At 44.5% G+C, this 55,959-nt stretch carries 65 protein-coding genes (1 of these 65 running past the window's edge); 54 read left to right on the plus strand and 11 right to left on the minus strand.

The window, feature by feature from the left end; translation table 11 throughout:
* Nucleotides 1-319 precede the first annotated feature (319 nt).
* From ACUXV2_RS03000 to rbsB, 9 genes are all read left to right on the plus strand, one after another.
* On the plus strand, nt 320-763 hold the full coding sequence (locus tag ACUXV2_RS03000; RefSeq protein WP_446245586.1) for a GNAT family N-acetyltransferase: 444 nt from the start codon (nt 320-322) through the stop codon (nt 761-763).
* A 123-nt stretch (nt 764-886) separates the two neighbouring features.
* Entirely contained in the window at nt 887-1,237 is a 351-nt protein-coding gene (locus tag ACUXV2_RS03005) for a DUF4181 domain-containing protein (RefSeq protein ID WP_446245587.1), read from the plus strand.
* A gap of 132 nt (nt 1,238-1,369) precedes the next feature.
* Nucleotides 1,370-1,771: a hypothetical protein gene (locus ACUXV2_RS03010; protein WP_446245588.1), complete on the plus strand. Its 402-nt coding sequence runs from the start codon at nt 1,370-1,372 to the stop codon at nt 1,769-1,771.
* A 167-nt stretch (nt 1,772-1,938) separates the two neighbouring features.
* Entirely contained in the window at nt 1,939-2,916 is a 978-nt protein-coding gene (locus ACUXV2_RS03015; protein ID WP_446245589.1) for a LacI family DNA-binding transcriptional regulator, read from the plus strand.
* A 5-nt stretch (nt 2,917-2,921) separates the two neighbouring features.
* Nucleotides 2,922-3,812: a ribokinase gene (rbsK, locus tag ACUXV2_RS03020; RefSeq protein ID WP_446245590.1), complete on the plus strand. Its 891-nt coding sequence runs from the start codon at nt 2,922-2,924 to the stop codon at nt 3,810-3,812.
* Nucleotides 3,809-4,195 carry a D-ribose pyranase gene (gene rbsD, locus ACUXV2_RS03025; RefSeq protein ID WP_446245591.1) on the plus strand — a complete coding sequence of 129 codons (387 nt, stop codon included), beginning with the start codon at nt 3,809-3,811 and terminating at the stop codon, nt 4,193-4,195. The genes rbsK and rbsD overlap by 4 nt, the downstream gene beginning before the upstream one ends.
* A 72-nt stretch (nt 4,196-4,267) precedes the next feature.
* Nucleotides 4,268-5,758, plus strand: a complete 1,491-nt coding sequence (locus tag ACUXV2_RS03030; protein WP_446245592.1) for a sugar ABC transporter ATP-binding protein — start codon at nt 4,268-4,270, stop codon at nt 5,756-5,758.
* Nucleotides 5,751-6,707 carry a ribose ABC transporter permease RbsC gene (gene rbsC, locus ACUXV2_RS03035; protein ID WP_446245593.1) on the plus strand — a complete coding sequence of 319 codons (957 nt, stop codon included), beginning with the start codon at nt 5,751-5,753 and terminating at the stop codon, nt 6,705-6,707. The genes ACUXV2_RS03030 and rbsC overlap by 8 nt, the downstream gene beginning before the upstream one ends.
* A 10-nt stretch (nt 6,708-6,717) precedes the next feature.
* On the plus strand, nt 6,718-7,659 hold the full coding sequence (gene rbsB, locus ACUXV2_RS03040) for a ribose ABC transporter substrate-binding protein RbsB (protein WP_446245594.1): 942 nt from the start codon (nt 6,718-6,720) through the stop codon (nt 7,657-7,659).
* Nucleotides 7,660-8,177: 518 nt separating this feature from the next.
* Here the strand turns inward: rbsB and ACUXV2_RS03045 are convergent.
* Entirely contained in the window at nt 8,178-8,984 is an 807-nt protein-coding gene (locus tag ACUXV2_RS03045) for a LysM peptidoglycan-binding domain-containing protein (protein WP_446245595.1), read from the minus strand.
* Between the two features lie 433 nt (nt 8,985-9,417).
* Between ACUXV2_RS03045 and ACUXV2_RS03050 the strand changes: the two genes are divergently transcribed.
* The 4 genes from ACUXV2_RS03050 to ACUXV2_RS03065 all read left to right on the plus strand — a co-directional run bounded on the left by ACUXV2_RS03050 (nt 9,418) and on the right by ACUXV2_RS03065 (nt 13,869).
* Nucleotides 9,418-10,911 (plus strand): spore germination protein, encoded by a 1,494-nt coding sequence (locus ACUXV2_RS03050; protein ID WP_446245596.1) that lies wholly within the window; start codon nt 9,418-9,420, stop codon nt 10,909-10,911.
* A gap of 27 nt (nt 10,912-10,938) precedes the next feature.
* Entirely contained in the window at nt 10,939-12,045 is a 1,107-nt protein-coding gene (locus tag ACUXV2_RS03055; protein WP_446245597.1) for a GerAB/ArcD/ProY family transporter, read from the plus strand.
* Nucleotides 12,042-13,169: a Ger(x)C family spore germination protein gene (locus tag ACUXV2_RS03060; RefSeq protein ID WP_446245598.1), complete on the plus strand. Its 1,128-nt coding sequence runs from the start codon at nt 12,042-12,044 to the stop codon at nt 13,167-13,169. The genes ACUXV2_RS03055 and ACUXV2_RS03060 overlap by 4 nt, the downstream gene beginning before the upstream one ends.
* A gap of 283 nt (nt 13,170-13,452) precedes the next feature.
* Nucleotides 13,453-13,869: a YbaN family protein gene (locus tag ACUXV2_RS03065; protein ID WP_446245599.1), complete on the plus strand. Its 417-nt coding sequence runs from the start codon at nt 13,453-13,455 to the stop codon at nt 13,867-13,869.
* A gap of 70 nt (nt 13,870-13,939) precedes the next feature.
* Here the strand turns inward: ACUXV2_RS03065 and ACUXV2_RS03070 are convergent, their stop codons facing one another.
* Nucleotides 13,940-14,434, minus strand: coding sequence for a L,D-transpeptidase family protein (locus tag ACUXV2_RS03070; RefSeq protein ID WP_446245600.1), 495 nt, complete (start codon nt 14,432-14,434; stop codon nt 13,940-13,942).
* Between the two features lie 79 nt (nt 14,435-14,513).
* Entirely contained in the window at nt 14,514-14,960 is a 447-nt protein-coding gene (locus ACUXV2_RS03075; RefSeq protein ID WP_446245601.1) for a CBO0543 family protein, read from the minus strand.
* A gap of 120 nt (nt 14,961-15,080) precedes the next feature.
* Here ACUXV2_RS03075 and ACUXV2_RS03080 point away from each other — a divergent pair, with 120 nt between their 5' ends.
* Complete coding sequence (locus ACUXV2_RS03080; RefSeq protein ID WP_446245602.1) at nt 15,081-15,620, plus strand: GNAT family N-acetyltransferase; 540 nt, start codon at nt 15,081-15,083, stop codon at nt 15,618-15,620.
* A 76-nt stretch (nt 15,621-15,696) separates the two neighbouring features.
* A complete protein-coding gene (locus ACUXV2_RS03085) occupies nt 15,697-16,296 on the plus strand; it encodes a GNAT family N-acetyltransferase (protein ID WP_446245603.1) in 600 nt (199 codons plus the stop codon).
* A gap of 97 nt (nt 16,297-16,393) precedes the next feature.
* Here the strand turns inward: ACUXV2_RS03085 and ACUXV2_RS03090 are convergent, their stop codons facing one another.
* Complete coding sequence (locus tag ACUXV2_RS03090; protein ID WP_446245604.1) at nt 16,394-16,588, minus strand: IDEAL domain-containing protein; 195 nt, start codon at nt 16,586-16,588, stop codon at nt 16,394-16,396.
* Nucleotides 16,589-16,776: 188 nt separating this feature from the next.
* Nucleotides 16,777-17,148 carry a hypothetical protein gene (locus tag ACUXV2_RS03095; protein WP_446245605.1) on the minus strand — a complete coding sequence of 124 codons (372 nt, stop codon included), beginning with the start codon at nt 17,146-17,148 and terminating at the stop codon, nt 16,777-16,779.
* Between the two features lie 248 nt (nt 17,149-17,396).
* On the opposite strand from ACUXV2_RS03095, the gene ACUXV2_RS03100 reads away from it, so the two are divergent.
* The 5 genes from ACUXV2_RS03100 (at nt 17,397) to ACUXV2_RS03120 (ending at nt 19,708) form a co-directional block, all read left to right on the plus strand.
* The gene (locus tag ACUXV2_RS03100) at nt 17,397-17,906 is read left to right on the plus strand and encodes a GrpB family protein (RefSeq protein WP_446245606.1); all 510 of its coding nucleotides are present in this window, start codon (nt 17,397-17,399) and stop codon (nt 17,904-17,906) included.
* A 33-nt stretch (nt 17,907-17,939) separates the two neighbouring features.
* Entirely contained in the window at nt 17,940-18,377 is a 438-nt protein-coding gene (locus tag ACUXV2_RS03105; protein ID WP_446245607.1) for an NUDIX hydrolase, read from the plus strand.
* A 288-nt stretch (nt 18,378-18,665) separates the two neighbouring features.
* Nucleotides 18,666-18,878: a hypothetical protein gene (locus ACUXV2_RS03110; RefSeq protein ID WP_446245608.1), complete on the plus strand. Its 213-nt coding sequence runs from the start codon at nt 18,666-18,668 to the stop codon at nt 18,876-18,878.
* A gap of 43 nt (nt 18,879-18,921) precedes the next feature.
* Nucleotides 18,922-19,227 carry a hypothetical protein gene (locus tag ACUXV2_RS03115; protein WP_446245609.1) on the plus strand — a complete coding sequence of 102 codons (306 nt, stop codon included), beginning with the start codon at nt 18,922-18,924 and terminating at the stop codon, nt 19,225-19,227.
* A 7-nt stretch (nt 19,228-19,234) separates the two neighbouring features.
* A complete protein-coding gene (locus tag ACUXV2_RS03120; RefSeq protein WP_446245610.1) occupies nt 19,235-19,708 on the plus strand; it encodes a GNAT family N-acetyltransferase in 474 nt (157 codons plus the stop codon).
* Between the two features lie 447 nt (nt 19,709-20,155).
* On the opposite strand, the gene ACUXV2_RS03125 is transcribed toward ACUXV2_RS03120, so the two are convergent.
* Complete coding sequence (locus ACUXV2_RS03125) at nt 20,156-21,706, minus strand: hypothetical protein (RefSeq protein WP_446245611.1); 1,551 nt, start codon at nt 21,704-21,706, stop codon at nt 20,156-20,158.
* Nucleotides 21,707-21,932: 226 nt separating this feature from the next.
* On the opposite strand from ACUXV2_RS03125, the gene ACUXV2_RS03130 reads away from it, so the two are divergent.
* From ACUXV2_RS03130 to ACUXV2_RS03185, 12 genes are all read left to right on the plus strand, one after another.
* Nucleotides 21,933-23,513 (plus strand): bifunctional metallophosphatase/5'-nucleotidase, encoded by a 1,581-nt coding sequence (locus tag ACUXV2_RS03130; RefSeq protein WP_446245612.1) that lies wholly within the window; start codon nt 21,933-21,935, stop codon nt 23,511-23,513.
* 281 nt (nt 23,514-23,794) lie between these two features.
* Nucleotides 23,795-24,733 carry a phosphotransferase family protein gene (locus ACUXV2_RS03135; RefSeq protein ID WP_446245613.1) on the plus strand — a complete coding sequence of 313 codons (939 nt, stop codon included), beginning with the start codon at nt 23,795-23,797 and terminating at the stop codon, nt 24,731-24,733.
* 101 nt (nt 24,734-24,834) lie between these two features.
* Nucleotides 24,835-25,719: an alpha/beta fold hydrolase gene (locus ACUXV2_RS03140; protein WP_446245614.1), complete on the plus strand. Its 885-nt coding sequence runs from the start codon at nt 24,835-24,837 to the stop codon at nt 25,717-25,719.
* Nucleotides 25,720-25,821: 102 nt separating this feature from the next.
* Complete coding sequence (locus ACUXV2_RS03145; RefSeq protein ID WP_446245615.1) at nt 25,822-26,523, plus strand: DUF2711 family protein; 702 nt, start codon at nt 25,822-25,824, stop codon at nt 26,521-26,523.
* A gap of 51 nt (nt 26,524-26,574) precedes the next feature.
* On the plus strand, nt 26,575-26,976 hold the full coding sequence (locus tag ACUXV2_RS03150) for a VOC family protein (RefSeq protein ID WP_446245616.1): 402 nt from the start codon (nt 26,575-26,577) through the stop codon (nt 26,974-26,976).
* Nucleotides 26,977-27,166: 190 nt separating this feature from the next.
* The gene (locus ACUXV2_RS03155; RefSeq protein WP_446245617.1) at nt 27,167-28,822 is read left to right on the plus strand and encodes an FAD-binding dehydrogenase; all 1,656 of its coding nucleotides are present in this window, start codon (nt 27,167-27,169) and stop codon (nt 28,820-28,822) included.
* Between the two features lie 653 nt (nt 28,823-29,475).
* Complete coding sequence (locus tag ACUXV2_RS03160) at nt 29,476-29,649, plus strand: hypothetical protein (protein WP_446245618.1); 174 nt, start codon at nt 29,476-29,478, stop codon at nt 29,647-29,649.
* Nucleotides 29,650-29,731: 82 nt separating this feature from the next.
* Nucleotides 29,732-29,971: a hypothetical protein gene (locus ACUXV2_RS03165; RefSeq protein ID WP_446245619.1), complete on the plus strand. Its 240-nt coding sequence runs from the start codon at nt 29,732-29,734 to the stop codon at nt 29,969-29,971.
* An 81-nt stretch (nt 29,972-30,052) separates the two neighbouring features.
* Nucleotides 30,053-30,379 carry a hypothetical protein gene (locus tag ACUXV2_RS03170; RefSeq protein ID WP_446245620.1) on the plus strand — a complete coding sequence of 109 codons (327 nt, stop codon included), beginning with the start codon at nt 30,053-30,055 and terminating at the stop codon, nt 30,377-30,379.
* An 84-nt stretch (nt 30,380-30,463) separates the two neighbouring features.
* Nucleotides 30,464-31,120, plus strand: a complete 657-nt coding sequence (locus ACUXV2_RS03175) for a class I SAM-dependent methyltransferase (RefSeq protein ID WP_446246993.1) — start codon at nt 30,464-30,466, stop codon at nt 31,118-31,120.
* A 64-nt stretch (nt 31,121-31,184) separates the two neighbouring features.
* On the plus strand, nt 31,185-31,967 hold the full coding sequence (locus ACUXV2_RS03180) for a phosphotransferase (RefSeq protein ID WP_446245621.1): 783 nt from the start codon (nt 31,185-31,187) through the stop codon (nt 31,965-31,967).
* 143 nt (nt 31,968-32,110) lie between these two features.
* On the plus strand, nt 32,111-33,562 hold the full coding sequence (locus ACUXV2_RS03185) for a spore germination protein (protein ID WP_446245622.1): 1,452 nt from the start codon (nt 32,111-32,113) through the stop codon (nt 33,560-33,562).
* Between the two features lie 174 nt (nt 33,563-33,736).
* Here ACUXV2_RS03185 and ACUXV2_RS03190 read toward each other — a convergent pair whose 3' ends face one another.
* Nucleotides 33,737-34,177 (minus strand): hypothetical protein, encoded by a 441-nt coding sequence (locus ACUXV2_RS03190; RefSeq protein ID WP_446245623.1) that lies wholly within the window; start codon nt 34,175-34,177, stop codon nt 33,737-33,739.
* Nucleotides 34,178-34,388: 211 nt separating this feature from the next.
* On the opposite strand from ACUXV2_RS03190, the gene ACUXV2_RS03195 reads away from it, so the two are divergent.
* The 8 genes from ACUXV2_RS03195 (at nt 34,389) to ACUXV2_RS03230 (ending at nt 41,232) form a co-directional block, all read left to right on the plus strand.
* On the plus strand, nt 34,389-35,909 hold the full coding sequence (locus ACUXV2_RS03195; RefSeq protein WP_446245624.1) for an MDR family MFS transporter: 1,521 nt from the start codon (nt 34,389-34,391) through the stop codon (nt 35,907-35,909).
* A 158-nt stretch (nt 35,910-36,067) separates the two neighbouring features.
* Nucleotides 36,068-36,592, plus strand: a complete 525-nt coding sequence (locus tag ACUXV2_RS03200; protein WP_446245625.1) for a phosphatase PAP2 family protein — start codon at nt 36,068-36,070, stop codon at nt 36,590-36,592.
* Nucleotides 36,593-36,649: 57 nt separating this feature from the next.
* A complete protein-coding gene (locus ACUXV2_RS03205; protein WP_446245626.1) occupies nt 36,650-37,813 on the plus strand; it encodes a glycosyltransferase family 4 protein in 1,164 nt (387 codons plus the stop codon).
* Nucleotides 37,814-38,043: 230 nt separating this feature from the next.
* The gene (locus ACUXV2_RS03210; RefSeq protein ID WP_446245627.1) at nt 38,044-38,913 is read left to right on the plus strand and encodes a hypothetical protein; all 870 of its coding nucleotides are present in this window, start codon (nt 38,044-38,046) and stop codon (nt 38,911-38,913) included.
* A 103-nt stretch (nt 38,914-39,016) separates the two neighbouring features.
* Nucleotides 39,017-39,589: a DUF4256 domain-containing protein gene (locus ACUXV2_RS03215; protein WP_446245628.1), complete on the plus strand. Its 573-nt coding sequence runs from the start codon at nt 39,017-39,019 to the stop codon at nt 39,587-39,589.
* Between the two features lie 345 nt (nt 39,590-39,934).
* Entirely contained in the window at nt 39,935-40,399 is a 465-nt protein-coding gene (locus tag ACUXV2_RS03220) for an N-acetyltransferase family protein (RefSeq protein WP_446246994.1), read from the plus strand.
* Nucleotides 40,400-40,558: 159 nt separating this feature from the next.
* Nucleotides 40,559-40,870: a hypothetical protein gene (locus ACUXV2_RS03225; protein ID WP_446245629.1), complete on the plus strand. Its 312-nt coding sequence runs from the start codon at nt 40,559-40,561 to the stop codon at nt 40,868-40,870.
* Nucleotides 40,871-41,013: 143 nt separating this feature from the next.
* Nucleotides 41,014-41,232 carry a cyclase gene (locus tag ACUXV2_RS03230; protein ID WP_446245630.1) on the plus strand — a complete coding sequence of 73 codons (219 nt, stop codon included), beginning with the start codon at nt 41,014-41,016 and terminating at the stop codon, nt 41,230-41,232.
* Nucleotides 41,233-41,383: 151 nt separating this feature from the next.
* Here the strand turns inward: ACUXV2_RS03230 and ACUXV2_RS03235 are convergent, their stop codons facing one another.
* Together ACUXV2_RS03235 and ACUXV2_RS03240 are read right to left on the minus strand one after the other, a co-directional pair.
* Nucleotides 41,384-41,893, minus strand: coding sequence for a 2'-5' RNA ligase family protein (locus ACUXV2_RS03235; RefSeq protein ID WP_446245631.1), 510 nt, complete (start codon nt 41,891-41,893; stop codon nt 41,384-41,386).
* Between the two features lie 83 nt (nt 41,894-41,976).
* The gene (locus ACUXV2_RS03240) at nt 41,977-42,861 is read right to left on the minus strand and encodes an NAD(P)-dependent oxidoreductase (RefSeq protein WP_446245632.1); all 885 of its coding nucleotides are present in this window, start codon (nt 42,859-42,861) and stop codon (nt 41,977-41,979) included.
* Between the two features lie 263 nt (nt 42,862-43,124).
* Here ACUXV2_RS03240 and ACUXV2_RS03245 point away from each other — a divergent pair, with 263 nt between their 5' ends.
* Nucleotides 43,125-44,804 (plus strand): glycoside hydrolase family 13 protein, encoded by a 1,680-nt coding sequence (locus ACUXV2_RS03245; protein WP_446245633.1) that lies wholly within the window; start codon nt 43,125-43,127, stop codon nt 44,802-44,804.
* 94 nt (nt 44,805-44,898) lie between these two features.
* On the opposite strand, the gene ACUXV2_RS03250 is transcribed toward ACUXV2_RS03245, so the two are convergent.
* A complete protein-coding gene (locus tag ACUXV2_RS03250) occupies nt 44,899-45,021 on the minus strand; it encodes a hypothetical protein (protein ID WP_446245634.1) in 123 nt (40 codons plus the stop codon).
* A gap of 238 nt (nt 45,022-45,259) precedes the next feature.
* On the opposite strand from ACUXV2_RS03250, the gene ACUXV2_RS03255 reads away from it, so the two are divergent.
* The 9 genes from ACUXV2_RS03255 (at nt 45,260) to ACUXV2_RS03295 (ending at nt 50,133) form a co-directional block, all read left to right on the plus strand.
* Nucleotides 45,260-45,637 (plus strand): hypothetical protein, encoded by a 378-nt coding sequence (locus tag ACUXV2_RS03255; protein ID WP_446245635.1) that lies wholly within the window; start codon nt 45,260-45,262, stop codon nt 45,635-45,637.
* Nucleotides 45,634-46,125, plus strand: coding sequence for a hypothetical protein (locus ACUXV2_RS03260; RefSeq protein WP_446245636.1), 492 nt, complete (start codon nt 45,634-45,636; stop codon nt 46,123-46,125). The genes ACUXV2_RS03255 and ACUXV2_RS03260 overlap by 4 nt, the downstream gene beginning before the upstream one ends.
* A 99-nt stretch (nt 46,126-46,224) precedes the next feature.
* Complete coding sequence (locus ACUXV2_RS03265; RefSeq protein WP_446245637.1) at nt 46,225-46,431, plus strand: hypothetical protein; 207 nt, start codon at nt 46,225-46,227, stop codon at nt 46,429-46,431.
* Between the two features lie 137 nt (nt 46,432-46,568).
* Entirely contained in the window at nt 46,569-46,973 is a 405-nt protein-coding gene (locus tag ACUXV2_RS03270; RefSeq protein WP_446245638.1) for a DUF5412 domain-containing protein, read from the plus strand.
* A gap of 46 nt (nt 46,974-47,019) precedes the next feature.
* Complete coding sequence (locus ACUXV2_RS03275) at nt 47,020-47,205, plus strand: hypothetical protein (RefSeq protein WP_446245639.1); 186 nt, start codon at nt 47,020-47,022, stop codon at nt 47,203-47,205.
* Between the two features lie 202 nt (nt 47,206-47,407).
* Complete coding sequence (locus ACUXV2_RS03280) at nt 47,408-47,794, plus strand: GntR family transcriptional regulator (RefSeq protein WP_446245640.1); 387 nt, start codon at nt 47,408-47,410, stop codon at nt 47,792-47,794.
* Nucleotides 47,791-48,693, plus strand: coding sequence for an ABC transporter ATP-binding protein (locus ACUXV2_RS03285; RefSeq protein ID WP_446245641.1), 903 nt, complete (start codon nt 47,791-47,793; stop codon nt 48,691-48,693). The genes ACUXV2_RS03280 and ACUXV2_RS03285 overlap by 4 nt, the downstream gene beginning before the upstream one ends.
* Entirely contained in the window at nt 48,671-49,417 is a 747-nt protein-coding gene (locus ACUXV2_RS03290) for a hypothetical protein (RefSeq protein WP_446245642.1), read from the plus strand. The genes ACUXV2_RS03285 and ACUXV2_RS03290 overlap by 23 nt, the downstream gene beginning before the upstream one ends.
* Nucleotides 49,414-50,133 carry a hypothetical protein gene (locus ACUXV2_RS03295; RefSeq protein ID WP_446245643.1) on the plus strand — a complete coding sequence of 240 codons (720 nt, stop codon included), beginning with the start codon at nt 49,414-49,416 and terminating at the stop codon, nt 50,131-50,133. The genes ACUXV2_RS03290 and ACUXV2_RS03295 overlap by 4 nt, the downstream gene beginning before the upstream one ends.
* A gap of 160 nt (nt 50,134-50,293) precedes the next feature.
* Here the strand turns inward: ACUXV2_RS03295 and ACUXV2_RS03300 are convergent, their stop codons facing one another.
* Entirely contained in the window at nt 50,294-50,800 is a 507-nt protein-coding gene (locus ACUXV2_RS03300) for a GNAT family N-acetyltransferase (protein WP_446245644.1), read from the minus strand.
* 284 nt (nt 50,801-51,084) lie between these two features.
* On the opposite strand from ACUXV2_RS03300, the gene ACUXV2_RS03305 reads away from it, so the two are divergent.
* From ACUXV2_RS03305 to ACUXV2_RS03320, 4 genes are all read left to right on the plus strand, one after another.
* The gene (locus ACUXV2_RS03305) at nt 51,085-52,560 is read left to right on the plus strand and encodes a protein adenylyltransferase SelO (RefSeq protein WP_446245645.1); all 1,476 of its coding nucleotides are present in this window, start codon (nt 51,085-51,087) and stop codon (nt 52,558-52,560) included.
* Between the two features lie 169 nt (nt 52,561-52,729).
* Nucleotides 52,730-53,179: a DUF2269 family protein gene (locus ACUXV2_RS03310; protein WP_446245646.1), complete on the plus strand. Its 450-nt coding sequence runs from the start codon at nt 52,730-52,732 to the stop codon at nt 53,177-53,179.
* A gap of 1,131 nt (nt 53,180-54,310) precedes the next feature.
* The gene (locus ACUXV2_RS03315; protein WP_446245647.1) at nt 54,311-55,588 is read left to right on the plus strand and encodes an MFS transporter; all 1,278 of its coding nucleotides are present in this window, start codon (nt 54,311-54,313) and stop codon (nt 55,586-55,588) included.
* On the plus strand, nt 55,545-55,959 hold the 5' portion of the coding sequence (locus ACUXV2_RS03320; protein WP_446245648.1) for a TetR/AcrR family transcriptional regulator. It continues 206 nt past the right edge of the window; 415 of the gene's 621 nt are visible here — the first part of the coding sequence; its start codon is at nt 55,545-55,547; its stop codon lies beyond the right edge, outside the window. Before ACUXV2_RS03315 ends, ACUXV2_RS03320 begins: the two co-directional genes overlap by 44 nt.

Below are 55,959 nucleotides of genomic sequence, written 5' to 3' on the forward strand. Positions count from 1 at the left end.
TTTCATATTTCCCATATTCGTGTGACGGCTGAACACTCTGCCCAATGTTTCCTAGATTGATTTTGTATGTAAACAGAGAAACGGAAGATTAATAGGCAGAACTCGAAGATTATTGAAGGAAACTCGAAGAATAATGAGTAAATCTCGAAGATTAGGGGCCATTTTTCTAAGTTGACACGGAGGCAATTCAGGTCACAAAAAAGTGACAGCGTATGGAGGTCTGCCCCCACCCGCGGTATTATTTTTATATACGCGGGCGTTTACGGACAAAACTTACATCCAGACTACAAAAAAACATACATAAGAGGTGCACGATATCATGAGCTGGAAACTAAAAAGTTTTAATGAGTTATCAACAACCGAACTGTACAGAATCTTAAAAGAAAGAACGCAGGTTTTCGTGGTCGAACAACATTGTCCTTACCTCGAGGTCGATGGGAAGGACCTTCATTCCTACCACCTGTATAAAGAGGAAAATGGTGAAGTGGCTGCCTATTCAAGGATTTTGCCGGCAGGTATTTCGTATGAGGAAGCGTCGATTGGCAGGGTCTTCGTAAAACGTGAGTATAGGGGCAGGGGCCTGGCAGGCGAGCTGATGAAGAAAGGATTGGACTTCATCCAACACGAATGGGAAGAGAAGACCGTCAAAATTCAAGCGCAGGAATATTTAAGGGAATTCTATGGATCTTTTGGATTCGAAGCGGTAACAGATACCTACTTGGATGATGGCATCCCTCACATTGATATGATCTTGCGGAAGTAAAGCGGGCAGATCCCGGACCCTGCATGACACCGAAGAACGAGAAAATGTTAGAAATTAGCGCCGTTTTTTGCAATAATTGGTAGTATATCATCTGCTCAAGGCAGATCTTCGGAGGGACTTCATATGTTATCCTTTATCATCTACCTGGCTGCCTTCATCGCTGTCTACTTCATCGTTGAAAGGGCTGTCAGGAAAAAATGGAATATCCCGAACAACCGGAAAACCGGCATCCAAGGCGTCAACTCCATTCATAAATGGGGACTCCGCATCGGCTGGGCGGTGTTTTTTGTCAGTATTGTAACGGATTCCAGCGGACTCTTCACCGCCTCGATCATCATCATGATCTGGGCATTCGATGCTTTTATGGAATGGAAGTACAATAAAGCTGAAAGGGAATATCTGATTACCCTCTTAGGGCTTGGATTCTTCATCACCTTCATCGCGGCCATTTATACATTTGAATGGCTGACATGAAAAATAGAGGGATGGGGTTCTTTCTAACGGATTCTATTTTACAAAACAAAATATCTAACAACAAACCTTTTAGTAGTCTAATTTGCAGGTGAATTGGACTGCTTATTTTTATAAGCTGAAAGGAGATTCCATTTGAAGAAAATATCTGTTTGCGCTCTTCTTTTACTTCTATTAGTCGGATGCAGCCAAAATGACGTCCAACATAACACAGCCTTAGAGGAATCCATTTATTCGGTTGTTGGGGATAAAAATCAGAGTCAAATAAATATTAAGTCATTGACGGATTTTGACTGGTATGAAGCATTCCTGTTCACACCATATAGTACACAAGAAAGTATAGAAGAACAATTAGGTACTGATTTTAATGACCCATCAAATATTGATATGAGAGATGATATATATCTTTTGGTTTTCCTTCATAAAGATAAAGTCGTCCAATATGCTGAGATAAAACGTCAAGGAGCTGACTTTTCAGCAGGAGAAAAGGGGTACATAACTCCATCCGATCATGTGATAAGAATTGAAAGACATTAAAAAGAAATATTCCTTGTGGTAGTAGCTGAAATAAGACAATGGAAAGAAACGCTCAGTTCCCCGACATAACACAGACTATTTCACTTTAAAAAAACAATCCTTGCAAACGATTACAAACCTATGCTATTTTATGTGTAACCGGTTACACAACGTGGGAGTTGAAAAGAATGGTAACAATAAAAGATGTTGCACGGGAAGCGGGCGTTTCTGTAGCGACGGTTTCGCGTGTGCTGAACGATACCGGCTATGTCGGTGCCGATACAAGAAAAAAAGTAATGGATGCGATTGCTGAATTGAATTACAGTCCTAATGAGGTGGCGCGATCTCTTTATAAACGGGAATCGAGGCTGATCGGACTGCTTCTCCCTGATATTACGAATCCGTTTTTCCCGCAGCTTGCGAGGGGTGTGGAGGATGAACTGAGCCGATCTGGCTTCCGCCTGCTGCTGGGGAACAGTGATGAGAATGTCCAGAAGGAACTGGATTACATCCAGACGTTCGTACAGAACAATGTGGTGGGAATCATATCGGCTACCAATCACCTGGACTACCAGATTTATAATGAAATGAAACTCCCTCTAGTACTGTTGGACCGAACATCGGAAGATTACCCGGCCGTTTATGCGGATGGAAGGGAAGGGGGACGCCTGGCAGCGAAGACGCTCATCGATAAGGGAGCGAAGAGGATCACACTTGTGAAAGGGCCAGCTCATATCAAACCAGCGCAGGACCGGTATAAAGGCGCGATCGAGGAATTGAGTCAGGCGGACGTTGATTTTTCAGTCTTGTCCACGACGTCCTATTCTTTCGAGGAAGCGCAGGGATGGGCAGAGGAATTGTTCGGGAATTTCCCTGATACCGACGGCGTGATTGCGAGTAATGATATCGTCGGAATCGCGATCATCCACGAAGCGTTAAAGCTTGGAAAAAGGATCCCGGAGGACCTGCAAATCATAGGATATGATGATATCCCGCAAAGCAAGCTGTCCTATCCGACCCTTTCAACCATTAGGCAGCCCGCCTACGAGATGGGGCGCGAGGCAGCTCGGCTGCTCATCAACATCATCAAAAAAGAAAAAGGCATCGACCAAACGATAGAGATGCCTGTTGAACTGATAGAAAGAAACACAACCCGAAAGGAATGAAGTTCATGAAGAAACCAAAGATTGCCGTTATCGGCAGTTCATCGATGGACCTGGTTGTCACATCTAAAAGACGCCCGCAGGCAGGGGAGACCGTTCTTGGGGAGTCCTTTGAAACGGTTCCCGGCGGAAAGGGTGCGAATCAAGCGGTGGCAGCTGCCCGCCTAGGAGCGGAAGTCCATATGATCGGATGCGTCGGAGATGATGCCTACGGGAAGGAAATCCTCGACAATCTAGACGCCAATGGTGTCCATACCGGTCGTGTGAAACCGGTTACACATCAAAAGAGCGGGACGGCTCACATTATTTTAGCGGAAGGGGATAACAGCATTGTTGTCGTCAAAGGGGCAAATGATTTGGTCACCCCGGACTACGTGAAGGAGTCCCTGTCTCTTTTAAAGGAATGCGATCTGGTCATGATCCAGCAGGAAGTGCCGGAGGAGACGGTGATTGAGACAGCCCGTTTATGCGATGAAATCGGTGTTCCTCTTTTACTGAACCCCGCCCCGGCCAGGGAGATTCCCCATGAAGTTATTGAAAAAGCGGCGTACCTGACACCGAATGAACATGAAGCAGGTCTACTGTTCCCCGGACTGGAGCTCTCGAAAGCGCTCGCCAAGTACCCGAACAAATTGTTCATCACTGAAGGAGAGGCAGGTGTCCGCTATCATGATGGCAGCGGTGAACACCTAGTCCCATCTTTCCCTGTAAAAGTCGTCGATACGACTGGTGCAGGTGATACATTCAACGCGGCATTCGGAACGGCGGTCGCAGAAGGACGGGACTTGAAAGACAGCCTTCGCTTCGCAAATCGTGCTGCTTCCTTATCGGTCACGGGATTCGGAGCGCAGGGCGGAATGCCGACACGGGAAGAAGTGGAAAGGGGGCTCGCCGAATGAAGCGGAACGGAATGCTGAATAGTCATATCTCGAAAGTGCTCGCAGACCTCGGCCACACAGATACGATCGTGGTCGCGGACGCGGGACTCCCGGTTCCTGCAGGTGTGAAAAAGATCGACCTGTCCCTGAAGGAAGGGGTGCCGTCATTTCTTGATGTGGTGAAAGTGCTGAAGGAAGAGATGGTCGTTGAAAGTGTGACGGTTGCAGAGGAAATCGGTCAGAACCAAATCGTGAACAGCGAAATGAACGATATGTTTAACAATATTGATTATATTTCGCATGAATCATTGAAAGATCGACTGAAGGATGCGAAAGCAGTGATCCGCACAGGTGAAATCACACCTTATGCGAACTGCATCCTTCACGCTGGCGTTACTTTTTAAAAAGGGGCGCCACTTGGAATCAGTCAGTGGTGATGGAACAGAGCATTTTTCAATTAAAAGGGGTGACAGTACATGCAGATTAACATGGAAAATATCCATAAGGCTTTCGGCAAGAATAAGGTGCTTGAAGGTGTCGACATTAGGATCAAGGACGGGGAAGTCCATGCTTTGATGGGTGAAAATGGAGCGGGTAAATCGACGCTCATGAACATCCTGACGGGACTTCATAAAAAAGATGAAGGCACCATTCAAATCGATGGCAGGGAAAAGACCTTCGCCAACCCGAAAGAGGCAGAAGAGTTCGGCATCGCGTTCATCCACCAGGAGCTCAATATCTGGCCGGAACTGACGGTGCTCGAGAATTTATTCATCAATAAGGAACCGGTTACACATTTCGGTCTCATTAAAACGAAAAAAATGAAAGCGATTGCGAATGAGCAGTTCGAGAAGCTGTCCATCTCCATACCGTTGAACAAGGAGGCGGGGCAATGTTCGGTCGGTGAACAGCAGATGATCGAGATTGCAAAAGCGCTGATGACAGACGCAAAAGTCATCATCATGGATGAGCCGACCGCTGCTTTGACGGACAGGGAAATCGAAAAGCTGTTCGACGTGATCCGTTCATTAAAGAAATCGGGCGTCTCCATCGTTTACATCTCTCACCGGATGGAAGAGATTTTCACGATATGCGATACAATCACCGTGATGCGGGATGGCAGGACGGTCGACACGACCCCGATTCCTGAGACGAACTTTGATGAAGTCGTCCGCAAGATGGTGGGACGAGCACTCACCGACCGCTTTCCTGCACGGGACGCAAAACCGGGAGACTCGATGCTCGAGGTGAAAAACCTTGGAAGAAAAGGAGTTTTCGAGAATGTGAGTTTCAACGTCCGGTCAGGGGAGATTGTCGGCGTATCCGGACTGATGGGCGCAGGCCGGACGGAAATCATGCGCACCATTTTCGGGCTGGATGGAAAGTATGACGGGGAAATCTTTATCAATGGAAAGAATGTGACGATCAAAAATCCGAGCCAGGCTGTCGAGCTGGGACTCGGTTTCATCACAGAAGACCGGAAAGAAGAAGGGCTTGTGATCGATTTCCCGATTAAAGAGAATATCGTTCTTCCGAGTCTGTTCAGTTTCACAAAAAATGCCCTGATCCAGGAAAAGAAGGAGCGGGAATTTGTCGACCTTCTCATCAAGCGCTTGACAATCAAGACAGAATCCGGAGAGACCAAAGCGAAAAATTTATCCGGGGGGAATCAGCAAAAAGTCGTCATCGCGAAATGGATCGGGATCGGCCCGAAAGTCCTGATCCTCGATGAACCGACCCGGGGTGTGGATGTCGGGGCGAAGCGTGAAATCTACCAATTGATGAATGAACTGACGGACCGCGGGGTGGCGATCATCATGGTTTCTTCCGAGCTGCCTGAAGTCTTGGGGATGAGCGACCGGATACTCGTCGTCCATGAAGGAGCGATAGCAGGGGAGCTATCAAGGGAAGAAGCCGATCAGGAAAAAATTATGACACTGGCAACAGGAGGTCGAATCAATGAATAACGCACTCAAGAGTACAAATCATGTAGGAAGTATGATGCAGAAACTGGGTCCATTCATGGGGCTGCTCGTACTGTTTGTGACGGTATCCGTCATGAACCCAAGTTTTCTTGAACCTTTGAACTTATTGAATCTATTAAGACAGGTAGCCATTAACGCACTGATCGCGTATGGTATGACTTTTGTTATTTTGACCGGGGGAATCGATTTGTCAGTCGGATCCATCCTTGCCTTATCGAGCGCATTGATGGCAGGCATGATGGTGTCAGGAATCGATCCTATCCTGGCTATTCTGATCGGATGTCTCTTAGGGGCCGTGATGGGTGCGGTCAACGGTCTGCTCATCACGAAAGGGAAAATGGCACCATTCATCGCCACGCTGGCGACGATGACGATGTTCCGCGGACTGACCCTCGTGTACACGGATGGAAATCCGATCACCGGCCTCGGCGACAGCTATGCATTCCAACTTTTCGGAAGAGGATATTTCCTTGGGATCCCGGTTCCGGCGGTCACGATGTTTCTTACATTCGCCGCCTTGTGGGTGATTCTGCACAAAACGCCGTTCGGCCGTAAAACGTATGCAATCGGCGGAAATGAAAAAGCAGCATTGATTTCCGGTATCAAAGTATCGCGTGTGAAAGTGATGGTGTATTCTCTTGCAGGTCTGCTTTCAGCCCTTGCCGGAGCGATCCTTACATCACGCTTGAACTCTGCTCAGCCGACAGCCGGTACATCATATGAACTCGATGCAATCGCAGCTGTTGTCCTCGGGGGGACAAGTCTATCCGGAGGACGCGGACTGATCCTGGGGACACTGATCGGAGCATTGATCATCGGAACATTGAACAATGGCTTGAATTTACTGGGCGTATCATCCTTCTTCCAAATGGTCGTTAAGGGTGTCGTCATCATCATCGCGGTTCTGATCGATCGAAAGAAAGCAGCATAGGAGGATGATCATGAGAAAATTACTCGTACTACTGATGAGCTTGTCTCTTGTATTCCTGGGCGCCTGCTCGCTGCAGCCGCCGGAATGGGCGAAACCGGACGGGAAGAAGAAGAATCCGGAAGATATCAAAATTGGTTTATCCGTTTCGACATTGAATAACCCGTTCTTCGTTTCCATTAAAAATGGAGTGGAAGAAGAAGCGGCTGCACAGGGGATGGACGTCATCGTCGTCGATGCCCAGAATGATGCAGCCAAACAAATCAATGATGTGGAAGACTTGATCCAGCAGGGAGTCGATGTTCTCCTGATCAACCCAACCGATTCTTCTGCGGTTTCAACCGCTGTCCAATCGGCCAATAGCATCGGCATCCCGGTCGTCACCCTCGACCGTTCCGCAGAAAAAGGGGATGTCGAGACACTGGTCACGTCCGATAATGAAAAAGGCGGAGAGATGGCAGCGGAGTATATTTTAGAACAGCTTGGTGAAGGTGCGAAAGTGGCTGAGCTTGAAGGGGTGCCAGGGGCATCGGCTACGCGCGAACGCGGTGCCGGATTCCACAACATCGCCGATGAAAAACTCGATGTTGCCGCAAAACAGACGGCAAACTTTGACCGTACAGAAGGGCTGAACACGATGGAGAATATCATCCAGGGAAATCCGGATATCAAAGCCGTATTCGCCCATAACGACGAAATGGCACTCGGCGCATACCAGGCGATTCAAAGCTCCGGCCGCGATGTCCTCGTCGTCGGTTTTGACGGGAATGACGACGCACTGAACAGCATCAAAAAAGGAAACCTTTCTGCTACCATCGCTCAGCAGCCTGGCGAGATCGGCAAGCTTGCCGTCCAGGCAGGAGCGGATGTTCTGCAGGGGAAAAAGGTTGAAGAATTGATTCCGGTTCCGTTGAAGCTGGTGACGGAGGAGACGGGTGTGGAAGGTGAAGAGTGATCTCGTGAAGCATGGGGCAGCTCTGGATCCGTTGGAGCTTGTGACATAGGAGACGGTATGGAAGGATGATCCCACGAAGAATGAGCCTCCTGCCCATGGCACATGGGGTTAGATGTAATGAAAATTCGACAAGTTGCACGTATTTCGTGAAAAGTGGTTTGAAAAATAGAAATCTGGTTTGAATATCGAAAAAGTGGAATGTAAATCTCAGATTTGGTTCGAAAATCTATTAAACTCGCATGAATGAACAGATACACTCTCTCATATTGACCAAAGCAAAGGGGGTTGGACCCCTTTGCTTTGGTCTTTTTGTTCAAATGAACCATAAACAACCTAATTCCCGTCTAAAAAACAAAATCATCCTCAGTTTTACCTCTGAAAAAGGAAATCCCTCACCGATGACTGACCCTCTGCTCAAACCGAGTAAAAACCCCTTTTCAAAACACCCAGACACCAAAAAAACCCCAGAGCCATTGCTCTGAGATTTTCATTAGGCTTGTCCCCATCTGTTCTTCCTATTAAAAATACACCCTGATCTTAACAAGGTCCTGGATGCTTCCATCTTTAGCACTTCGACTGTACATCCACAGATCTCCTGAAACAGAGGTTGGCTGGCGGTCGAATGGAAGGGCTGCACGGAAGGAACCATACGCCGGTGCGCCTTCATCTGTCATAGCGAAGCGTTCATTGGTTACAATGACACCGTTATGATCCCTTAGCTGATAGTTGACTACAGCTTCAAAAACCCTGGCATCGCCTTCCAAGCGCTGTCCGCTGGTGATGAAAGCACCTGGCAACGGATTGGACACAAAGATATTTCTTGAAGTCGGAATCGGAATGATCAAGTGATAATCCGGCCAGATGACATCCCTTTGGAATCCCGGGCGGTCCGCATTCGCTGTTTCGATGGCAGACACGGTAACCCCGAAGCGTCTGGAAATTGAATAAAGTGTGTCTCCGCTGACAATTTTATAAGAAAAAGCAGGGACGAGCAGGCGCTGGTCTACTAGAATCAAATCAGGGTTTTCAATGTCATTGATCCCTGCCAGCAAATCAGCGTGTGCAGCGAACCTTTGAGCGATGGCAGTCAGGGTATCACCAGGTGTGACAATGTGACTCATAAGGGGAGGCGCAGATGACGTCGGGATCACCAGCACATCACCCGGAAAGATCAATCCCCTATCTGTCACAGGGGGAAACAAATGGTTGGCCCTTTCAATGGCAGCCACCGTACTCCCGTATGTTGCAGCAATCGAATAGAGTGTGTTCCCCGGCCTCACCGTGTAGATGAGTCCTTTGGTTTGAATCGTCGGCAAGTTAAACACCTCCTTTCTTTTCCGTATATTTTATGGAAAATGGAAATGATAGAGAACGGCAGATTCATTACATAGAGGATATTTACTAGATTCACTCTCCACACATGGTGCTTCATTCCGGAACAGTCGCTTCATCATTCCAGGTCAGCCCCCGTATCTTACATCAAGTCAAAATGATCCACACCGCAGCCGGCGAAAATGGTCATGATTATGGAGGATATCTTGACTCCTGCACACTCGCATTGATTAACTCCTCCTTCACTGGAATGGACACCAAGTCCTGTCCCTACACTGAATGATCAACTCCTCCAGCTCTGCCAAAACACCCCGTCATTCCCGACCACAACCAGTACAAAAAAACACCTCCGACACCAATGAAAAAGTATATTTCTTCCCTCCCTGGACAAAGCTGATACCATTGACGACAAGAAGGGGGACCATTATGTTCTTTAAGAAAAACGACAAGAGTCCCGAAGTAGAGAAACGGAAGTTCGAAGAGCCCGATATACAGTTGGGAACATCCTCAGAGGAGTTCATAAAAGCGGTACAAACCCGCTTGCACAATAGCTCAGATGTGGTGGTCATCAAGGTACGCCCGGAACTCACCATCATTTATATAGAAGCATTAATTGAAACGACGATGCTCAATCGTGATATTATCAGTCAGCTCGATGAAAGGTCAGTTGACCCCTCAGTAGTGGAAAGCCAAATGAATTCAGGAGATGTGAAGCAAGTAACATCATTGAAGGAAGCCGTCTTTGCACTGTTGAGCGGGGCTGTCCTGATTCATGCCGAGGGATTCAAATCTGTCGTATCAGTCATGATTCCGACCACGGACAGACGTTCGTTGACAAAGCCCGAGAATGAATCGATTGTAATCGGTCCCCAGCTTGGGTTTAATGAAAGTCTTGCGACAAATGTTTCACTGATCCGGAGATATTTAGTGAATCCCGATCTCACGAATGTGTCCATAACCCTGGGGGAGCAGACCAGGACAGCAATCTCTGTCATGTACATAAATGGAATTGCATCAGATGAAATGGTTGAAACGGTCAAACAGCGAATCGCCAATATTTCCGTAGACGGTATTATGGACAGTTCGGTCCTTATGCAGCTGATCGAAGATAACTCGATGAGCATCTTGCCGCTGATGGTGTTGACGGAGCGTCCGGATCGTGCCTGTTCATGGCTCCTTAATGGGAAAATCATCATCCTTGTCGATGGGAGTTCCCTTGTCATAGGGTGTCCTCAAAGTTTCATCGAATATTTCCAAAGCATGGAGGACCAGAACGTAAAGTGGCAGGTTGCCTCTTTTTTCAGGATCTTGCGCATGATTGCGATGATGCTGTCTGTTTTTTTTACAGCGATTTATGTGGCTTCTTTGACCTTTCATTATGAAATCATCCCGCAGCCGCTGCTCATTCCATTGAGTGAGTCGCGATCGAGGGTCCCATTCCCTCCTATCATTGAGGCGCTGCTGTTGGAATTCATCATTGAACTGTTGAGGGAAGCTGGGGCCAGGCTACCGACCAAAGTAGGGCAGACGATGGGTATCGTAGGGGGTATTGTCATCGGGACGGCTGCGGTGCAGGCGGGGTTCACGAGCAATATCCTCATCATCATCGTCGCTCTTGGAGCGCTGGCTTCTTTCACGACGCCAAACTTCATGATGGGGAATGTCATCCGGATCCTGCGGTTTCCGATCATTATATTAGCGGGATTCTGGGGATTCTACGGCACGATGTTCGCCTTCTGCTTCCTGCTCATTCACCTCTTGAGGCAATCGAGCCTGGGGAGTCCGTTCATGGCTCCTTTTTATCCAGTCCGCTTAAGGGATTGGGCGAATAGTGTCGTACGGCTGCCGCTTAACGTAACGTGGAAACGTCCGTATCAGGCGAGACCACATGATTCTAAAAAGTACGATCCAAAGAAATAATGCCAGGCATTGGAGAGGAGGGATCAAATGAACGTAAGTGTACACCCTAAACAGCAAAATCTTGTCAATGCCTTCCTTGTTATGTTCATCGTTCATTCTGCGCAGTTGGGAGTGGGCGTCCAGGGATTTCAGAGAATCATTTATATGGAAGCGAAACATGATGCTTGGATGTCGGTCATCCTCTCCGGTATCATCACCAATATCATCGGGTTGATCATGGTGAAGACCCTACAGGCCTATGAAAGTGCTGATTTGTATGGGATACAGCGGGACGTTTATGGCAAATGGATAGGGACACTCTTCAATCTCGTGTATGTTTCTTATTGCCTTGGAGCATTTCTTGTCATCATCCGGAACTATATTGAAGTGGTGCAGGCGTGGGTCTTTCCTGAGGTCCCGACCTGGTTTCTTGCTATTACCCTGATCATCTTGGTTTTATACGGGACATTGGGGGGATTCCGGATCATTGCCGGGGTCAGCTTCTTCAGTGTATTTTTGGCACTTTGGCTGCTGGGTCTTCTGGGCTACCCTCTGCAATTCATCAATTGGCAGAATATCATTCCCATGTTCGAATCGAATGCAATGGATATTCTAAAAGGCACATATGCCATGACCTTTACCGTCATCGGGTTTGAACTAATTTATTCCTACTACCCTTATATAAAAGAAAAACAGAAGACAAACAGGTATGTGCAAATCGGCTTGGTGTACACAACCTTCCTTTATGCAGCCGTCATGGTGGTTTCGCTTGGCTATTTCAGTGGAGGGCAGCTGGAGCGTACAATCTGGGCTACGCTGTCATTATTTAAAATCGTCCGCCTGCCTTTCATCGAACGGTTTGAATATGTAGCCATCACGTTTTGGATGCTGATCATCCTTCCCAATCTCATGCTGTACCTATGGTCTGCCTCAAGGGGAATGGCACGCATCTTCCGGCGGAAAGAAAAAACGTTCATTTGGATTTTTGCTTTGATGCTGTTTGTTGTTCTCCAGTTTTTCGTGACAAGAGAACAGATCAACTCCCTCAGTGATTATTTTGGAAAAGTCTCTTTTTATATTGTCTATTGTTATCCCATTGTCCTATATTTGTTTGTCATGATTAAAAAAAGATTCAGGAAAGGGGAAGAAGTATGAATAAACTGAATCGATTGCTGCTGGGGCTGATTTCAATTTCTTTACTCACTTCCTGCGCAGACCCGAGTACGCTTGAGAAAATCGGCATGATCACAACGGTGGGCTATGACACTACGGATGGTGATGAGATCCATACAACCTCCTTGATACTTGAAACCGACCCGCAATCCATAGACAGTACGATTGTCATTTCTGGTAACGCAATGACAAGCAAGGGTGCAAGAATAAAGGGGAGTCTCAAATCACAGAAAAAACTGGAGTCGGGTCAATTGAGGGTAGCCCTCTACGGGAGGGAAGTGGCTGAAGAAGGGTTCATCAACCTGGCGGATACACTAAGCAGGGATCATGCGATCAGTGATTTGACTTATCTTGCTGTAGTCGATGGAAGAGCGAGTGAGATCCTTGAGCAAAAATATGAACAATTCTCCGATGCAGGGCAGTACGTGTATAAAGAGATCGAACAGAACATAAAAGGGGAAACGATTCCCTCACCAACGCTTCATGAAACCCTTCATGATTATTACGCAGTTGGAACCGACCCTCTGCTGCCGCTCATCAAACTTGAGGACGATATGATTACGATCACGGGGATGGCGTTGTTAAAAGATGACAAAATGGTGGGGAGTATTACTCCGATTGAGGCGTTCTATGTCAAACTGATCAACGATCATTATGATGCAGGGAATTACGAATTGACGCTCAAGAACGGAGATGACACGAAATTAATGAAAGGCCAGGACTCTTCCAAAAAGATTGCAGTCGCACTGGACACCATTAAAAGCAATAGCAAAATTGAGCTTGCAGATGAAGATGCCCTGGAGTTTGACTTGGACATTTCGATGAATGCACGATTACAGGAGATCAACCAGAAAGTCGACTTGAAGAATCCTGAAAACCTTACTATACTCGACAAAAAAATAAGTCATGAAATGGAAAAAGAAATCAAGGAATTAATCAAGTATTGCCAGACTGTTGAGTCAGATGTCCTGGGGTTTGGTGAAGTCTATCGCAGTGCTGTCCCCCATTCAAATCTTACGAAGAAGAAATGGCGTTCGATGCACAAGGATATAAAAGTTAACGTAAAGATCGACTTTCAAATTGTCAGGACGGGTGTAGTGGAGTAAAGACTTCTTCATGAGCGGATTTACGCTCCGTGAGTCAGCCCTTTTTGCATATACTGACGGTGGACAACGAGAAAACATGCCATACATGAGCTGTTCAGATGAATTCGGTGTTCCATGAATCAGCAGATACCTATTTATTGCCTTGTTCACCTTCCAGCCACAATTAACAGAAATCCCCTAAACAAGTGCAGGCATATCCCTGTTATAGTAATAATACAATGAATGTTGGGCAGGTATGTCAGAAGAACAATCATCATATTGAGATCTTAGGGGAATGATTCACATGACACTAAAAAAAATAAAAAGTATCCTGTTCATGCTGCTTGGACTGGTATCATTGGCGTTCGGGCTTGCAGGCACAGTGCTGCCTGTCATCCCCGGCGGTCCGTTTTACTTATTTGCCGCTTACTGCTTTGCCAAAAGTTCCAAGCGCATCGAAGACTGGTTTAAAAGTACAACTATATATAAGAAGTATGTCTTAGCCTTCCTTCAAAAGAAGGGTATGACCCGGAAAGAGAAAATCAGGATCAATGTAACGGCTGATTTTTTCATCCTGATTTCTGTGGTGTACGTGGACATCCTGTTCGTCAAGATCCTTTTAATTGGGATGGCTTTGTACAAACATTATTATTTTATAAAAAAGATCAAAACCCTCCATCCTGAATCAGAGGAAGAAGGGTTGAAGGAAAAAGTGAATTAAGTATGGGGGCCTGATCCCGGGTACAACAATGTTTGTGCCCGGGGTCAGGCTGTTTTTTTATGAAGGATGATCACTGATGAATGTAAACAGGCGTCCCGATTGGAATGGTCCGTGAGAGTTCCTCCACATCCCTGTTATACATCCGGATGCACCCTTTTGAAACGGCTTTCCCGATCGAGCCTGGGTCATTGGTCCCGTGAATGCCATAGCCCTGTTTCGATAAGCTCATCCACATCGTGCCGTATGGTCCGCCGGGGTTTGGAGCTTTATTGATGATGATGAAGTTGCCCACGGGCGTTTCCGATACCATTCTGCCGACAGCGATTGGATACTGCTTTTGCAGTGTTCCGTTCCTCAAGAGCTTTAACGTCCGGTTGTTGACCGATATGTCAATCTGATAGGGGAGGGTATCGGGCGAAGGGAAACCGGGTATCACGATGGGCTGGCCTGGGTAAATGACATTTGGATTGATGGATGGGTTGGCACGGATGATGGTTTGGAGCGGTACGCGGTAATCCCGTGAAATTTGCGTCAGCGTCTCGCCTGTCTTTACGATATGATTCAACTGAAACACCACCTCCTGATTGATAGTGTATGTGGGAGGTGGGCGATCCGGTGCAAATCGACCTTTTGTAAATATGTATTTATTTTACAAAATATTTATAATACACTAATAAAATGATTAAAAGAATTGGATCTAAAACAGCTGAATACCCCAAGCTCCACCAGCCATTATGAAAATACCCCCAAGGTGAAGGAAGTAAGGCAATGACCTCGTAGAGCAATAACGCAGCCGACCAGCAAATGATAAAGAGGATTCTCCTCCATCTCGATTGATCGAATGGATACCAATTTAGGAACATCATATTGACCGGTGGAAGCAAAATGGTATGCGCGGGTAATGCAGCCCAATCCACTGCTTTCGTGAAATACCAATACCCATGATATTTCAAATCCACATAGAGATCGAAAGACAGCTGGAAGGCAATCGTAAAAGCAAAAATATGTGCAATTTGCTTGGCAGTCAATATTTTATTTGTTTTGAAGGCGATGAAATTAAAAAGAATGACGGCTATCATCAGTCCAAGCATAATAAAAGTCCTCTTCGTTTATTATTTCTTAAACGTACTTTATTAGTATGCCCATTTGTTCCGATAACATTTACCTATGAATTTCGCCAGATTGGAAACAAACAAAAGGGGGAACATGCATTGAACATTAAACAAGTATATGAATATGACATTGATCGAGAATTGAGAGCCGAGCTGCAGCGGTTATTGACAGAATCTTTCGAAGATGACTATCCGCGGGACAGGATTTACTACAAGCAATTACCTCATTTCCGTTTCATTGCTTATGATGATCATGGGCAGCTTGCAGGCCAAGCGGGCTTGGATTATCGAATCATGAACGTAAATGGAGAGAGGGTAAAGGTGCTGGGTATCATTGATTTGTGTGTGGCAAAAGATCATCGATCGCAGGGAATAGGGTCAATCCTGCTATCCGAAATCGAGGCTTTTTGTAAAAATAGGGCTGTCGATTTTCTCCTGTTGTTTGCAGATAAAAAAGATTTGTACATTAAGGCAGAATTCAAATCCCCGCAAAGTAAATGTAAATGGCTGCAAATAAACGATGTTAATCAAACAACGTATGGAATAGGTCATGATAAGATTAGTGAACTGATGATAAAAGAAGTTGGCGATAGAAAGTGGGAAGATGGTGAGGTCGATTTATTAGGGTATCTTTATTAATTTCTATTGAGAATAAACGTTACTCGAGGACCGCCCTGACTACTTCACGGTCAAATCAAAAAGGGAAGGTGACAAAATGATCCGCTTTTCAGGTACACCGGAAATTGAAACGGAACGGCTGCTTCTAAGAAAACTGAGACTCCCAGATGCTCAGAGTTCTTTTGATCATTGGCTTTCAGATGAGCGAGTATCAGACCATAAGATCAGCCCTGCACACAAAACGCTTACCCAGACAGTTGAAAGGATTGAAGGGATTGTCAATCAATATGGCGATAAAGAGTTTGTTTATTGGGGAATTGAATTGAAATCAAGTGGTGAACTGATTGGCGAAATCGATTTATATGACTTTGAACGTTCAACCGGCAACTGTAAGGTTGGTTATGCGCTGGGATACGACTGGTGGAACCGTGGGTATGGGACGGAGGCGTTAAAGGCGGTCGTGGAATTTGGATTGAGGCATATGAATATTCACAAGATCTCCGCTGCCCACAACACGGACAATCCAGCATCCGGAAAAATCATGCTTAAAGCGGGTATGGTACAGGAAGGTGTGATCAGGCACATGATCCGGAATGCAAAGGATCAATATAAGGACTGTGCGGTTTACGGGCTTTTGCAGGAGGATTATGCTGGGAAGGATGTCTGCAGAGGGACTGGTATCCTTTCAATAAAGTAAAAACAACAAAGGGACGATCTCCCAGGGGAGTCGTCCCATTTTTTATGATTCCATATCAAAAATCAATCGGCTTCATTTACCTGTGATCAAATAATTCTTACCCCAAATTCTTCAATTCCTGGGTCAGCCGCAGGAATTCTTCTTTATTCCCGTCACGTAATGATTGGTCAATTTTCTGTTCAATTTGCTCTATACGGAATGTAAGCAAAGCCTTATCCAAAATCATTTCTGCGATTAGAGAGTCCATGCTGATCAGTTCAGGCTGTGGTGCATTTAGCAAATACTTTTTCATGAATCATCAACTCCTTGACCTTTTTTCTATTATACTAACCATTTTCTAAATATTCAAACACTTTTAGAAAATATTTTTTTGATAGAGGAGGTAAGTGACGATTTCCTTCCATTCGAAGCATGCAGCCATTCCTGAAGAAAGTAAAAAACGCTCGTCTCTGTTGGAAATGCCAAGCGTTACATGGATGTTTATTTATCAAAGAAAAGAAGCGATCGCAAAGGATTCTTGAACGTTTTCTTGGTTGGTTCGTAATCCCGGACCGCGCTTGTACACGTTTTGACCTCGCCAAACCCGATGAAGTTCATTTTCATATCGCGGTCGAGGTTTCTTGCGTATTCCCATTCTCCCCATTTCTCGAATAATTTCACCTGTAAATCGTGGGCGTTCAATCTTGTCTTCAAGGTTAATATGTCATGGTCGTCCGTTTTCTTAGAGAACTCTTCAATCTCCCCGAATTTGTTCAAAATGAAATCGATCTCTTCTTGCAGCTTGTCCGGTTGATCCGTGTACTCTGCTGAAAGGTTGATTTCTGATGTGACAGTGATTTTCATGTTTCCCATATGAATTCCTCCGTTCTTGTCTATGTTGCATAGGGCGTTTACTTACTATACGGATTGGGTGCGTGGATTGTTTCATTTTTCTGATTGAAAGGTGAAGGCCCGTCCCTCGGGTGCGGAAGTACGTTAATGCATCGAGGGACGGGTATTGTATGTGAAGGAGGAATTTACCCCCTTTTTATGGAAGTAGTAAGGGTTAGGGATGCTGAATGAGGCATAGGCTTCAAGGATAGAAACCAGAGGTGAAGGCAATGAAAGTGAGATTATCGGAATACAGGGAAGAATGGAAAACGATGTTTGAAGATGAGGCAGCGTTTTTGAGGACGGTGTTCAGAGGTGAAATCGTTTCGTTTGAGCATTTCGGCAGTACTGCTGTGCCGGGGATGAAAGCGAAGCCTGTGATCGACATGATGTGCATCGTGAAGGATATTTCTGCTGTTGATTCATACAATGAACAGCTGGAGGCACTCGGTTACGATGCCGCTGGTGAATGGGGGATCAAGGGCCGGCGCCTGCTCAGGAAAGGCGGGGAGGACAGGACGCATCATATCCATATCTATCAAGCCGGAAATCCGCAGGTCGAACGGCATCTGGTCTTCCGGGACTATCTCTGTGCCCACAGAGAAGAGGCTGTCCGTTACAGTCGGTTCAAAGAAGAATTGGCTGAGAAATATGAGTCCACACGGGATTACAGCCCGGCAAAGAAGGCCTTTGTTTCGGAGATGGAGGGAAAGGCGCTGGCGTGGAGCCGGGACAGTTAAAGGATTGTGTTAGTACATAAGGAGGAGTTTACTATGTTTATTGTCAATGTTGAAGCGGCCATTCACCGCGATGGGAAGTGGCTTTTGATCAGGAGAAGTGAGAAAGAAGATCATGCGCCAGGCATGCTATCACTTGTCGGGGGAAAATGTGATTTGGAAGGGGTTTCCAGAGATATCCTGGAACGGACGCTGATCAGGGAAGTGGATGAAGAAGTGGGGGTTAAGATCGGCGGTCTCACCTACGTGAATAGCTCCTCTTTTGTCGCTGATCCAGGATTCAACGTGATAGATATCGTGTTTCTCTGCGGAGTGGAATCTGGTGATCCTTACGCGAAAAGTCCGGATGAGGTGGATGAAGTGCTGTGGATGTCTACAGCAGAGATTTTGGCGAATGAAGAGATTCCGGAGTATTTGAAAACGAATGTAGGGCTTGCCGAGGAAAGGCTGAAGGAACGGGTATTTGTGAAGTAGGCGAGTCCTTTTACCGGAAAAAGTGTTCATGATGCCATGAACACTTCTGCCTTTGACCATGATTGTCACGCCGCCCCTTCGCGTTACGCCGATCATGGCAGTTGGGATGTGAGGTTCACATCCTTGTTCCAGCATAATGTATGAAACGCGTTTCATAGCAAGTTTTTTTGTCGGGCAGCATTCCGTGAACCAGGAGCGGGCAAGCTTCGTGGTAATTAGGCGGGCGAGCGTTCAGACAGGTAGAATCAATCTGCTTGATAACATGACTACCTTAAAGGAGGATCTTTCATGATGTATTTCTTAATGTTTATCGGAATCATCGTCCTTTATTTCGGAATAAGGGTGTGGATCGGATCGAGAAAGATAGAGTTTTATGGTGACAGCATCAAGGAGAATTCGAGCAATGCAAGAGATGATGCTTATCAAAAATCGACCCAGCATGCTGCGCACTTGAGGAATAACAGCCATCAGAATGGAAGCGGCGGAGGGTCGATGGGATGAGGCCGTGTTGGCCGTTTCTAAATATTAGTCAGGGGATAGTGAGATGAAAAAATGGATCGGGATCGTCAGTGCCTTGCTGCTGTTGTTCATGGTGCTGCACAGAACTCCGCATATGGCAGTACGGACGAAAGTGTTCTTTATGGGATATCCTGCTGATGCCTTTACCACAGGTATCGTGGATGATGAATATCATAATGAAGTCGATAAAGAAAAATTTTCTTCTTTGAATGCTAAAGCCTATACTCTGACAGAACCGCCTGTTGAAAAAGCGACTCAGGGTGAGTTGAGGAACTACCTTGTGAAGAAGGTCGGTTTTCTCTATTTTGCTGAGTATTACGGGGAGGGGTGAGGTGCTGATGACACCTCATGAAAAAGCATTTGCTGGATTTTCTGCTGGGAGGGGACAAAGCGTGGAGCTGATTCTAAAAGAAGATATCTGTGATGAGGACCTCCAAGGAATGAAGGAAGTCTATCAATCTGCAGGATGGCAGAAACATTCCACTGATGTCATCAGGCAGGTCTTTGAGGCAAGCAATGTGAAAGTGATTGTTCAATCGGGGAATCGTATCATCGGGTTCGGCAGAGCCATGTCCGATGGGTGCTTCAACGCAGCTATTTACGACATTGTCGTTCATGAGGAATGGCAGAATAGAGGTATCGCCAGGAAGATTCTTAGCAATCTATTGGACAGGCTGAAAGACGTGTCCTGTGTTCACTTGATCTCGACCACCGGGAATGAGGAGTTTTACAGGAAGTGCGGATTCAGGAAAGTGAAGACGGGTATGGCGAGGTATGTTCGTCCTGAACTGAGCGATGAATATCTTGAGTGAAGGAGTTGGAAGCTTATCGAAAGGGATAGGCTTCTTTTTTATGAGCTGGAACCTGGCTGTTTCAATGATGGAGGCTGATGTTTGATGATATACATTTCCCATCGAATGAACCAGAATGGACTCGGTCTTGGCAAATGGCTTTTTATCTGGATTTGATAAAAAGTTCTTGGTTTTTGATAAAATAATTGGATTTTTGATAATATATTTCTATTTTTGATAAAATACCGCCGATTATTGATAATAAACCTGCCTTACAGACCCGTGACAAGGTGAAATGCTCAGGGTTTGTTTAAAAAATGATCCCCTTTTCCCCTTTTCAACCAGAAAAATCGCAGTTTGAGAGACTTTTTAAATAAAAAACGTAGATTCCCCAACCAAACAGGAATGACCGACATCGGCAATCTCAACAAAAAAACCTGCAACCGGACACCGGATGCAGGCATATGATCAATACAAGTTAAAGATATAAGGGCCGATAAATGTGATATAGAACAACATATACATGCCCATGTAATAAAACGCCCCGCTCATGGAACCCCAGTCCGGGTCCCTTCCATATTTCCATATGACAAGTGTGATCACGCTGAGGAAGATGGTTACAGCATAGGCGCTGCCAGGGAAGACGAGGTAACCGGGAGCCATCACGTGAAAGTACGCATTCATCGCATTCTGAGTGTAGGAGATCGGCATGAACATAAAGATGATGATGGCGAGGTACTCCACCCAGCTGATTCCGTCTTTCTCGAATGCATTTGGCTTGAAGATGTACATGAGTATCAGTAAGAAGAGTGATGGCAGTACCCAGTAGAATGAGGTCATGATGGTGACCAGGCTGCTGAACATCATAAGCACGCCATTGTTGAACGCTTCCTTTACAGAACTCTTTGACCAGTTGGTGCTCTCCGCGATGACCTCCGGATTCATTGAGTTTCCTGTCAGTTTATAGGTATCCCCATCATAATTCATCCAGACCATCGCTTCATCTGAAATCTTCACTGGCGGGTACGACACATGTTTCGTCGTGCTGACCGGTGCTGCGCTGAAGCTTGACCCTTTCTTAAAAGGCGCCGCATATAAGCTGATTGAGTTGTTGTCCCCGACACGGGTGCCTTCCGACGTCAGCACAATCATTTCTTTACCGTCAATGGTCATCAACTGGGCGCCGCCCGGGCTCATAAGCTTCTGTCCCGTTTGGGAATGAACGAACTCCACCTTCTCTCCAGTCAGCATGGAGCTCCCGATGTCCTGCACGGGTGCAATGATTTTAAACACATTGTAGGCAAGGGTACCCTGTGTCCTTGATTTTTCATTATAAAAAACAATCAGATTCCCATCCTTCACCTTGAACGTCAATCCATCGATTTTCTTATTAGGTGAACTGTCGACAGTCAGGAAAGGTTCGCTGACTTGCTTCTTTTCATCCAGGTAGTATAAAAGGTCATGAGTATTGTCTTTCTCCACCTGAATGATGGCACTTCCATCGTTGGCCACATGCATCTCGGAAATCACGGATGAGAATGTATGTAGATCAATAGACACCTTCTTCTCGGTATCATACAGACTTAATGTACCGTCATTCCAAAAATAGACGTCATGTTTTCCTGTCCCCAATCCAGTGATTCCTTCTTCCAATACTTGATCCTGTCGATCGATCGTCGAAACGAGATTTCCTTCTTTATAATAGATGAATTGATCCCCATCGCTCCAAAAAGGAAATCCGCGTGTGATCTTTGTTTTCATGATTTCTTCATCTGAGGTGGTTAACCCATCGTTCAACTTCATCGTCTGAACCTGACCGTTCGCTGCGATATGGACCCGATCTTCAGAGTCCACAAACACCTGCGGCTTCTCTTCAAATGAAGCTTGAAGCGGAATGGATCTGCTCCAGCCAGGGTGCGGCAGCTCTTTTACAAGCAGCAGCTGATGAATAAATAATGTTGCGATAAAGATCAATGTGATCCCGATCGGAATTCCGAATGCTTTCCATTTCTCTCTCATAAACATCCCCCAATGTTATCTCTGTATAATGTTGAATTTTACCACAATCCTCACTGTCAAACACCATTTTTTTACAAAAGGAAGACGTGAACCAAAGGGTATTGTGTCGGAATTAGGAAAAAAGTAAGGTTTCCTGCACAATCTTTACAAAACCATAATCTACAATTAAACATCCATCAAAAATGGTGTGCTACCTTGAAGGTGACAAAACTCAGGGAGGTTTTCCATGTCTGTAAAGAAATTGATGTTGGCAGCGATCGTGACAGCGGTTTACTTCATTGGATCTTCATTTGCATCTTCTTCCACTGACCCTGGTGAGTATATTTCAGTGCAGCTCTTAGGGGTCAATGATTTTCATGGCCAGCTGGAAACGGTTCGAACAAGGGATGGAAAGCAGGTCGGCGGTGCCGAGTATATGGCCGCCTATTTAAAGAAGCACCGTCAGGAAAATGAAAACACCCTCTTAGTCCATGCCGGCGATATGGTCGGTGCGAGTTCACCCGTGTCATCGCTGATGCAGGATGAACCTTCCGTGGAATGGATGAACATGGTCGGATTCGACATCGGGACGTTAGGGAATCATGAGTTCGACGAGGGGACGGACGAAATGTTCCGGCTCCTTGACGGAGGCAAACATGAGAAGACCGGCGATTTTGAAGGGGCGGCTTTTCCATACACAGCTGCCAACGTGATCGATAAAAGGACAGGGAAATCCATCTTACCTCCCTATTTGATCAAAGAAGTCGATGGTGTGCCCATCGGATTTATCGGAGTGGTTACGACTGAAACGAGGGATATCGTGCTTCCGAGCGGGATTGAACGTGTAGAATTCATTGATGAAGTCACCGCCATCAATCAAAGTGTAAAACAATTGAAGGCAAAAGGGGTTCAGTCCATCGTCGTTCTCGGGCATGTTTCTGCCTCTTCGAACGAGGATGGAACAAATCCGGCTCAGGACTTTGCAGAATTTGCCCCCGGCATCGACGATGAAGTCGATATCATCTTTGGCGGCCACAATCACGGCTATGCCAACACGGTAGTGGACGGGAAGATGATCATTCAAGCCTATTCGTACGGAACGGCCTTTTCAGACGTCGATCTCTTCATCGACCGCGAAACAAAGGAGATTGTGAACAAAAAAGCTGACATCATATCGACTTATCATGATGGAATTGAGCCCGATCAAGAAGTCAAAAAAATGGTCGATGCCTACTCGGCAGACAAACAGATGATGCTTGGCCAGAAGATGGGGAAGGCAGATGCGCCCATCACGAAGGAAAAGACCGATAGCGGCGAACGCCCGATCGGAAATCTCATTGCTGATTCACATCGGCAGAACATGGGGACCGACATCGCATTTATGAATCCCGGGTCGATCCGTGCGAACCTGGATGAAGGCGAACTTACCTGGGGCGAACTGTACACCATGCTCCCATTCGGCACCAACTTGGTCAAAGTTTCCTTGACCGGAGCAGAGCTGAAAGAAGCACTGGAACAGCAGTGGACAGGGAATTTCCAAACCATCATGCAGACATCCGGGCTGCACTACACCTGGGATAAGGAAGCCCCACCAGGCCAAAAGGTCGTAGAAATGACCGATGCAGACGGAAACGCCATTCAGCCTGAGCAAACCTATACCGTCACCATGACCAATTACCTCGCAACCGGCGGCGACGGCTTTACAGCTTTCAAAAAAGGAACGGACACAGTAGAGGGACCGCCGACATTGGACTCATTCATTACCTATATCATTGAATCGGGCGGGAGCATCGCGCCGCCTGAGTTGGGGCGGATCAAGGTGCAGTAATAGGTTTTAGTATAGAAAGCAAAATGAAAAGGAAGAAAGGTGCCGAATCTGATTTGGCATCTTTTTTGTGTTGATTAGTTTGTACTATTAAAAGCTCCTTTAGAGCTGAGGTGTTCATTACACTATTTAATTATTTGAGGAAAACTGCTGAATATTGGATTTATATGGTAAAATTGTTGTTGGTAGATTAGATTTTCAACATCCGAGAGCCCTATAAGATGATTAAAAAGTAAACATTTTCTAAAGAAGTCAAAGGCTCTTAACGAAAGGGGAGGTGTTTAGTGACTAATCTAGAGGATAGATTGCTTCAAATAAATTTGAAGTTACTTAAAAAAGAAGTGATCAATGGTGTTCACGCAGGAAAGATTTATAGAATTGAAGTTCTTGACGGTGATCATCAAAAGCACAGTTTGATTTATAAAGAATTTGAAGCAAATAGAAACAATGAAATCGCCATCTATAGGAACTTAACTAACTATATTAAGCAGTTTAGTAAAGTGGTATCAGTGTGGGAATCTTCTCCTGAAGCTATACTGATGTGTGACTTGAAATCACCTCTAAAAAAGGAATTTGATCTGCTTTCCTATGAGAACAAGACTAATTATATTGAAAGAATCTTGGAGAAGTTAGCTGATCTGCATAGTACAAGGAATAGTGAAATTATTAACCAAATTCCAACTCACCAATTCACCTCTGAGTGGCTCGAGTGGTGCTTAGACCAATTAGAGCAGTTAAGTTCACTGAACCACTGGGCTGATACTGAATGGATTAAGACAATAGAAGAAGCTTATAAGAAATTAGATATAAGAGATTATAAGGTACGATGCGCACAAGTCATCACTCACGGTGATCCTCATTTGGAAAACATATTCTATATGGATGAACAAATTTGGTTTATTGATTGGGAGTGGGCAGCTCTCGGTTCACCATTAAGGGACATAACGATACTATGCCAAGATATATATGACCCCCGATTGATTCAATTAATATGTAATACTTATCAAAAATACTTAAACAAAGAGAACCTCACAATTACCTCCAGAGATTACCAACAAGATTTTCATTATCTGTATATAGACCATACAACCATGATGTTAGCGTGGGAGATAGAAAAGTATTTTCAAGGTTATACTTCTAAAGAGAGAATTCAAGAAATCATAGATTTTAAGATAGGTGAAATAAAAAGGGTTACTGAGGAAGAATCAAGTTTGTTTCATTAAGGAAATTACACTTGGTTCATTCTCTTAATTTGAAGAAAAACTAACTTAAATCCCCTTTCCACCTGCTTATTACACTGATACAAATAAAAGGAGATGTCATGATGGGTCTTACAAATGGTGAATTTACCGTTACGTTAAATGGAATCAATCATTGGGTGAAAATCGAAGGCAGTGAGAACGAAACAACTCCAATCGTCATCATTCACGGGGGACCGGGTGGAAACCATTATCTATTTGAAAGAACAGCTGGTCATTCACTATCTAAGACAAGGACGATTGTTTACTATGAACAGCGCGGGTGCGGCAGGAGTGAAATGCCGGAATCGGATGATGAATATACTATTGATTTGCTCATTCAAGATTTCATGGAATTAAAGAAATGGCTGGGAGTAGAAAAAGTTGATCTTCTTGGCTATTCATTTGGCGGGGAGCTGTCACTCGAAATAGCGTATAGGTTCCCTGATGAAATCAATCAGATGATCCTGTCGGCTCCGAGTTTAATAGATACAGACCTTCAGAAAATGATTCAAATAACAGGCTTTATGACGATAGCGGACAAGAATCTTTATCGTCAAATCTCAAACCTTCAACAACAGGGGTTATCAATTGATGACCTGTATAACAGGATATGGAGTCTGGTCGACCCCGGTACTGTAGATTTACTATTGTTTGAGGACAAGGAGACTGCAAGAAAAAACAGGGCGATGTGGCAAGAAAGTGAATTGACGAACACAGGTTTAATGATGAACTGCCTTCAAAACAATCCGGCAGAAATTCCATTAATCTTCCGCCTGGAAGAAATATATCACCAAACGTTAATCATCACAGGAGTATTTGATCGGAATACGGGGCTGCCCATTTCAAAGATCATCCATAAAAACTTAAGAAATAGCAGTCTGGTATTATTTGAAAAAAGTGCTCACTTTCCCGATTTGGAGGAAACAGAAGGTTTTGTAAAGAACATAAATGGATTTTTGAGCGAATGATGTAGACCAAAATCAGGTTTAGTGGAAGAACATAAATGATTAAAGGCTGATTTATATTGTCATTCCTTACTTACACAAAACCATAAGGAGGGTGAGGGAAAGATGCTTAACGCAAGAGTGTTACCCGATCCGCACAGATATGCAGTGTGTTCACATGCGGATATGTCAATAAAAGAGTTTTACAAAGGAATCTTTGAAGAAGTCTTCATTTTTTTTCATCCATTTATCAAGCCTAAGACAATCGACTATGAATTATTTATGCCGGACACTTATCCTGCCAGAAGTGAGATTAAGGAACATTGTGAAATGGTTAGATGGAAGGAATTCCTGAAGATATCCGGTGTCTCCGACTACAGACAATTGGATATTGGACTTCGATCGATCATCCTCGGTCTGAATAAAAAATATGCTGATGACGACACTGCAAAGGTGATCATGGATGTCTGTGAACAACATGAAATTGTTCGGCCTACAGAGGGACTTTTCCCCGAGTTTATCATGGATGAATTACTGCAGCAGATAAAAAAGCTTGGACATGACTGGATCTGGTGTGGGGATGAATTCTGCACGGAAAGAAAGTTAGAGTACATGGATGATATAATTAATGATAGTAATATGCTTAACTATGAACGAAAAAATCTTTTTACCCACGATCAAACGATCCTATTAACGACGCACTGGGACAGCCATTTTTCGATGGTGTGTTCAAATAAGGAGACTCTCAAGAAACTTGTGGATGCTAGTCAATTGGAAGGGTTTTATTGTAATGACCGTACAGAAATATATTGGAGTCTAAGAGAATAATTCTTCCAATACAATACTTTCTTCATTAAAAAACAGGAAGGAGGGGCAGCTTTGTCAGAAGGACTGCTTCATCACGTAGAAATCTATGTATCCGATTTGAAAAAGTCAATGGAGTTCTGGGGCTGGTTCCTGCAGGAGTTGGGTTATCACTCCTATCAAAAATGGGATAAAGGGGAAAGCTGGGAGCTTGGGGAGACGTACCTCGTGTTCGTCCAGACGGAAGAAAGGTATATGGATGAACCTTATCACAGATGCAGGACCGGTTTGAACCACTTGGCTTTTCACGCTGCTTCCCGTGAACGAGTGGATGAGATGACTGAAAAATTAAAACAGAAGGGGATAACCATCCTTTACGAACATCTGCATCCATTTGCAGGCGGCGAAGATTATTATGCTGTGTTCTTCGAAGATCCGGACCGGATTAAAGTGGAGTTTGTGGCTCCATCTCTATAAAAAGAGAGTACCCGAAGACCCGTCCCTGACTGCTTTTAAGCTTTAAAACAGTCAGGGACGGGTCTTTAATAGTTATTGTTTTAATTTTCTAATAATTAATTGACCCTCTTCAAAAGCCGGGTTTATACTGAAACTAATGAACACAGCGCAACTTTTTAAAAAAAGGAAACACGAGAAAAGTGGGGATGAAATGGACTATGATGTAATCGCTGTTGGTGCCGGGATTGCAGGACTTACTGCAGTTGCAGAAATAGCTGATGCAGGCAAAAAAGTACTGCTTCTCGATCAAGAACCTGAAGCTTCACTTGGCGGACAGGCCTGGTGGTCATTCGGCGGTTTATTTCTGGTGGATTCACCGGAGCAGAGAAGACTTGGGATAAAGGATTCTAAGGAATTGGCCTGGCAGGATTGGCTCGGGACAGCTGGCTTTGACAGGGGTTCAGATGAAGATTACTGGGCCCGGAAATGGGCTGAAGCCTATGTCGATTTTGCAGCAGGTCAAAAGCGTGCCTGGCTGCATGAGATGGGTATCCGGTTCTTTCCGGTTGTAGGATGGGCGGAAAGGGGCGGTCACCTGGCGGATGGACACGGCAACTCAGTGCCAAGGTTCCATATTGTATGGGGAACGGGACCGGGGATAGTCGAACCGTTTGAGAATAGAGTCCGTGAACATATGAAGAACGGACTGGTGACTTATCTTCCAAGGCATCGTGTGGACCAGTTGATCAGCCAGAGCGGCACTGTTACTGGAGTGACGGGATCGGTTCTTGCGGAGAGTATCGCACAAAGGGGAGAAGACAGCAGCAGGGAAGTGATCGGAAGCTTCGAGTATTCTGCCCAGGCGGTCTTGGTGTCGAGCGGCGGCATCGGGGCTAACCACGATCTGATCAGGAAAAATTGGCCGAGCAGGCTGGGGCTGCCGCCAAAGAAAATGATTTCAGGTGTCCCGGCACATGTAGACGGACGAATGCTTGCCATTACGGAAGAAGCAGGCGGCAGGATTGTGAACAGGGACCGGATGTGGCATTACACGGAAGGCATACATAATTGGAATCCTGTGTGGAGCAATCATGGCATCAGGATCCTTCCAGGCCCGTCTTCCATCTGGCTTGACGCGAAAGGTGAGAGATTCCAAGCTCCGAATTTTCCTGGGTTTGATACATTGGGAACACTGGAAGCCATTAAGAAAACCGGCTACGACTATTCCTGGTTCATCCTGACACAGAAAATCATTGAAAAGGAATTCGCCCTCTCAGGGTCCGAGCAAAATCCAGACCTCACCGGAAAGAGCATCCGAAAAGTCCTGGGACGTGCACTCCCGGGAGCATCCGGACCGGTGCAGGCATTTATGGATAAAGGAGAAGACTTCATCATATCAGATGGTCTGGAAGATCTCGTGGATCGAATGAACAAACTAGCTGGAGAAAACCTGTTGGACTTTTCAGAGGTAAAGAGACAAATAGAAGCCAGGGACCGTGAAATAGACAATAAGTTTACGAAAGATCTTCAAATCACAGCCATGCGTGGTGCACGTCATTACATTGGCGACAAATTGATCCGTGTCGCTCCGCCTCATAAAATACTCGATCCGAAAAACGGACCGCTCATTGCCGTCCGCTTGAACATTGTCAGCCGCAAAACACTGGGCGGACTGCAGACGGATCTGAGCGGAAGGGTCCTAGATGCAAATGGTGAAGTAATACCAGGTCTCTATGCCGCTGGTGAGGCATCCGGATTTGGGGGAGGCGGTCTGCATGGCTACAGGGCACTGGAAGGAACCTTTGTGGGTGGATGCCTGTTCAGCGGCAGGGTGGCTGGCAGGGCGATTAGTAAGGATGTTGAGTGATTATTTACAGTTCCTTTTTTTTGAAAATAAAGACGATGCTTTGAATTCGGCCTGTTTTCAAGTGCAAAACTAAAAATATAATCTAAGGGCGCCGAGTAACATGTTCTCGGCCCTTTTTAATAGGAGTCTTGTACTCTGTTTTTTATAAAAAACAGAGTACAAGACTCTTTGGGTTAAATATGATGATTCATAACTTGTTTTGTTAAAATACCCAATTATTGGTACTTATGTAGTAATATGAATAATGTGCATCTAAGAGGACTGAATATGGAGGTGAATTTTTTTGAGTGAAATAAAAAAGCTTTTAATTAAGATGACCGAAAGTATTACATTCTTACTCATTGGCTTTCTCTTCACGTTTTACGTACTGAAACCTGTTTACCAAATGTCCGGAATTCAATTTATGGGAAATGTATGGGTGAATTGGTTTGGGATGACGTATATATTTTTTGTTTTATACACTTTAGTTGGTGGTTTGTTTTTATTTAAGGAAAGCATTCTCTATAAGCAGCGAATTTCTTCGGTCTTTTTCTGGCTTTTATTCATAGGTTCGAATTATGTAGTGTTTGTTCCTTTTCTAAAGGGTGAAAATCCGTTTTAGAATTATTTTATAGGGTGCTGCAGAGTCATTGTTTTTCTAGAGGGGAAAGGGGATGGTTCGTATGTGGTGGTTTGTGATTCTGATTTCAGGGATTCTACTTTTTGCATGGTTGATTGATTGGAGAAGAAAAAAGAATAACAACAATAAACATACCCAAGGGAAGAACCCTTCAGCGAAATCGGGGGAAAGCAGCAATTATCAATCAGGGGAAGGCAGGGATTGGTGATTTATTTACTTCTGTTATAAGAAAGTGCAGATTCTGACCCCCGGCTTTAATGGGTTTTATGGTAAGGGTGGGTGATGATGAATTGAAGGAAAATCGAGGCGAAAAAATTCTGTTAGGCATCGGCTGGTTATCTGTGGCAGGCGCTTTTATCTCTTCATCCGTTTTTTTAGGGATCATAGCGGTTTGCATTGGTGCAGTGTTGAGAATGGACTATGAGGAGAACAGGCACGGACTTTATCTCATAGTAATGGGCATCATAAGCGGACTATCAGGGCCGATTTTGGGAACACTGTTGATTTGGTATATGGATAACCATTTTTAGAGGTGCATATGGTTTTGCGATAATAAATAGTAGTATTTAAGCTCCAGGTCATTCTTTAACCGAAATAGGAAGGGGGATACGGTGACAAATAGAGTAAAGAAAGAATTACTTTTACTATCCGTTTTTTTAGTTATTGTGTTGGCTCTCCTATCAGTTTGGTATGGAATAAAACCGGATCATCTCGGTATTGTAAGAGAGTTAGAGGAGAATAAATTCACCTTATATCCTGAGAAAATAAATCCGGAAGAAGAACCGTTTATCCCTGATATTTACTTTTCTAAGGATACGAAGATTTCAGGAGAAACTACAAGCATGCTGGATTTAAAAGAAGATCAAGTCGTAAAAGTATGGATTGATGAAATTGAGGGAGAGTACATGGCAAAAAAGATCATCATTACTAAAGAATAGGTTACTTTGGTATGGTTGTTTCTACAGATTGCGTCGGAACCATCCCACTCAATCCCCGGAAAGTAGGAGATCAAATTGAATCAAATGAAAACATTTTGGGACAGAAAGTATTCAGAAGTAGATCAGTTATGGGGAGTACACCCCAAAAGTACTCTCGTCAAATATAAGAGTCTAATTCCCAGTAATGGGAAAGTTCTTGATTTAGGTATAGGAGAAGGAAGGAATGCCCTCTATTTTTCAAGCCTTGGATATGAGGTAGAAGGAGTGGATATTTCAGAGAGTGCCATACAGCGCTGCAATGAGTGGGCTGAAAAAGCGGAACTTAGAGTGAAAACGACTGTATGTGATCTGAGAGAATATCAAATTGAAGAAAATTCTTATTCTTTGATCATCCTATCGAATGTCCTACCCTTTTTTCATGATGAGGAGATTGAAGAAATCATTCAAAAAGCGAAAGCCGGATTGATTGAGGGAGGATTGATTTACATCAATGCTTTCGATGTAAATGATCCAAGTTTTGAAAAGAGTAAACAAACATGTAAAGAAGTCTCCAAGAATACATTTTATCGTCCAAAAACAGATTCCCATATGCATTATTTCACTAGCAGCGAGTTAAAGGATTATTTCCATGGCTACACTCCCATTACCTTAGCCGAAACATACTTATTGGATTTAGCGCATGGAGAACCGCATTATCATGGAACGATAGAGGTGTTGATGAAAAAGAATGAAGTAGATTAATAGTATTTCTACTAAATGAAAATTCACTATAGATTACGATATTCAGAAAGGAGGAGTCGTGCACATGACAAACGAAGAAACGCTGACAGGCGGGAATGTTTCACACGTCGTTCGTAAAGGGGATACTGTCCGACGGGAATTAAAGCCGGAGAGTGCCAAGATACATACGTTATTAAATCATCTTGAAAGCAAAGGATATCCTTATTCACCGAAGTTTCTGGGGATCGATGAAAAAGGCAGAGAAACGTTAACATTCATTGAAGGAGAAGCAGGGAATTATCCTTTAAAAGAATACATGTGGTCCAATGAAGTTTTAAAAGACATAGCCAAAATGCTCCGTCACTATCATGATGCGGTCAGTGATTTTTCTACTGAGGAAGGCTGGAAGCCGATCGATAAGACTCCCCAGCCATATGAGGTACTGTGCCATAATGATTTTGCCGTTTACAATATTATCTTTCATCATGAGAAACCAGTCGGGATCATCGATTTTGATGTGGCCGGCCCTGGTCCAAGGCTGTGGGACATCGCCTATACGCTTTACACTTGCGTCCCATTAAGCAGGGTTTATTATTCTGAAATAGGTGAGGCCGTTTATTACCAAACATCACAGCATGCCGACCGTATAAGACAAAGAGTTGCCTTGTTTCTTGAATCCTACGGTAAGGAAATGGAAGAAGACTATGTGGATATGGTGTTGCTGCGATTGGAAGGATTATGTTCAACGATTAAAAGAAAGGCAGATGAAGGCGATCTTGCTTTTCAAAAAATGATGGAAGAAGGACACCTGGAGCATTATAAAAAGGATATTGAATTCATTCGTAAGTATGGAAAAGAGTGGGTTTAAGGGAAACCTGAGTACCGAAGTGCTTTTCCTGAAAGATCAGGCTGCGTAAAAAGCAGCCTTTTTCTTTTTTGAAAGGATCAGGGTATCAGAAAAAGTATAGTATTTTGCCATTTCCTCATACTACCTTTAAGGGAGGATGAAGGATGTCGAACATAGAAATTCAACAATGCCTTAAAGAAAATATTAAACATATAAAGAATACGTTTCATGATTCATCTGACCTTATCGTAAGAAAAATAAGGGCGGGTTTCAACGATACGCTGGAAATGAATGTTGTCTATCTGGACGGAATTATTGATGCAGATCTTATTCAGGAAAATGTGATTAAGCCTTTGTTAGAACCTTTCCAAACTGATAGCTCCGAGGTATCCATCGTAGATCAAATAATTGAAAGAATGATTGAATCTGCAAATGTGAAAACGACTGCTGAGTTTAAAGAAATGATCAATGCGATCGTACGGGGAAGTACCGTATTACTGATAAACGGGTATCAGCAAGTAATCATTATTCCATCCCCGAAGTGGGCGGAAAGAAGTGTTGAAGCATCAACAGGAGAGCGTTCGGTACGAGGCCCACAAATAGGATTAACGGAAAAAATCAAAACAAATATTAATTTGATAAGGGGGTCAATAAAAACTCCAGATTTTTGTGTGGAAACAGTGGAAGTAGGCACCATTTCACCAACATCTGTTTCGATCTTATATATTGAAGGTATTGTCGATAAAGGAATATTAAAAGAAGTAAAAAAAAGGGTAAAGAGTCTTAAGATAAAGTATGTCCTTACTGAAAGAGTAGTAGAGGATGCATTAGAAGGAAAACCGAGTTCTTTCTTTCCACGGGTAAGACATTCTGAACGGATTGATGGGGTAGTATCCACTTTATTTGAAGGAAGAGTGGTCATCATTGTTGATGGGTACCCTTTTGCTATCATAGCTCCTGCTTTATTTATTGATTTTACTCAGGCACCTGATGATTACCATATATCGCTGGGCAGGTTCACTAGCAGAATCATCCGATTGATCTCTTTTTTTATAGGGGTTTATCTGCCTGCCATATATATTGCGATCGCAAATTTCCATAAAGATGATTTGCCAGACAAGATTTCAAAAGCAATCATTTCCAAGGATGAATTACTTCCAACTTTTTGGGAAATGGTTATTCTTTTATTTTTGATCAGAATGTTAGTGGATGTTTCGTTTCGTCTTCCGCAAAGTGCGGTGCTTTTGATTTCTTTAATTGGGACAATCGTGATCGGTGAAACAGCGGTTACGGCAAAGTTAATTCACCCAGTGAGTCTAATCGTTATCGGGATAACAGCTCTTTCCAGCTTCTTAGGTGTTAACAGGGGACTTGCGGCACCTGATACCGTAATAAGAATCCTTTTTTTGCTGGTTGCTAATTTTTTTGGATTTACCGGTATCATCATTGCGACGACCATTCTGATCATGTATATGGTGAGTCTAAAATCAGTAGGTGTACCTTATCTATCTCCTATCATTCCTTTTAAAATGCAGGAATTGAAAGATACGTTTTATAGAGGAGACTTACAGAAACTGACCAATAGCAAACATACTTATACCGAAGATAATGAGTAATATTTGCATGGTGAACCATTACAACGTTAGGTAACACACTTATAAGTCACCCGTTCATTGTCGTTGGCATTTCCTTTGAAGATCTTTTCAGGTGCTTTATCGAGCACCTGATTGGGCATGAAAAAAGGAAATCCCCAAATAGGCATTTCCATTTTCAATACAATCTAATGCTTATTAAAATAACACATCATGAAAAGCATCGTTAACCAGATTGATATACCGGACCCAAACGATGACCGCGCAGGCAATCACGACACTGTTTGCTCCGAGGGTCCAGAAAAGGAATTTTTTTCTTTTCGATTTGTTCCCCTCCCACTTTTCACTGAGCAGGACAGAGTAAGAAGCAATAAACAAAGGAGTGATCAGAATTCCGAAGAGGAGCCAGTTGTTGAATTCACTCATGTACTCTCCCATGACCGCCAAGCTCTCCCGTTCATTGCTGACATCGCTGCCTCCAATGGGATGAGGTCCGCTGAAACCGTCGTACATGACCAGTTGATTCTTTTCATTGACGTCATATTTCAGGAATTGAAAATCAAGGCCAAATCCATAAATGGCAAGCATGAACCCAAGGCTGATGACGAAAGTGAACCCCCATATACGTTTTTTTGACATGTTAACCATCCCCCTTCCCTCTACTATATTCCTAATTATTCCAAATTAAAAGAGTATTTCACCAGGATTATGTTCATGGGAAATGAACTACTGCTTGATTTTACTTGCATGACCGTCTTTTCATCAGGCCGTTTTAAACTAGACATATCTTGCCAAAAGTCTATAATGAAAGGGACATTAGCACATTTCTTACATAAAAAGGGTGACATATATGGTAGCAAAAGAAAGCAATATGAAGCTGGCGCTTGCAGGTCTCTTGCTCGGGATCTTGATGTCGGCGATGGATAATACCATTGTGGCGACTGCGCTTGGATCGATTGTTTCCGATCTTGGCGGGCTCGACAAGTTTGTCTGGGTGACGTCTGCTTATATGGTGGCTGTCATGGCCGGAATGCCGATTTTCGGAAAGCTGTCCGACATGTATGGCAGGAAGCGGTTTTACATATTCGGTCTTACCATTTTCCTGATTGGTTCGGCACTTTGCGGGATTGCACAGGATATCGTGCAGCTGAGTATTTTCAGGGCGATTCAGGGAATCGGGGGAGGAGCGCTACTCCCGATAGCGTTTACGATCGTATTTGATATTTTTCCTCCTGAGAAAAGAGGGAAGATGACGGGTATACTTGGGGCTGTATTCGGATCAGCTTCTGTATTCGGGCCGCTGATTGGTGCGTTCCTGACCGACAATCTCAGCTGGCACTGGGTGTTTTACGTGAACCTGCCTATTGGGCTTCTTTCATTATTCTTCATCATCACTGCGTATAAAGAATCTCCGCAGCGGTCCGATCAGCGAATCGATTGGGGAGGGGCCATCACTCTTGTCATTGCGGTGGTGAGCTTGATGTTTGCCCTTGAACTTGGCGGGAAGGAGTTCGCCTGGGCTTCCTGGCAGATCATTGGATTGCTGGCGGCATTTTTTGTGTTCATCATAAGCTTCATATTCATTGAACGAAAGGCAGCAGAGCCGATCATCTCGTTCTGGATGTTCAAGAGTCCATTGTTTGCATCCTCTCAGGCACTTGCCTTTTTGTACGGTGCGGCGTTCATCATCCTGACCATCCTGATCCCGATTTTCGTTCAATCAGTGTATGGAGGTTCTGCCACGAATGCAGGGATGATATTGACGCCGTTAATGCTTGGATCTGTGGTCGGTAGTGCGATTGCCGGGATGCGGATGACGAAGACCAGTTACCGGAACATCATGTGGGTGTCTATCATCGCCTTCATCACAGGGATGCTGCTTCTTACAACGATGGGTCCGGACACGAGCAGGATCCTCTTGACGCTCTATATGATCCTGAGCGGCTTTGGTGTCGGGTTCTCCTTTTCGCTTCTTCCCAATGCGACGATCCATAAGCTTGATCCGCGATTCAGGGGATCGGCCAACTCAACCAATGCGTTCTTCCGTTCGCTTGGGATGACGATCGGGATCACGGTATATGGAACGCTGCAGACAAAGCTTTTCACTTCCAATCTGGAAGAAGCATTCAAAGGTCAGGGAGGGGGACAATCCTTCCCGGGCGGCGGAGATCCGCGAAGCATCTTCGAACCGGAAATGCGTGAGATGATTCCTGCCCCTGTCCTGGAAAAAATCACGACGGCCACGTCCGATTCGATCACGACGACATTTTCCTATGCTTTGATTCCCCTGATCATTGCACTGTTCTTTGTGTATCGCATGGGGAGCAGCAGGCTGGAAATCGAAAAAGAGACTTCAAAAGCATCCAGGTAAACAAAAGGAGAACGAGCAGTCAGCCTCGTTCTCCTTTTTGTTTTCACTTCTACTTTTACAATTCAACCCATTGAAATTTACACTTTTTTACCACTCCTTATAAGAGGCATAACAATCCGGAATTATAATGGAGGTGACTATTCAAAGGGGTGATTTCAATGGATCGAATGATTACAGGACTTCATAAGATGGATCAACAGCTATTTTACAAAATTAACGGCAGCAAGCAATTGTACCGCTCCTTCTTTGGGTTGATCACACACTTGGGAGGTGCCAGATTCTCCATTCTTTCCATCCTCGCATTGGCTCTTATAAGCGTATTCTATCCTTCCATCAGACCAGCCGTCTTTCAAGCCTTCCTTGTCTTGAGTGTCAGTCATTTCTTCATGCATGTCATTAAGCGTTCAGTGAAAAGGATCCGTCCATATCTTTCACTGCCTGATGTGATGCTGCACGGACATCCATTTGAGGATCACTCATTTCCGTCAGGCCACTCCACGGCCATCTTTTCCATCACGATCCCGTTCTTGCTTCACTATCCATCGGCCATCGTGATCTTGTTTCCCATCAGTGCGCTGGTTGCCTACTCGAGAGTCGTACTAGGCGTGCACTATCCTTCCGATGTGATGGCGGGTGCGTTCCTGGCATTGGGCACAGCGGTTTTGGTTTCCTTTTTGTACTAGGTGTCAACAGGCAAGACCCATAGAGAAAAACGGAATCACGAAAAAGGAGGGCTCAAGATGAGAATCGCTTTGTTTTCCGATACGTACCACCCCCAAGTAAATGGGGTGGCGAAAACATTGAAAAGGCTGACCGATTATTTTGAAAAGAGGGGCATCGAATACAAGGTATTCGTGCCTGAAACCGATGATCGGAAGGAACAGTATCCCAACGTCCATTCGTTTACAAGCTTTCCTTTTATCTTTTACCCTGAGTGCCGGACAGCTATCGCCAATCCCCATACGATCGAAAAGCAGCTGAAAGAATTCTCTCCTACGCTCATCCATGTCACCACACCACTGACGATGGGGCTGATCGGTGTCCGCTGTGCAAAGAAAATGAATATCCCACTAGTTGCCTCCTATCATACACATTTTGATTTTTACCTGGATTATTATAAGATGACTTGGCTGTCCCCATTGCTATGGAAATATATGAAGTGGTTTCATTCCACTGCCCGCAGGATCTTCGTCCCATCCACTGATACTAAAGAACATCTTGAATCAAAAGGATTCGAGCATCTGTCGATTTGGAGCAGGGGAGTGGACTGTGAAATGTTTTCTCCAAGTAAACGAAGCAAAGGAATGCGGGATGCCAGCCAGCTCCACGATAAACTTACTTTGTTATACGTAGGAAGACTGGCTCCTGAAAAGGATCTGGATACGTTGACGAAGATCATCAAGCTCATGCCCCAAGCTGTCAAAGATAGGGTTCAATGGACCATCGTCGGTGACGGGCCGCTGAAAAAAGAAATGGAAAGTGATTTACACGGTGAAAACGTCTTGTTCACCGGTTACCTGAACGGAGAGGATCTGGCAGATACCTACGCTTCCTCTGATCTCTTCGTTTTCCCGTCCGCTTCTGAAACATTCGGGAATGTCGTGTTAGAGGCATTTGCCTCAGGACTCCCGGCCATCGTTGCTGACAAAGGGGGAGTCACCACCATAGTGGAAGACGGAATAAACGGCAGGATTGCGAAAGCCCATCACTACCAATCCTTCATAGAGGCAATCAAAGGAATTACAGAAAACGAGGAATTGCATCAATCCATGAGCCGGCAAGCAAGAGAAAAAGCTGAGCACCTCTCCTGGGACAGCATTTTCAAAAAACTCGAGTTTGAATACAGGGAAGTACAATCCCTCGCGATTGAAGAAGTTGCAGGTAAGAGGGTTTCATCATTATAGAGGCCCGTCCCTCGATACGTTAATGAGGTAAAGAAGAATGATAACTTGATAGACATACGTGTGCCTAATGAGAGTGATTTCATTAGGTTCTTTTCATTTGAAGTGTGGATTATTTTTTCATGTTATTCTAGAAGAAGCAGATGATGATCATTTGTAAACAATTGCAATTGCGAATTTAGAGGATTCAGACTCTACATAGAGAAATACTTTTTAGAAGGGGAGGGGAAAAAGTGAATATACACTATCGCTTCTATGAAGATGAACAAGATATGGATATGCAATATGAGTTTTGGAAAAAAGCCACAGCAGACCTGCCTTATGCCTGGAAAAGTACAAAATCACCAACGCTCTTCAAGGAAGGGGAACATTTTCATCCTCAATCAAGATGCTTTGCATTTGATGGGGAAGAACTGGTGGGATACATGAGCTTCACCGGCTCAAAGAAGTTTGTTTCACTCGGTTATCCATGGGTGAAAGAAGGCTATCAGATGATCCGTGACGATCTCTTCCAACGTGTTTTTGATTTTGCCTCAAGTGAGGAATTCGGTGCCAACATGTTCGCTCAGCGTTTCAGGGAACAATGGACAGAGCAAGTGGATTATTTTACATCCAAAGGCTTCGACATCACCAATGCATCCCCGATTTTGGGAACCACCATTTTGGAAGAACAGACTGCATTTTCTCCGCAAATGGATGGGCCATGGCGGATCGAGGAAGGGTTTGATTTTGAAAAGTGGAGAACGGTAACAGAACAGAATGGACAAGCAACCCAGCAGCAACTCGATATGATGAAGGAATATTACGGTTCGGTGGACTTTGACTTTTCTTTTGTCATAGAAGGAGAAGGGAAGCCGGCTGCCGTTATCGGGGTGACAATCAGGCCGGATACGGGGTATGCCGAGGCTTTGGCTGTTTCCATTTCTGATAGATATACAGATGATTTCGAAACGATCTTCCGGCTCATCATGAAGGAAACGTACCTGCGTGGCGGAAAGGTGATCGGTGTGTATGAGAGTGATGTTCCGTCAATAAATCAATCCGACTTAGGTTTGGAGATCGTGACGAAGGATATCATGATGGTAAAAGAACTGAGTGACTAGATTCACATTTTGCCGGAAGCCCCGAACCCGTTATGGAACGGAGGTTTCCGGGAGACACATCTTGAATGTACATAAATCAATCATAATATGGAGGGATTTTTCCATGACAAATAAAATCAGCGATAACAAATTGACAAAAGAACAAACCAACGAATTACTGAACGTTTTGAAAGCACGTTTTGTGAAAAACATGCACCGCCATGAAGGCCATGAGTGGGCTAAAGTCCAAGAAAAGCTTGATGGAAATCCTGAAAAACTATGGTCGCTCAATGAAATGGAACGGACCGGCGGTGAACCGGACGTTATCGGGTTTGATGAAAAAAAGGACGCGTACATGTTCTGTGATTGTTCAGCGGAAAGTCCAAAAGGCCGCAGAAGTGTGTGCTACGACCGTGAAGCACTGGAGTCAAGAAAAAAACATAAACCGGAAAATAGCGCGATCGACATGGCCGTATCCATGGGAATCGAACTTTTGACGGAAGAACAATACAGAGCGCTGCAGGACCTGGAACGATTCGATAAGAAAACATCGAGCTGGGTGCAGACACCGGCTGATATCAGGGAACTCGGCGGTGCCCTTTTCTGCGATTTCCGCTTCGGTCATGTCTTCTTGTATCATAATGGGGCAGAGTCGTATTATGCTGCGAGAGGGTTTCGCGGGTTGTTGATGGTCTGAATTTGATAATGGATCATCTGGCAGAGCTCGTGCCTTAAGGGCAGGAGAGGGCCATACTTCATTTGTAGAAAATAGTATTCTAGAGAGACAGCACTGTTTTTTGAAGTAAATCTAAATGGGTAACTTAATATGTCTAATGTACGCCTAATGATAATTTTTTTTCATTAGGTTTTTTGTAATCATGCCTTTAATGGCCCATTTAATGGAACAAGTGTCTTGTGGAAATTCTGACAGTTTGAAATAATTGGTATCAAGGATTTTTTAGCTGTTCTCGGGTTGGATTTTCTCTATATTTATTAACAGTAATCCGTTAACAACAAACATCAAGGGGGATGTAAATTGGATATGCACATGAGAGAAGCCACAAAGAGTGATTATGAAGTGGTTCATCACATACAAAGACAAGTTCACGAATTCCATACCAAGGAAAGACCGGACCATTATAAAATGGCTGATGCCACGTTAGACAAAGAATATTTCAATAACTTGATAGATGGAGAAAACACGAAAGTATTCTTATTAGAAGGAGACCAACCAATCGCTTATACAATCATTACGATTAAACATACAGAGGCAAGACCCATTCTCATTCCAAAGAAAGTTGTCTACATGGACGATTTTGGTGTCGATCGTCAGTACAGAGGAAAAGGAATGGGGAAAATATTCTTTGGAAAAATAGTGGAGTTCGCAAAGACTATAGAAGCAGATTCATTAGAATTGGGCGTGTGGGAGTTTAACGAAAATGCTATAAAATTTTATGAATCAATGAATTTAAAGACAAAAATGAGACGGATGGGAATAGATTTATGACACTCTTCTTGTTGCATTATAGGTGGATAGCACTATCCTCTGCATGCTCTAGCTAGCGGCAAGCTTCAACGGGGTAAAATTTTTGAATAAATATTATGACTGAAAATTGAAACCTTCTAATTGGTCAATCGTAGGAATAATAGGTAAGGGGGCTATTATTTGAATAAAATAATTGGAAAATCATTACTGTCAGCAATCACAATTGCTTTATTGATTTGGGGTGCAAGTGTCATTTTTTCTTTTTCATATGGTGAATGGAGCTTCTTTATCGGTCTTGGGATCGCTGTTGTACTTTTCTTTTTTAACAGTAGTGGAGGGACTTTATCTAAAGGAGCCACTCTGGGAGCCAGTGCGGCAGGGTGGAAAATTCAAAAGGACAATGAGCTGAAAGCAAATGTAGGAGCAGTGTTTTATGGCTCAGTTTTATTTACCGTTGTAAGTTTTGTCTTAATGATTATTACTTATTTTTAACTGAAAGTATAACGCCATCATTGGTGAGGGATAGCTGAATGTCAGGCAACTGACGTTCAGCTTTTTTTATTCCTGGGGTTACTGTTTCATTCAACAAGAATATATATAATATCGACCTGAAACTGATCTGAGGTGGATTGTATATGGATAAAAGAGTGATATTCGACTTTGAAATCAAGTTTACAAATGGCGGGGGATTACAGGGGCAGGATTTTCGTCTTGATATTGATGGAGATGACATTACTGATGAAGAGTTAGAGGAGTATATCGTAAAGGATATGAGGCTGCTGATGGTAGGGGAAGTCAGGATCCTCAACAAAAAAATAATCAATGAAAAACATAAACGGAAGTCCGCGATATAGTATTGCTGTTGTATGAGCCGGTAAATCTAATATGGACAATATAATGTAGTATTGATGGAACAAAAGGTCGCCCTTCAGCCCGTTAATAAGTCGATGGAACGAGGAGCGGTCTTTCATTTATATATGCAATCTGGATATTGCGAAGGGATTGTCACTCAGAAATTCTATATTCATACTCAATCTCTGAAGTCCCGTCATCCGCTATTTGTTCAACGACAATCTTTCTTACTGTTGTTGTGAAAGGAGTATTGAAGCTTGCCGTTTGGTTCAATGCTTCTTTGAAAGCTGTTTCGTTTTTTAGCTTACCGACTGTCAAATGAGGCATATAGCTGATATCCCGTGCCAGGAACTTTTCAAGTGTTCCTTTGTACAATCGATCCCGAAGCTCGATAATAGAATCATTTCCACTCTTCACATTCAAAAATAAATAATGTTCCGCTGCCCCCGATACAGTTTGCAGCCTGATTTCAAAAGGCTTGATTCCCACTAAGCTGCTATTGATATGATTAATTAACTCATGCAGCGAGAGACTGCTTCCGAATGGATGCACCAGCGTGATGTGTGGTGGAATGAAGGAATACAGGGGATCATATTTTTCTCTCAACTCTTCGATTTCTTCAATATTATTAAATTGGGGGAAAATACATATCGATCGGTTCATCATATACATCACCTTCAATAGAATGTTGAGGCCAGTCCCACGACGCGTTAACACATTAACGCAGTCTGGGACGGGCGTTCAAATCAGTCAGCCTGACTCATGATTTCATAATACTGATAAAGTGCCTGCGTTCCTTTGTTCTCTCCGCCTGATTGACTCAGCTGATCATACAGTTCCTTCGCAAGCTTCAGTCCAGGAACAGGTACACTCATGTTTTCAGCAGAATCAATCGCGATTTTCATGTCCTTGATAAAATGTTTCACATAGAATCCGGGTTCAAAGTTTCCGTCAATCATGCGGGTGCCGAGGTTTGACAAGGACCAGCTTCCTGCTGCTCCGGCTTCGATGCTTTGCAGCACGGTTTTCGGATGGAGTCCTGCTTTTTCAGCATAAAAGATTGCCTCGCAGACGCCAAGCATCCCGGAAGCGATCGCGATCTGGTTGCACATTTTCGTATGCTGGCCGGCTCCGGCGTCTCCTTGCAGTACGATATTTTTCCCCATTGCTTCCAGGGCAGGGAGGATGCCTTCAAAGTGCTCTTTGTCACCGCCGGCCATGATGGTGAGGGCAGCGTTTCTGGCGCCGACATCACCGCCTGAAACAGGAGCATCGTATGCATGGATGCCAGCTTCTCTTGCTTGATCATAAATCGCTTTTGCCAGTTCGGGAGATGACGTGGTCATGTCAATCACATATGATCCTCTCTTGGCGTTGGCCAAAATGCCATTGTCGTTTAAATAGACTTCTTCCACGTCACTTGGATAGCCTACGATTGTAATGATGATGTCCGATTCTTTCGCAAGCGCTGCCACACTATCCTGCCAGCGTGCCCCTTCTTCCAGAAGGTCCGAAGCCTTTTCTTTCGTCCGAGTATATACATTCAGTCCAAAGCCAGCTTTCATGAGATTACGAGCCATGCTTTTTCCCATGACCCCGGTACCGATGAATCCAATCGTTTTCTTCTGCATTTCCTCGCCCGCTTTCTAGTTAGGAATTTATAAATCTATTAGTAAAAGTATACCAATACCACTTTAATAGGAACAGAATAAAAGAGGAGAAATCTTGAAGGGTTCATGATAAAGGCCCGTCCCTCGCTACGGTGCAGCCTTAACGTAACGGGGGATAGGCCATCGGATTTATATCTGTTAATGCAACCGGTTTCATAGTATACTAACTTTATTGAAGAATGATTGATGATCAACTAGATTCAACAATGTAAAGGAGCGGTAATATGTCTGAACAATGGTGGAAAGAAGCGGTTATCTATCAAATTTATCCACGCAGTTTCATGGATTCAAACGGCGACGGGATCGGCGATATCAAAGGGATCATTTCAAAGCTCGATTATCTGAAGGAGCTCGGGATCGATGTCATCTGGCTGTCACCGGTCTATCAATCTCCCAATGACGATAACGGCTATGACATCAGTGATTACCGAAACATCATGAATGAGTTCGGCACGATGACCGACTGGGAACGTCTCCTTGAGGAGATGCACAAGCGCGGCTTGAAGCTGATCATGGATCTTGTTGTGAATCACAGCTCGGATGAGCATGCGTGGTTCGTCGAGTCCAGAAAATCGAAGGACAATCCATACCGGGATTACTATATTTGGAGAGACGGAAAAGATGGAAGCGAGCCGAATAACTGGGAATCGTGCTTCAGCGGGTCTGCCTGGAAGTACGATGAGACAACGGATCAATATTTCCTGCACTTGTTCAGCCAGAAGCAGCCGGATTTGAACTGGGAAAACCCGAAGCTCCGCGAAGAAGTGTACGACATGATGAAATTCTGGCTCGATAAAGGAATCGACGGCTTTCGGATGGACGTTATCAATTTCATTTCCAAAGTAAACGGACTGCCTGATGCCGAGCAGCCTGATGGCCGCCAATATGCGCCGGGCGGCGACTATTTCATGAACGGTCCGAAAATCCATGACTATCTTCAGGAAATGCATGAAAAGGCACTTTCGGGTTACGATGTCATGACGGTCGGCGAAATGCCGGGGGTGAATGTGGAAGAAGCCAAGCTATATACAGCAGAGGAACGCAAAGAAGTGAATATGGTCTTCCAATTCGAACATGTGGACCTCGACGCAGGCCCCGGGGGCAAATGGGATCTTCGCCCAATGAAGATGAGCGCGCTTCGCGACAGCTTTACAAAATGGCAAAAAGGGCTTGAACAAGAAGGATGGAACAGCCTCTACCTGAACAATCATGACCAGCCGCGCATGGTATCTCGCTTCGCAAACGACAAGGAATACCGGGTCGAATCCGCGAAAATGCTCGCAACATTCCTTCATACGCTGAAAGGGACGCCGTATATTTATCAGGGTGAAGAGCTTGGAATGACAAACGTGAAATTTGATTCCATCGATGACTATCAAGACATCGAAACACTGAATATGTACCGCGAGAAAGTGATTGGAAACGGAGAAGACCATGACAAAGTGATGGAATCCATCTATGTGAAAGGCCGCGACAATGCCCGCACGCCGATCCAGTGGGATGACACGGAGCATGGTGGTTTCACGACCGGTGAGCCTTGGCTGAAAGTAAATCCTAACTACAAAGAAATCAACGCGAAACAAGCGATGGCGGATCCGGACTCAGTCTTCCATTACTACCGCAAGCTGATCGGACTTCGCAAAGAAAACCCGATCATGGTTTACGGCTCCTATGACCTCATCATGCCGGATCACGACCAGATTTATGCGTACAGAAGGCAATATGAAGGACAGACGATGATCGTCATGCTGAACTTCTCAGGTGACACACCGGTATTCAAGCTGCCTGCTGATTTTGAAAGCAAGGGTGAATTGCTTATCAGTAACTATGATGCAAATGCTGAAGAAGACATTCGGGAAGTGGAACTGCGCCCTTATGAGGCGCGGGTTTATATAATGAAATAATCAGTTTTGGAAAAGTACCTCTTTACGGGGTGCTTTTTTGTATTCAATCAAATAGAAAAGGAACCCTTGGTTGGAGTTCCTTGTTGTATTCCCGCTATTTCCTGTTCTTTTGGCTACCGTCTGCTTGTACAGATGCGATTTCTACTTTTTCGCTCATCTGCTTTTCAGCAAGCTTCTTCGCCGCTTCGTGCTGCTGGTTTTGAGTAGGCTTTGACATGCGTTTCCCTCCCGGTTCGTTATTCTTCATTAGTTTTGTTTTAAAGCGGAATATTATTCTCTTTAAAACAACGACAATTTTCCGCATTAAATAGACCCTATGTAACAAACCGACATCCGATATTCTGTCATAAACACAGGACTATCGTGGGGTTTTGTCGTTTTAAATCGAATTTCGCTGGATATCAAGGTATAATTTAGTACGGATGATAGATTCATACATAAGGGAGGAACACATGATGGGATGGGTAATCGCCATTTTGTTTGGTACAGCCGTCGTGCTGCTCATTTTATCGTTTATTAAAACGACACATTCAAAATCACAACTCGAACAGCAAATGGAGCATGTTTCGATTTCAGTTCGGAATGAGATCCATGAGCTTGAGAAGCAGATACGGAATATGCAGCTGGATGCTGAAATTACTGCACAGCAGTCAGGGGCGATGGAAGCTTCCGCTGAAGAGCGCCTCTTGCTTCGTGATATGCTTGATATGCATAAACGCGGGTATTCGATTGAAAGCATTGCATCAAAAAAACAGCTTCCTTCACATGAGGTGGAGCGCATGCTTACTCCATACATGGCCAGAAGCGCTGAAAGGGGCATGGTTGCACAATGATACCAAATTCCCTGCGCAGTTTTGCTTTAGGTCTATTGCTTGCGGCGACTGTAATCGGCGGCTTCTATTTCTTTGGCCCTACAGAAGCGGAGAGCACGGAGAAATCGTCCAAAACAGTTAAAGCCGAGAAACTGACAGAAGACGAAATGATCAAGCAATTGACAACAAAAGGCTTCGTTGTCCATACAGAAGACGAATGGAACAAGCAGGTCGCCGCAGTAAATGAAACAAAAGAAGATAAAAACGAAGAAAAAACAGAAAAGAAAGATGATGACGGCGTCGTGTACCGCACCATCCTGAACGTTTCCATGGGAATGACGAGCATCGACATCGGAAATGCACTGGAAGAAGCAAAGATCATCGATGACGGCATGAAGTTCTATAAAGAAGTTGAAAATCGCGGTCTCGAAAATGAATTAAGACCGGGTACATTCCAGATTGAAAGCGGAATGAGCATGGATGAAATCATTTCGATCATCTTTAAATAGGTTTTTGCTGAAAGCTCCTTTAAGAGGGGCTTTTTTATTTACAAAAAATTGAAACTTTTTCCTTTTCGATTCCGTAAATAGAAGTAAGAGGTGATGGAAATGTCAGGAATTTTTTTACTCATTATAGTACCCTTTATCATCATTTTGATCTCTATCCTAGTGACCAACCCATCCAAAGGAACCTATAACGGCGGTGGAAGTCACACGACTTATTACGGAGGCGACGCTGACAGCACGGATCACTGCGGAGGCTTTGATGGAGGCTTTGGCGGTGGAGACGGCGGCTGCGGAGGGGGAGGCGAATGAGCCTCTTTTTTGTGTGAAGTTAAACATATATCATTTTTACAAGGATAGGCCGATTGAGGGAGAAGATTTTATCCTATAAAAATCAGATTACTATTTAGCTTTACTAAATACTATGGATAGGATAAGGAGTTCAAGCCATGGATTCAGACAGAGCTATTAAAGACGAGAAAAAAAGAATCCTCAAAGGAACACTGACCATTCTCTTTATTGTCGGTTTGATTGTGGCTGTAGTGGCCGTATATGGTATATACTGGTTGTTTTATGACTTGGACCGGCTGCCGCAAGGAGATTTTCTTACGGAAGAAACATCACCAAATGGTACATACACGGTAAAAGCTTATGTCACGGACGAAGGAGCAACCGTATCTTATGCCGTCCGCGGCGAGCTGATTTTTAATGAGAAAGACGATAAAGTGAAAACGATCTACTGGAGTTACCGTGAGGAGAGTGTGGATATTACTTGGAAGGATGATGATACAGTCATCATAAATGGACATACATTGGATGTCCCGGAGGATACATTTGATTTCAGGCATGATTGACAAATTGTTTGTCAATCATGCCTCTGCAATAAAAGGAGGAGCTGACATGAAGCAAGGTTTATTCCTTTTTGGCATGGCCCTGACTGTCATCTTCGGCGGAGGTTTCCTGATCCGGCTGGTAAGGGACGGGGATTTCTACATAGCTGAATTTGCCGGCGGCATGATCGGGATTGCGTTGTTGATCATGACACTGTTTGTTAATAAAAGTAGAAATAAGCCACGTGGCGCATAGATTCAGGAAGGACATGGGAAACCGTGTCTTTTTTCGTTATATCTATTTAACGGTGAAGCGGCACTGTTCAGCCGCCCGAAGACAATTTCCGCTGGAGAAAATTGTCTTTTTTAGTGACAAAAAGGAATTTTTGTATATAATGGTAATATATAGTGCGTTACATGAGTAATGTACTAATGTGGTTAGTGAAGGTGGTGGGTTATTGGTGTTAAATCCTGATAGTATGAAGCCGATTTATGTGCAGATCGCGGAGTGGCTCGAGACGGAGATACTTGGCGGTGTCATTGAATGCGATCAGAAGGTTCACTCACAGTATCAATTGGCAGAGATGTTTAACATCAATCCGGCAACGGCTGCAAAGGGGATCAACTTGCTGGCGGATGAACAGATCCTTTATAAAAAGAGGGGTCTAGGGATGTTTGTGGCTCCGAATGCCAGAGCGATCATTCTTAAAAACAGAAAGAATACGACGCTTATCGGAATGGTGACTGATCTTGCAAAAGAGGCAGTTCAATTGAACGTTGAAGAGGAGGAACTGATCGCCATGATCAGGGAAATGCTCAGGAAGGAAAAGGGGGAAAAATCATGAGTGTAGTAGTTTGTAACGGATTATCAAAGCAATATGGGAGTTATAAAGCCCTGAACGATCTGACTTTTACATTACCGGAAAATAAGATTACAGGTTTGATCGGAAGGAACGGAGCGGGAAAAACGACTCTGCTCAAGATCATTGCAGGATATCTGCATCATAGTTCAGGGGACATACGGGTGTTTTCAGAAAGTCCTTTTAATAACTTGAAAGTATCCGCCAATACCATCTTTATCGATAATGAATTGAGTTTTTCCAGTGGATTGACGCTGTTTGAATTGCTTGAAGCGGCAGGAAGCTTTTATCCAAATTGGGACAGCGAACTTGCTCACCGACTCTTTTCCTACTTCTCTTTCAATCCTAATCATTATCATGGGAATCTCTCCAAAGGGATGAGGAGTACGTTCAATATGATCATCGGCCTTGCTGCCCGTTGCCCGCTTACGATTTTCGATGAGCCGACGAGCGGAATGGATGCTGCCACACGGAAAGATTTCTATCGGGCACTCTTAAAAGAATATATCGCCCATCCGAGGACGATCATTCTGTCCAGCCACCTGCTGGACGAAGTTGATGACCTACTGGAGGATATATTGCTGATTAAAGCGGGAGAGAAGTATCTTCATATGGGGATTGAGGAGCTAAAGAAATTTGCGATAGGAGTCCGGGGGAAAACGGAAAAGGTCATCGGATGGATGGGAGAGATCGAGCCGATTCATGTGCAGGACATGGGAGCAGGGATGACCTATGCGGTTACAAAAAATGACCGTCCTCAAACAGAGCTTGATGAAGCCAGAGCGCTGGGACTAGAACTGACAGCAGTATCGGCTGAAGATACTTGCAGTTACTTGACAAGTCAATCAAAAGGGGGGATCGATGATGTATTTAGCCGAGGTTAATGCGTGGAATCTCGTGAAAAAACAATACCGCTACAAACTGAAATCCTATTTTGGTGTGTTCTCTTCATTGATGGTCATTCAGCTTCTCGGGATTTTCTTCTCTTTTAACGGGACCGGGATGAGCGGCGGATCAACGGGGACCCTCGATTATGAGGTGCATTATATTACAAGTGATATCATCCAGGTGTTCATGATGATCTGGGCTTTCATTTCGGCGATTATCATTACTACCAAGGCTTACCGGTATGATGATTATGCATTCGTGACGAACCGCAGGATCAGTCATTACTCCAATATTCTGTTCCTCTTCTCAGCAAGTGTATTTGCGGGTGTCACGGTGTATCTGTCGACCCATCTTTTCAAATGGATCACCTTCATGGTGAAAGATCAATCTACGATTATTGTTGATTCTTTGACAGGGACGGGATTAGTGGCAGGTACTGCTGCATCGATCCTGTACATTTTTCTATTTTCAAGCACAGGTTATTTTGTAGGGATGTTGGTCCAATTTAACAAGATTTTCTCCATCCTCTTGCCGGTAGTGTTCGTTGGAGCCTTAATCCTTGACGGGTTGACCGGGAACCCGACTTTAATCGTGAATGCAGGAACATTCTTTGGCTCGGAAACCTCCTTTTTTGTCTTTATTATAAAAATCCTTGGAGTGTCGTTCCTCTTACTTCTTGGAAGCATGGGAGTTTCAAATCGAATGGAGGTAAGAAAATGAGTATGTTGTTGATGTTTTTGCCTATCTTGATCATTCTCCTCCTTGTAGCTGGTGTGGGAACGTTTGTGGTAAAGGCAAGCCGCAGGAGAAGGGTCAGTCCAAAGAAGACCAGATGGATGATCACTGGATATACACTCATCTTGCTGGTGGCTGCCATTTTATCGTTAAGTGTACTCTCGGACAAAGGAGCAGAGTTCAAAATAGTGTCTGCGGAAGAGATGGAGGAGATTGAGAGTGAGCAGATGAAAGTCATGGATGCCGCTCATTCAGGAGTGCTTGAAAATGTTGAGCGTGGTTATACCAACAAAAAAAGCTGGTCGTTCAGATACATTCATCAAAAACTGGACATTACCCATTTAGATGAAGAATTGGAACGCGTTATGGTCTTTGTACAAAAGAAGGATACAGATGATGAGGTCATTGAAGCCGTACACTACACGGGGAATGTATTCGTCGATGGAATAGACATGACCGAAAAAAAATCATCAGCCAAATTGGAATTGAGAGGGAAGATTCTTTCCATTCAAGCGCCCGATATGGTTTACGTGAACGTTAACAAGTTTGCGTCGGGGTTTCCTTTTCAACAATTTTCCGATACAAAAAGCTGGTTTTATGCAGAGCGTCCGAGCATGGGATTCGGCAGTGATTTCATCCTGCTGAAAGTGCCAAAAGATGTGGAAGTGGATGGCCACACCAATTATGTTAGAGCTGAATAGTAAAAGGGGTGAGGGGACAGTTCATGTCCCTTTTTTCTTTTAGAGCGTACATTTTTGTCTGGTATTAAAAGGTGGGGATATGGTTAAAACCGATAAAAAATAGACGCCCGTCCCAGACTGCGTTAACGCAGTCTGGGACGGGCCTTTCATAATGTACAGATTACAGCACGAGTGTATACTTCTTCAATTCTTCTGTATCGTTCGGGAGAGTTACAAAGCCATCAAGCTTCATTCCAAGCTTTTCAAGAAGTTTGGAGGAGGAGTGGTTATCCTTCGTCGTAATCGCCACAATCCGCTTTAACCCACACGTCTCCGCAAACTCCAATGTAGCGCTTGCGGCCTCATATGCATATCCTTGGGATTGGTAATCGGAGAGAAATGCAAAACCGATATCGACATCGTCAAGACCTTCCCGCTTTATCAATCCGCATAATCCAATCGGCGTATGATCCTCCTTCAATTCCGTCAAGAAAAGGCCGAAGCCTTCGCGCTCATACATCGCCCTCGGTCCGGATCGAATATAGGCTTCTGCATCCTCATGCGTACGGATACCTTTGTCACCGATATACTTTAGCCAACCAGGTTCATTCAGCAATGCAAAAATGAGCCCGGCGTCTTTTTCTTCCACCCAGCGAAGGATGAGCCGGTCTGTCTCTACAATTTTCATGAGGGCACCTCGTTTACTTTTTCTATAACATATATTAAATCATTTCTGAAATTGTGGACAGTCCTTCGGTTGCATTAACGCTTTACTCGGTTGAGGGACAGTCCCTCAATACGTTAACGCAGTAAATTAGTAAGGAGCAGTACCTGTGCGGAAGTATAACCATCCTCAGGCAGAGGAAACTATATGGTGGATGTACTTATGTTAGTATGGGGATAGATGACTAACATAAAGATGAACAAGCAAATGAAATTAATTATAGAAATCAATGTAAAGAAGGGGACATGATGATGCAGGAAAAAAATCGAACAGAAGTGGGATGGAATTTTGACAATAGCTATGCGGGACTGCCGCAGTCATTTTTCAAAAAACAATTGCCTGCTCCCGTGCGTTCTCCGGAGCTGGTCATCCTTAATGGTTCGCTGGCTGAATCCCTGGGACTCGACGCAAAGATCCTGCAAAGTGAATCCGGGGTAGAGGTGTTTGCCGGAAACGAGCCTCCTGAGGGTGCCGAGCCCATTGCTCAAGCGTATGCAGGGCATCAATTCGGGCATTTCACCATGCTAGGCGATGGACGCGCGATCCTGCTTGGTGAGCAGATCACGCCTGCAGGCGAACGGCTGGATATCCAACTGAAGGGACCGGGGCGGACTCCCTATTCACGTGGAGGCGATGGTCGGGCCGGGTTAGGTCCGATGCTGCGAGAGTATATCATCAGTGAAGCGATGCATGCCCTTGGAATCCCGACCACGAGAAGCCTGGCTGTGGTGACGACAGGGGAATCGATCATCCGTGAAACCGAGCAGACCGGCGCCATCCTTACGCGGGTGGCGGCCAGCCATCTGCGTGTCGGGACGTTTCAATATGCTTCAAGATTCGGGTCAGAGGATGACCTTCGCTCTTTGGCTGATTATGCGATCAAACGCCATTATCCTGAAGCGGAAGATGCAGAGAATCGTTACCTCGCATTATTGCAGGCGGTTATCAAGCGTCAGGCGGCACTGGTCGCCAAATGGCAGCTGGCCGGTTTCATACACGGGGTGATGAACACCGACAATATGACGATCAGCGGAGAAACGATCGACTATGGACCATGTGCGTTCATGGACACATTTGACCCTGCGACGGTTTTCAGTTCCATTGATCGACAGGGGCGCTATGCTTACGGCAATCAGCCGCCGATTGCCGGCTGGAATCTTGCACGTTTTGCAGAAACACTGCTTCCGCTGCTGCATGAAGAGGAGGAGAAATCCCTTCAACTCGCCCAGGATGCGATTTCGGAGTTTCCAAAGCTGTATCATTCCAATTGGCTAAAGGGCATGAGGGCCAAATTGGGAATTTTCGGCGAAGAGGAGCAGGATAAGGTTCTCATCGAAGAATTCCTGGGGCTGATGCATGAACATAAGGCCGATTATACCAATACGTTCCGGGCATTGACGTTTGATCCACAAGGGAATTCCGCTCTATTTGCCTCAGAAGAATTTACTCAGTGGAAAGAGCGCTGGCAGGAGAGGCTCGGCCGGCAGCGTGAGTCCAAAGAAGCAGTCCAGACGTTGATGAAAAACAGCAACCCGGCAGTCATCCCGCGGAATCACAGGGTGGAAGAAGCCCTGGAAGCTGCCGTTGAAAAAGGGGATATGAGCGTGATGGTGAAGCTGCTTGAGGCACTATCCAACCCATACGAACATTCTCCGGAGCAGGAAAAATACTGTGCACCGGCTCCGCCGGCATCACTTCCTTACCGAACATTTTGCGGAACATAATGACATTAGAAGGCCCGTCCCTCGGTGCGTTAACGCGTTACCAAATCGAGGGACGGGCCTTCTTTCTTTATTAAGGATTAAACGATGGAATAATACCTTTTGGCCCAGCATACACATTACTAGCTTAGGTACTAAGACTTGCGAATTGTGAAAATGGGGAGTGGTATGTATGGTTTATAAGGTATTATTATCTATTCACATTCTTTCTGCCATTGTTGGAATCGGTGCCACGTTCTTGTTCCCTTTGATTCTCGCATTCCCGCAAAAACTGAAAGAGCTGCAGTTGGCATTGCGTGTCGTGAATAAAGGGGCGGATTATCCAAAATTCGGAGCGATCTTATTACTCTTGACAGGCCTCGGAATGGGAGCAATGAATGCTGAACTGTTTCAGAAAGGCTGGTATATCACTGCCATCGTCTTATTGCTGATCGCCGTCCTGATCTATGTCCTTCGTATCTTACCCGGGCTCAAGCAAGCAATCGATCACGTATCTGGAATAGAGGGTGACGACATTCCAGAATCGTATGTTGACATGAAAAGAGGCATTAAACCATATATGATCACAGCCTCCGTCATCGATGTCATCATCGTTTTACTCATGATTTGGAAACCGTTCTAAACCCAGGCACAATTTTGACGTTTAATGAAGCAACAAACCAAACCGATTATAAGGCAATGGACATAGTCATAGTCATCAGATGGAATATCTCAAAACATTGAAAGGCTTCACGGTTCAAGTTGGACCCGGAGCCTTTTTCTTATTGGGATGTGTCCAAAGGTTGATAAGTGAGGAAATATAGGTGAAGAGTAGGTCAGTGTGCCCGCAATCTACACACGAATGATGACGGGCACGCAAAGTGGTTGAGCAATATAAACTTCGTCATACCAGTCTCCTTAAAAACAATAATGTGTGAACGTCTGTTGTTCTTTAAAATAGGTGATTGTACAGGCTGGCACGTCGGTCCAGGATCTCATCACTGATACGTTTCACATCTGAATCGTGACTGCTGAAGAAAAACAGTTTGATGATGGCTAACATAAAAACTCCTCCTTTCTTTATTTGGAATCAAAACATACGGTTCTTGAAATCTGCACGTCGGTCCAGGATCTCATCACTGATACGTTTCACATCTGAATCGTGACTGCTGAAGAAAAATAGTTTGATGATGGCTAACATAAAAACTCCTCCATTCTTTATTTGGAATCAAAACATACGGTTCTTGAAATCTGCACGTCGGTCCAGGATCTCATCATGGATCCTTTTTGTTTCCTCGTTACTTGAAAAGATGTAACTGAACAGAACAACGATCATTTGAATTCTCCTTTCTTCGAGGGAGTTGATTTTGTTGTTTTTAAATCATATGCCGTTGGTTCAATAAAAGTGACACCTGTGTCGTTATTATAAACGACATTAGTGTCTTTTAGAACCCTTTTTAATCATTTTTTCAAAAAAAAAAGGCAAATGCCCATTGGGAAAAGCTTAATGAATGCTCCTTAGCTGAAGTTTTAAATTTAATTAGGAGCGGCTGGCATAGCCTATATGGAGGGCAATTTCTGTTGAATATGACCTATTCGTTCTAAAGCAGGTATGATCTTTTCACGGGAGGAAGTCGAGAAAAGATCCATTCCTTAAGTAGAGCCTAATTTTCAGATTTTTTTAAAAATAGATTGAAAAGTGACATTGTTGTCGATATAATGAATATAAGAAAACGACACTGTTGTCTATTTTGTGAAAGGGGGCAATAATCATATGGATTCAACAACATTGAGAAAAAATAAACATTTCATTACATTGATGACGGCACAGGCCATTTCAAGTTTGGGGGATTGGCTGAGTATAGTGGCGATCATTACGCTGGTCGGGTTAAAATGGGAAGCAACACCGATGCAGATGTCGTTCATCATCCTCAGCCTGGCATTGCCTATGGCTTTATTGGGGCCGATTTCAGGGACCATTGCAGACAGGATGGAACGGAAAACGCTAATGATCCTATCGGATGTGATCAGAGGGGGGCTCATTCTTCTATTGACCATTGCCTCGAATGTATGGATGGTTTACGTTTGTCTGTTTCTCATCGGAATCTTTTCATCCGTCTTTGTTCCGGCGAAGAATGGGAAGCTGAAGGAAATCGTTCCGGATGAACAAATTAAGGGAGCGATGTCCCTCACCTCCATGATCGATTCAAGTACGAAGGTGATCGGTCCGCTTGTAAGTGGAATTCTTGTTACAACGGTGGGTACTCAGAATGTCTTTTATATCGATTCAGCCACATTTTTCATTTCAGCCCTCTTGATTCTCTTGTTGCCTAAGGCAGTGAAGGCAGTTGAAAACGTTGTCGAGGATGATAAGAAGGAAAAGGGATCTTCATTTAAACAGGAATTAAAAGTCGGGTTTCAGTTCCTGAAGAAAAGCACCTTTTTGATGTATGGGTTATTCCTGTTGGGAATCAGCCTTCTGATCCTCCAATTATCGGATTCCCAAATCATCGTCCTGCTTCGGCAGCTGACGGATGCATCACCGGATTTGTTCGGGTATACCGTGACGGGATCTGGTGTCGGGATGCTGTTGACGGGGATTTATCTATCTAAAAAAACAGATTATAATGCATTCATCTATATGTGTATAGGAGTATTTGGGATCGGACTCGGATTTGGATTGATGGGGATCTTGACTAATTTTGATGTGGGTCTTTCAGTAGTATGGTTCCCTGCACTCGGGTTGTTCGCCGGCGGTACCGCAGCCCTCGTGTTCATACCATTTCAGGCAGCGGTTCAAGAAAAAACGCCTGTCCATATGACGGGACGGGTGTTCGGAGTCATCAACAGCACCACGACGACAGCCACGATCATCGGGCCATTGGCCGGGGGAGCTCTTGCCACGCTGATTGGCATCATCCCTTCCTTTATCGTGACGGGTTCGTTGTTGATCGTGCTTTTCATTGTATCGATCGTCATTCGAAAAAAAGTAGCAGAGGAGGAGAAACATGTCACCGAAAGTCAGCCAGGAACACAAGGAGCAGCGACGTAATCAATTATTGCAGGCTGCCGAGGAAGTTTTCATTGAACATGGATATGAACATACCACGATGAAACATGTGATGGATAAAGCCGGAGTGAGCAGGGGAGGTTTGTATCAGTATTTTGATAATAAGGAAGACCTCTTTGAAGCGGTGATCGGGGAGCAGCAGAAAGAAATAATTGATGAGTCCCTGCAGTCCATGATCGAGGAGCAGGGCTCCTGTTGGGACGCCTTGTTGATGACCTTTTTGGGAGAAGAAAAGAAAGCCAATGATGATATGGACCCGTTAGCCCCTTCAAAGCTCGAGTATTTCATTACAGGCAGAAATGAGAAGAGAAGGCGGGAGCATGCGCGAGAAAGGTATCATCATGCTTATCAAA

The sequence above is a fragment of the Rossellomorea sp. NS-SX7 genome, assembly GCF_052828565.1.

What these genes read in the sequence shown, in the direction of transcription:
- ACUXV2_RS03100 (WP_446245606.1), top strand. Translation starts at nt 17,397, where the DNA reads ATGAAAGTGAGATTATCGGAATACAGGGAAGAATGGAAAACGATGTTT.
- ACUXV2_RS03255 (WP_446245635.1), top strand. Translation starts at nt 45,260, where the DNA reads ATGGGATGGGTAATCGCCATTTTGTTTGGTACAGCCGTCGTGCTGCTC.
- ACUXV2_RS03155 (WP_446245617.1), top strand. Translation starts at nt 27,167, where the DNA reads ATGGACTATGATGTAATCGCTGTTGGTGCCGGGATTGCAGGACTTACT.
- ACUXV2_RS03245 (WP_446245633.1), top strand. Translation starts at nt 43,125, where the DNA reads ATGTCTGAACAATGGTGGAAAGAAGCGGTTATCTATCAAATTTATCCA.
- rbsB (WP_446245594.1), top strand. Translation starts at nt 6,718, where the DNA reads ATGAGAAAATTACTCGTACTACTGATGAGCTTGTCTCTTGTATTCCTG.
- ACUXV2_RS03065 (WP_446245599.1), top strand. Translation starts at nt 13,453, where the DNA reads ATGACACTAAAAAAAATAAAAAGTATCCTGTTCATGCTGCTTGGACTG.
- ACUXV2_RS03250 (WP_446245634.1), bottom strand. Translation starts at nt 45,021, where the DNA reads ATGTCAAAGCCTACTCAAAACCAGCAGCACGAAGCGGCGAAGAAGCTT.
- ACUXV2_RS03285 (WP_446245641.1), top strand. Translation starts at nt 47,791, where the DNA reads ATGAGTGTAGTAGTTTGTAACGGATTATCAAAGCAATATGGGAGTTAT.
- ACUXV2_RS03015 (WP_446245589.1), top strand. Translation starts at nt 1,939, where the DNA reads ATGGTAACAATAAAAGATGTTGCACGGGAAGCGGGCGTTTCTGTAGCG.
- ACUXV2_RS03030 (WP_446245592.1), top strand. Translation starts at nt 4,268, where the DNA reads ATGCAGATTAACATGGAAAATATCCATAAGGCTTTCGGCAAGAATAAG.
- ACUXV2_RS03110 (WP_446245608.1), top strand. Translation starts at nt 18,666, where the DNA reads ATGATGTATTTCTTAATGTTTATCGGAATCATCGTCCTTTATTTCGGA.
- ACUXV2_RS03105 (WP_446245607.1), top strand. Translation starts at nt 17,940, where the DNA reads ATGTTTATTGTCAATGTTGAAGCGGCCATTCACCGCGATGGGAAGTGG.
- ACUXV2_RS03075 (WP_446245601.1), bottom strand. Translation starts at nt 14,960, where the DNA reads ATGCTTGGACTGATGATAGCCGTCATTCTTTTTAATTTCATCGCCTTC.
- ACUXV2_RS03230 (WP_446245630.1), top strand. Translation starts at nt 41,014, where the DNA reads ATGGATAAAAGAGTGATATTCGACTTTGAAATCAAGTTTACAAATGGC.
- ACUXV2_RS03190 (WP_446245623.1), bottom strand. Translation starts at nt 34,177, where the DNA reads ATGTCAAAAAAACGTATATGGGGGTTCACTTTCGTCATCAGCCTTGGG.
- ACUXV2_RS03180 (WP_446245621.1), top strand. Translation starts at nt 31,185, where the DNA reads ATGACAAACGAAGAAACGCTGACAGGCGGGAATGTTTCACACGTCGTT.
- ACUXV2_RS03055 (WP_446245597.1), top strand. Translation starts at nt 10,939, where the DNA reads ATGAACGTAAGTGTACACCCTAAACAGCAAAATCTTGTCAATGCCTTC.
- rbsK (WP_446245590.1), top strand. Translation starts at nt 2,922, where the DNA reads ATGAAGAAACCAAAGATTGCCGTTATCGGCAGTTCATCGATGGACCTG.
- ACUXV2_RS03185 (WP_446245622.1), top strand. Translation starts at nt 32,111, where the DNA reads ATGTCGAACATAGAAATTCAACAATGCCTTAAAGAAAATATTAAACAT.
- ACUXV2_RS03050 (WP_446245596.1), top strand. Translation starts at nt 9,418, where the DNA reads ATGTTCTTTAAGAAAAACGACAAGAGTCCCGAAGTAGAGAAACGGAAG.
- ACUXV2_RS03275 (WP_446245639.1), top strand. Translation starts at nt 47,020, where the DNA reads ATGAAGCAAGGTTTATTCCTTTTTGGCATGGCCCTGACTGTCATCTTC.
- ACUXV2_RS03310 (WP_446245646.1), top strand. Translation starts at nt 52,730, where the DNA reads ATGGTTTATAAGGTATTATTATCTATTCACATTCTTTCTGCCATTGTT.
- ACUXV2_RS03260 (WP_446245636.1), top strand. Translation starts at nt 45,634, where the DNA reads ATGATACCAAATTCCCTGCGCAGTTTTGCTTTAGGTCTATTGCTTGCG.
- ACUXV2_RS03160 (WP_446245618.1), top strand. Translation starts at nt 29,476, where the DNA reads ATGGTTCGTATGTGGTGGTTTGTGATTCTGATTTCAGGGATTCTACTT.
- ACUXV2_RS03215 (WP_446245628.1), top strand. Translation starts at nt 39,017, where the DNA reads ATGACAAATAAAATCAGCGATAACAAATTGACAAAAGAACAAACCAAC.
- ACUXV2_RS03235 (WP_446245631.1), bottom strand. Translation starts at nt 41,893, where the DNA reads ATGAACCGATCGATATGTATTTTCCCCCAATTTAATAATATTGAAGAA.
- ACUXV2_RS03120 (WP_446245610.1), top strand. Translation starts at nt 19,235, where the DNA reads ATGACACCTCATGAAAAAGCATTTGCTGGATTTTCTGCTGGGAGGGGA.
- ACUXV2_RS03205 (WP_446245626.1), top strand. Translation starts at nt 36,650, where the DNA reads ATGAGAATCGCTTTGTTTTCCGATACGTACCACCCCCAAGTAAATGGG.
- ACUXV2_RS03265 (WP_446245637.1), top strand. Translation starts at nt 46,225, where the DNA reads ATGTCAGGAATTTTTTTACTCATTATAGTACCCTTTATCATCATTTTG.
- rbsD (WP_446245591.1), top strand. Translation starts at nt 3,809, where the DNA reads ATGAAGCGGAACGGAATGCTGAATAGTCATATCTCGAAAGTGCTCGCA.
- ACUXV2_RS03140 (WP_446245614.1), top strand. Translation starts at nt 24,835, where the DNA reads ATGGGTCTTACAAATGGTGAATTTACCGTTACGTTAAATGGAATCAAT.
- ACUXV2_RS03090 (WP_446245604.1), bottom strand. Translation starts at nt 16,588, where the DNA reads ATGAAAAAGTATTTGCTAAATGCACCACAGCCTGAACTGATCAGCATG.
- ACUXV2_RS03195 (WP_446245624.1), top strand. Translation starts at nt 34,389, where the DNA reads ATGGTAGCAAAAGAAAGCAATATGAAGCTGGCGCTTGCAGGTCTCTTG.
- ACUXV2_RS03315 (WP_446245647.1), top strand. Translation starts at nt 54,311, where the DNA reads ATGGATTCAACAACATTGAGAAAAAATAAACATTTCATTACATTGATG.
- ACUXV2_RS03060 (WP_446245598.1), top strand. Translation starts at nt 12,042, where the DNA reads ATGAATAAACTGAATCGATTGCTGCTGGGGCTGATTTCAATTTCTTTA.
- ACUXV2_RS03095 (WP_446245605.1), bottom strand. Translation starts at nt 17,148, where the DNA reads ATGGGAAACATGAAAATCACTGTCACATCAGAAATCAACCTTTCAGCA.
- ACUXV2_RS03305 (WP_446245645.1), top strand. Translation starts at nt 51,085, where the DNA reads ATGATGCAGGAAAAAAATCGAACAGAAGTGGGATGGAATTTTGACAAT.
- ACUXV2_RS03005 (WP_446245587.1), top strand. Translation starts at nt 887, where the DNA reads ATGTTATCCTTTATCATCTACCTGGCTGCCTTCATCGCTGTCTACTTC.
- ACUXV2_RS03290 (WP_446245642.1), top strand. Translation starts at nt 48,671, where the DNA reads ATGATGTATTTAGCCGAGGTTAATGCGTGGAATCTCGTGAAAAAACAA.
- ACUXV2_RS03300 (WP_446245644.1), bottom strand. Translation starts at nt 50,800, where the DNA reads ATGAAAATTGTAGAGACAGACCGGCTCATCCTTCGCTGGGTGGAAGAA.
- ACUXV2_RS03145 (WP_446245615.1), top strand. Translation starts at nt 25,822, where the DNA reads ATGCTTAACGCAAGAGTGTTACCCGATCCGCACAGATATGCAGTGTGT.
- ACUXV2_RS03220 (WP_446246994.1), top strand. Translation starts at nt 39,935, where the DNA reads ATGCACATGAGAGAAGCCACAAAGAGTGATTATGAAGTGGTTCATCAC.
- ACUXV2_RS03270 (WP_446245638.1), top strand. Translation starts at nt 46,569, where the DNA reads ATGGATTCAGACAGAGCTATTAAAGACGAGAAAAAAAGAATCCTCAAA.
- ACUXV2_RS03240 (WP_446245632.1), bottom strand. Translation starts at nt 42,861, where the DNA reads ATGCAGAAGAAAACGATTGGATTCATCGGTACCGGGGTCATGGGAAAA.
- rbsC (WP_446245593.1), top strand. Translation starts at nt 5,751, where the DNA reads ATGAATAACGCACTCAAGAGTACAAATCATGTAGGAAGTATGATGCAG.
- ACUXV2_RS03175 (WP_446246993.1), top strand. Translation starts at nt 30,464, where the DNA reads ATGAAAACATTTTGGGACAGAAAGTATTCAGAAGTAGATCAGTTATGG.
- ACUXV2_RS03115 (WP_446245609.1), top strand. Translation starts at nt 18,922, where the DNA reads ATGAAAAAATGGATCGGGATCGTCAGTGCCTTGCTGCTGTTGTTCATG.
- ACUXV2_RS03085 (WP_446245603.1), top strand. Translation starts at nt 15,697, where the DNA reads ATGATCCGCTTTTCAGGTACACCGGAAATTGAAACGGAACGGCTGCTT.
- ACUXV2_RS03295 (WP_446245643.1), top strand. Translation starts at nt 49,414, where the DNA reads ATGAGTATGTTGTTGATGTTTTTGCCTATCTTGATCATTCTCCTCCTT.
- ACUXV2_RS03125 (WP_446245611.1), bottom strand. Translation starts at nt 21,706, where the DNA reads ATGAGAGAGAAATGGAAAGCATTCGGAATTCCGATCGGGATCACATTG.
- ACUXV2_RS03000 (WP_446245586.1), top strand. Translation starts at nt 320, where the DNA reads ATGAGCTGGAAACTAAAAAGTTTTAATGAGTTATCAACAACCGAACTG.
- ACUXV2_RS03130 (WP_446245612.1), top strand. Translation starts at nt 21,933, where the DNA reads ATGTCTGTAAAGAAATTGATGTTGGCAGCGATCGTGACAGCGGTTTAC.
- ACUXV2_RS03200 (WP_446245625.1), top strand. Translation starts at nt 36,068, where the DNA reads ATGGATCGAATGATTACAGGACTTCATAAGATGGATCAACAGCTATTT.